Origin of the sequence: Labrenzia sp. CP4 (assembly GCF_001579905.1) — a bacterium.
Classification (GTDB): Bacteria; Pseudomonadota; Alphaproteobacteria; order Rhizobiales; family Stappiaceae; genus Roseibium; species Roseibium algicola.
This window is the reverse complement of record NZ_CP011927.1, coordinates 3,114,196-3,171,866: the sequence shown is the minus strand read 5'-3', so window position 1 is coordinate 3,171,866 and position 57,671 is coordinate 3,114,196. Positions and strand designations below refer to the sequence as shown.

Annotated in this window: 50 protein-coding genes and 1 tRNA gene (2 of these 51 only partly in view); 25 read left to right on the top strand and 26 right to left on the bottom strand. The window is 57.1% G+C overall.

Features of this window, described 5'->3' with window-relative positions; all coding sequences use genetic code 11:
* The 3 genes from ACP90_RS14755 to ACP90_RS14745 form a co-directional block, all read right to left on the bottom strand.
* Positions 1-1,010: the 5' portion of a hypothetical protein gene (locus tag ACP90_RS14755; RefSeq protein ID WP_208993325.1), read on the bottom strand. It extends 73 nt beyond the left edge of the window; only the first 1,010 of its 1,083 coding nucleotides appear in the window; its start codon is at positions 1,008-1,010; the stop codon falls past the left edge of the window.
* A gap of 112 nt (positions 1,011-1,122) precedes the next feature.
* Positions 1,123-2,754 (bottom strand): class I adenylate-forming enzyme family protein, encoded by a 1,632-nt coding sequence (locus ACP90_RS14750; RefSeq protein ID WP_062488764.1) that lies wholly within the window; start codon positions 2,752-2,754, stop codon positions 1,123-1,125.
* Positions 2,755-2,778: 24 nt separating this feature from the next.
* Entirely contained in the window at positions 2,779-4,650 is a 1,872-nt protein-coding gene (locus tag ACP90_RS14745; RefSeq protein ID WP_062488763.1) for an extracellular solute-binding protein, read from the bottom strand.
* 265 nt (positions 4,651-4,915) lie between these two features.
* Here ACP90_RS14745 and ACP90_RS14740 point away from each other — a divergent pair, with 265 nt between their 5' ends.
* The gene (locus ACP90_RS14740; RefSeq protein WP_022998645.1) at positions 4,916-5,527 is read left to right on the top strand and encodes an invasion associated locus B family protein; all 612 of its coding nucleotides are present in this window, start codon (positions 4,916-4,918) and stop codon (positions 5,525-5,527) included.
* A gap of 102 nt (positions 5,528-5,629) precedes the next feature.
* On the opposite strand, the gene hspQ is transcribed toward ACP90_RS14740, so the two are convergent.
* The 3 genes from hspQ to ACP90_RS14725 form a co-directional block, all read right to left on the bottom strand.
* The gene (gene hspQ, locus ACP90_RS14735; protein WP_022998644.1) at positions 5,630-5,953 is read right to left on the bottom strand and encodes a heat shock protein HspQ; all 324 of its coding nucleotides are present in this window, start codon (positions 5,951-5,953) and stop codon (positions 5,630-5,632) included.
* Between the two features lie 102 nt (positions 5,954-6,055).
* Positions 6,056-7,096 (bottom strand): CoA ester lyase, encoded by a 1,041-nt coding sequence (locus tag ACP90_RS14730; protein ID WP_062488762.1) that lies wholly within the window; start codon positions 7,094-7,096, stop codon positions 6,056-6,058.
* A gap of 82 nt (positions 7,097-7,178) precedes the next feature.
* Positions 7,179-8,144: a lysophospholipid acyltransferase family protein gene (locus tag ACP90_RS14725; RefSeq protein WP_062488761.1), complete on the bottom strand. Its 966-nt coding sequence runs from the start codon at positions 8,142-8,144 to the stop codon at positions 7,179-7,181.
* Positions 8,145-8,369: 225 nt separating this feature from the next.
* Between ACP90_RS14725 and ACP90_RS14720 the strand changes: the two genes are divergently transcribed.
* Together ACP90_RS14720 and ACP90_RS14715 are read left to right on the top strand one after the other, a co-directional pair.
* Positions 8,370-9,326, top strand: a complete 957-nt coding sequence (locus tag ACP90_RS14720) for an AEC family transporter (RefSeq protein WP_062488760.1) — start codon at positions 8,370-8,372, stop codon at positions 9,324-9,326.
* A 42-nt stretch (positions 9,327-9,368) separates the two neighbouring features.
* Complete coding sequence (locus ACP90_RS14715; RefSeq protein WP_062488759.1) at positions 9,369-9,791, top strand: DUF1801 domain-containing protein; 423 nt, start codon at positions 9,369-9,371, stop codon at positions 9,789-9,791.
* Between the two features lie 20 nt (positions 9,792-9,811).
* On the opposite strand, the gene ACP90_RS14710 is transcribed toward ACP90_RS14715, so the two are convergent.
* Positions 9,812-11,014, bottom strand: a complete 1,203-nt coding sequence (locus tag ACP90_RS14710; RefSeq protein WP_062488758.1) for a UbiH/UbiF family hydroxylase — start codon at positions 11,012-11,014, stop codon at positions 9,812-9,814.
* 178 nt (positions 11,015-11,192) lie between these two features.
* On the opposite strand from ACP90_RS14710, the gene ACP90_RS14705 reads away from it, so the two are divergent.
* The 12 genes from ACP90_RS14705 (at position 11,193) to ACP90_RS14650 (ending at position 26,308) form a co-directional block, all read left to right on the top strand.
* Complete coding sequence (locus ACP90_RS14705; protein ID WP_062488757.1) at positions 11,193-12,128, top strand: DUF2182 domain-containing protein; 936 nt, start codon at positions 11,193-11,195, stop codon at positions 12,126-12,128.
* 180 nt (positions 12,129-12,308) lie between these two features.
* The gene (locus ACP90_RS14700; protein ID WP_062488756.1) at positions 12,309-13,025 is read left to right on the top strand and encodes a CDP-alcohol phosphatidyltransferase family protein; all 717 of its coding nucleotides are present in this window, start codon (positions 12,309-12,311) and stop codon (positions 13,023-13,025) included.
* A 229-nt stretch (positions 13,026-13,254) separates the two neighbouring features.
* Positions 13,255-14,232, top strand: coding sequence for a quinone oxidoreductase (locus ACP90_RS14695; protein ID WP_062491650.1), 978 nt, complete (start codon positions 13,255-13,257; stop codon positions 14,230-14,232).
* Between the two features lie 13 nt (positions 14,233-14,245).
* On the top strand, positions 14,246-15,196 hold the full coding sequence (locus tag ACP90_RS14690) for a LysR family transcriptional regulator (protein ID WP_062488755.1): 951 nt from the start codon (positions 14,246-14,248) through the stop codon (positions 15,194-15,196).
* Between the two features lie 336 nt (positions 15,197-15,532).
* The gene (gene xdhA / locus ACP90_RS14685; protein ID WP_062488754.1) at positions 15,533-17,017 is read left to right on the top strand and encodes a xanthine dehydrogenase small subunit; all 1,485 of its coding nucleotides are present in this window, start codon (positions 15,533-15,535) and stop codon (positions 17,015-17,017) included.
* A complete protein-coding gene (xdhB, locus tag ACP90_RS14680) occupies positions 17,001-19,337 on the top strand; it encodes a xanthine dehydrogenase molybdopterin binding subunit (protein ID WP_062488753.1) in 2,337 nt (778 codons plus the stop codon). The genes xdhA and xdhB overlap by 17 nt, the downstream gene beginning before the upstream one ends.
* Positions 19,337-20,350 (top strand): xanthine dehydrogenase accessory protein XdhC, encoded by a 1,014-nt coding sequence (gene xdhC, locus ACP90_RS14675; RefSeq protein ID WP_062488752.1) that lies wholly within the window; start codon positions 19,337-19,339, stop codon positions 20,348-20,350. Before xdhB ends, xdhC begins: the two co-directional genes overlap by 1 nt.
* Before the next feature lie 42 nt (positions 20,351-20,392).
* Positions 20,393-21,958: an ABC transporter ATP-binding protein gene (locus ACP90_RS14670; protein WP_062491649.1), complete on the top strand. Its 1,566-nt coding sequence runs from the start codon at positions 20,393-20,395 to the stop codon at positions 21,956-21,958.
* Entirely contained in the window at positions 21,958-23,046 is a 1,089-nt protein-coding gene (locus tag ACP90_RS14665; protein ID WP_062488751.1) for an ABC transporter permease, read from the top strand. Before ACP90_RS14670 ends, ACP90_RS14665 begins: the two co-directional genes overlap by 1 nt.
* The gene (locus ACP90_RS14660) at positions 23,039-23,953 is read left to right on the top strand and encodes an ABC transporter permease (RefSeq protein ID WP_022998630.1); all 915 of its coding nucleotides are present in this window, start codon (positions 23,039-23,041) and stop codon (positions 23,951-23,953) included. The genes ACP90_RS14665 and ACP90_RS14660 overlap by 8 nt, the downstream gene beginning before the upstream one ends.
* Before the next feature lie 98 nt (positions 23,954-24,051).
* Complete coding sequence (locus ACP90_RS14655; RefSeq protein ID WP_062488750.1) at positions 24,052-25,116, top strand: BMP family ABC transporter substrate-binding protein; 1,065 nt, start codon at positions 24,052-24,054, stop codon at positions 25,114-25,116.
* Between the two features lie 343 nt (positions 25,117-25,459).
* Complete coding sequence (locus ACP90_RS14650; protein WP_286145682.1) at positions 25,460-26,308, top strand: patatin-like phospholipase family protein; 849 nt, start codon at positions 25,460-25,462, stop codon at positions 26,306-26,308.
* Positions 26,309-26,330: 22 nt separating this feature from the next.
* On the opposite strand, the gene ACP90_RS14645 is transcribed toward ACP90_RS14650, so the two are convergent.
* Positions 26,331-27,980 carry an alpha/beta-hydrolase family protein gene (locus tag ACP90_RS14645; protein WP_062488748.1) on the bottom strand — a complete coding sequence of 550 codons (1,650 nt, stop codon included), beginning with the start codon at positions 27,978-27,980 and terminating at the stop codon, positions 26,331-26,333.
* Positions 27,981-28,450: 470 nt separating this feature from the next.
* On the opposite strand from ACP90_RS14645, the gene ACP90_RS14640 reads away from it, so the two are divergent.
* Positions 28,451-30,409 carry a GGDEF domain-containing phosphodiesterase gene (locus ACP90_RS14640; protein ID WP_082809744.1) on the top strand — a complete coding sequence of 653 codons (1,959 nt, stop codon included), beginning with the start codon at positions 28,451-28,453 and terminating at the stop codon, positions 30,407-30,409.
* 43 nt (positions 30,410-30,452) lie between these two features.
* Here the strand turns inward: ACP90_RS14640 and ACP90_RS14635 are convergent, their stop codons facing one another.
* The 16 genes from ACP90_RS14635 to ACP90_RS14560 all read right to left on the bottom strand — a co-directional run bounded on the left by ACP90_RS14635 (position 30,453) and on the right by ACP90_RS14560 (position 45,413).
* A complete protein-coding gene (locus ACP90_RS14635) occupies positions 30,453-30,686 on the bottom strand; it encodes a hypothetical protein (protein WP_062488746.1) in 234 nt (77 codons plus the stop codon).
* On the bottom strand, positions 30,683-31,201 hold the full coding sequence (locus ACP90_RS14630) for a hypothetical protein (protein ID WP_082809743.1): 519 nt from the start codon (positions 31,199-31,201) through the stop codon (positions 30,683-30,685). Before ACP90_RS14630 ends, ACP90_RS14635 begins: the two co-directional genes overlap by 4 nt.
* Before the next feature lie 4 nt (positions 31,202-31,205).
* The gene (locus tag ACP90_RS14625; protein WP_062488745.1) at positions 31,206-32,444 is read right to left on the bottom strand and encodes an agmatinase family protein; all 1,239 of its coding nucleotides are present in this window, start codon (positions 32,442-32,444) and stop codon (positions 31,206-31,208) included.
* A 10-nt stretch (positions 32,445-32,454) separates the two neighbouring features.
* Positions 32,455-33,297, bottom strand: a complete 843-nt coding sequence (locus tag ACP90_RS14620; RefSeq protein WP_062488744.1) for an ATP-binding cassette domain-containing protein — start codon at positions 33,295-33,297, stop codon at positions 32,455-32,457.
* Positions 33,294-34,115, bottom strand: coding sequence for an ABC transporter permease subunit (locus tag ACP90_RS14615; protein WP_062488743.1), 822 nt, complete (start codon positions 34,113-34,115; stop codon positions 33,294-33,296). Before ACP90_RS14615 ends, ACP90_RS14620 begins: the two co-directional genes overlap by 4 nt.
* Before the next feature lie 73 nt (positions 34,116-34,188).
* Positions 34,189-35,259: a putative urea ABC transporter substrate-binding protein gene (locus ACP90_RS14610; RefSeq protein ID WP_062488742.1), complete on the bottom strand. Its 1,071-nt coding sequence runs from the start codon at positions 35,257-35,259 to the stop codon at positions 34,189-34,191.
* A 429-nt stretch (positions 35,260-35,688) separates the two neighbouring features.
* Positions 35,689-35,874: a hypothetical protein gene (locus tag ACP90_RS14605; RefSeq protein ID WP_062488741.1), complete on the bottom strand. Its 186-nt coding sequence runs from the start codon at positions 35,872-35,874 to the stop codon at positions 35,689-35,691.
* 60 nt (positions 35,875-35,934) lie between these two features.
* Positions 35,935-36,540: a carbon monoxide dehydrogenase subunit G gene (locus ACP90_RS14600; RefSeq protein WP_208993324.1), complete on the bottom strand. Its 606-nt coding sequence runs from the start codon at positions 36,538-36,540 to the stop codon at positions 35,935-35,937.
* Between the two features lie 21 nt (positions 36,541-36,561).
* Positions 36,562-37,365 (bottom strand): XdhC/CoxI family protein, encoded by an 804-nt coding sequence (locus tag ACP90_RS14595; protein ID WP_062491644.1) that lies wholly within the window; start codon positions 37,363-37,365, stop codon positions 36,562-36,564.
* An 87-nt stretch (positions 37,366-37,452) separates the two neighbouring features.
* On the bottom strand, positions 37,453-38,652 hold the full coding sequence (locus tag ACP90_RS14590) for a VWA domain-containing protein (RefSeq protein WP_062488739.1): 1,200 nt from the start codon (positions 38,650-38,652) through the stop codon (positions 37,453-37,455).
* Positions 38,653-38,655: 3 nt separating this feature from the next.
* Positions 38,656-39,537 carry a MoxR family ATPase gene (locus ACP90_RS14585; RefSeq protein WP_062488738.1) on the bottom strand — a complete coding sequence of 294 codons (882 nt, stop codon included), beginning with the start codon at positions 39,535-39,537 and terminating at the stop codon, positions 38,656-38,658.
* Between the two features lie 130 nt (positions 39,538-39,667).
* Positions 39,668-42,088 carry an aerobic carbon-monoxide dehydrogenase large subunit gene (locus tag ACP90_RS14580; RefSeq protein WP_062488737.1) on the bottom strand — a complete coding sequence of 807 codons (2,421 nt, stop codon included), beginning with the start codon at positions 42,086-42,088 and terminating at the stop codon, positions 39,668-39,670.
* Entirely contained in the window at positions 42,085-42,585 is a 501-nt protein-coding gene (locus ACP90_RS14575) for a (2Fe-2S)-binding protein (protein ID WP_062491642.1), read from the bottom strand. Before ACP90_RS14575 ends, ACP90_RS14580 begins: the two co-directional genes overlap by 4 nt.
* Before the next feature lie 31 nt (positions 42,586-42,616).
* Positions 42,617-43,483 (bottom strand): xanthine dehydrogenase family protein subunit M, encoded by an 867-nt coding sequence (locus ACP90_RS14570; RefSeq protein ID WP_062488736.1) that lies wholly within the window; start codon positions 43,481-43,483, stop codon positions 42,617-42,619.
* A 422-nt stretch (positions 43,484-43,905) separates the two neighbouring features.
* Positions 43,906-45,168, bottom strand: a complete 1,263-nt coding sequence (locus ACP90_RS14565) for an MHYT domain-containing protein (protein WP_062488735.1) — start codon at positions 45,166-45,168, stop codon at positions 43,906-43,908.
* Positions 45,169-45,323: 155 nt separating this feature from the next.
* A tRNA-Ser gene (locus tag ACP90_RS14560) sits at positions 45,324-45,413 on the bottom strand.
* Positions 45,414-46,272: 859 nt separating this feature from the next.
* On the opposite strand from ACP90_RS14560, the gene ACP90_RS14555 reads away from it, so the two are divergent.
* From ACP90_RS14555 to ACP90_RS14525, 7 genes are all read left to right on the top strand, one after another.
* A complete protein-coding gene (locus tag ACP90_RS14555) occupies positions 46,273-47,319 on the top strand; it encodes a septal ring lytic transglycosylase RlpA family protein (protein ID WP_062488734.1) in 1,047 nt (348 codons plus the stop codon).
* 200 nt (positions 47,320-47,519) lie between these two features.
* Entirely contained in the window at positions 47,520-48,599 is a 1,080-nt protein-coding gene (locus ACP90_RS14550) for a D-alanyl-D-alanine carboxypeptidase family protein (protein ID WP_208984167.1), read from the top strand.
* A gap of 74 nt (positions 48,600-48,673) precedes the next feature.
* On the top strand, positions 48,674-49,360 hold the full coding sequence (tmk, locus tag ACP90_RS14545; protein ID WP_062488732.1) for a dTMP kinase: 687 nt from the start codon (positions 48,674-48,676) through the stop codon (positions 49,358-49,360).
* A complete protein-coding gene (locus tag ACP90_RS14540) occupies positions 49,360-50,421 on the top strand; it encodes a DNA polymerase III subunit delta' (protein ID WP_062488731.1) in 1,062 nt (353 codons plus the stop codon). Before tmk ends, ACP90_RS14540 begins: the two co-directional genes overlap by 1 nt.
* A gap of 144 nt (positions 50,422-50,565) precedes the next feature.
* Positions 50,566-51,372: a TatD family hydrolase gene (locus ACP90_RS14535; RefSeq protein WP_062488730.1), complete on the top strand. Its 807-nt coding sequence runs from the start codon at positions 50,566-50,568 to the stop codon at positions 51,370-51,372.
* On the top strand, positions 51,369-52,211 hold the full coding sequence (locus ACP90_RS14530; protein WP_062488729.1) for an MBL fold metallo-hydrolase: 843 nt from the start codon (positions 51,369-51,371) through the stop codon (positions 52,209-52,211). The genes ACP90_RS14535 and ACP90_RS14530 overlap by 4 nt, the downstream gene beginning before the upstream one ends.
* Positions 52,201-52,722, top strand: coding sequence for a regulatory protein RecX (locus tag ACP90_RS14525; protein ID WP_062488728.1), 522 nt, complete (start codon positions 52,201-52,203; stop codon positions 52,720-52,722). Before ACP90_RS14530 ends, ACP90_RS14525 begins: the two co-directional genes overlap by 11 nt.
* A gap of 244 nt (positions 52,723-52,966) precedes the next feature.
* Here the strand turns inward: ACP90_RS14525 and ACP90_RS14520 are convergent, their stop codons facing one another.
* A complete protein-coding gene (locus tag ACP90_RS14520) occupies positions 52,967-53,833 on the bottom strand; it encodes an aminoglycoside phosphotransferase family protein (RefSeq protein ID WP_062491640.1) in 867 nt (288 codons plus the stop codon).
* Between the two features lie 326 nt (positions 53,834-54,159).
* On the opposite strand from ACP90_RS14520, the gene ACP90_RS14515 reads away from it, so the two are divergent.
* Positions 54,160-54,654 carry a GNAT family N-acetyltransferase gene (locus ACP90_RS14515; protein WP_062488727.1) on the top strand — a complete coding sequence of 165 codons (495 nt, stop codon included), beginning with the start codon at positions 54,160-54,162 and terminating at the stop codon, positions 54,652-54,654.
* A 235-nt stretch (positions 54,655-54,889) separates the two neighbouring features.
* Positions 54,890-55,966, top strand: a complete 1,077-nt coding sequence (locus ACP90_RS14510; RefSeq protein WP_062491638.1) for a D-alanine--D-alanine ligase family protein — start codon at positions 54,890-54,892, stop codon at positions 55,964-55,966.
* Positions 55,967-55,976: 10 nt separating this feature from the next.
* Here ACP90_RS14510 and ACP90_RS14505 read toward each other — a convergent pair whose 3' ends face one another.
* Positions 55,977-57,671, bottom strand: the 3' portion of a protein-coding gene (locus ACP90_RS14505) for a PAS domain S-box protein (RefSeq protein ID WP_088665233.1). The gene runs 276 nt beyond the window's last position; 1,695 of the gene's 1,971 nt are visible here — the last part of the coding sequence; the start codon falls outside the window, past its right edge; its stop codon occupies positions 55,977-55,979.

Genomic DNA, 57,671 nt, shown 5'->3' with positions numbered 1-57,671 from the left:
ACGGCAACCGGCCCGAAGTCCTTCACCAGGCAGACAAGATCCTCGTCCCGGCTCGTGGCGTCCGCGATGGATAGCAAGGTCGTGTTGATGTCTTCAAGTTCTTCAGCTGAAGTGACGGCAATGCCGAAATTTTCAGGCTGAAGCCTCATTTCCCAAAGATCGAGACCGCGCGCCGCAAGGCCATTGCTGCAGGCTTCGAGATAGTTCGTATATTCATCCACACCAAGTCCGCCCTGATGGATCTGCTGGCGCAACCACATGTGGCTTTCCGCAAGCACCCGGTCTGCAAGACGGCGCCTCTTGCCAAAGCGGGTGGCGGAGTTTAGTCGGCGGGCGAGGGTTTCCTTGCGGTTTTCTCCGACCAGCACGTCCGAGGCCCCGTTTCGGAACAGTTGAACGAGATCTTCCTCCCGCTCACAGACGGCCAGAACCGGCAACCCTGCGAAACGGGCATCCCTGCGGATCTGCTGCATATAGTCGACGGCATCTTCAAAGGGCGCATCAATGACCACGGCGTCAAATGCACGCTTGGACATGAACTCGACGGCCATGCTGCCGTCGAATGCACCGACAACCTCGACCTTTTCTTCACTGGCGTCCTGCCATTCCAGAAACCGACCACTCAGGCCAACGACAAGCAGGCTGCTGGTTCCTGAATGATGCGGAGCGCTCCCGAAACCCGGAATCCTGCCAAAAATACGTCTGCGAAGTTGGGCTTCCTCTGACCGAAGCAATGCGCGCTGATGAATACATATCAACATCAGCAGGACTTCATCGGGAACGACCTTGTCGATGATTGCAGTCGGTTGCAGACCGGGGGGCAGAATATCGTCGCTGCCGGTGAGGATGTAGAAAGGGACTTCACTTGCCAGGAGTCTGATTTGCGGAAGCAGCCAGGAAAAGAATTCGTCTCTCCGGTCGTCTTCCAGGATGCTGATATCAACCACGATCGCTGCGGGCAGCGCCATGGGCAGCTTGCTGCGACGGTCGAACATGCTGATAAGCGACACGTCTAAATCTTCTGGCGCATCACCATTGCTGCTCCGCCTTGGCCGACGTCCCGCATACCAATACGGGCCGCGCCAGGAAAGCGAGGTTTCAACATCCATTCCTTATCCCCACCTACGCCACGGCAGCAGGCAATCGCTGTGTCCGCATGGTCAGCCTTTCCCGGCTGATGGTTCCATCCTCGTTCCGCGGCAGAGACTGTAAAATCAACACACGATGGGGGATCTTGGCAAGGTCTACGCCTTCGGCATCCAGATACGCGAAAAAGGCACCCGCATCTGGAACGTTCCCGGCCTCGGGTACAAGCGCTGCGTACATCCTGGCTCCGAGGAGAGGATCTTCCACTATGAAGGCAGCAGCTTCCTTGACGCCCGGGTACCCTGCGTAGACAACATCCACCGTTTCAAGGTTGCCGGTGCCAAGGGCATAGTGGCCCGGGATACCGAAACCTGCGATGCCGCCATCCGTCAGTTCAACCTTGATGTTGGTATTCAGAAAACCGGTTCCTTCCCAGCGGACACGCCGCTGGTCACCATTGATTGTTCGCCATCCGACATCGGGAACCATTGGTCCCTTGACCAGAAGCGTTGGAGCTTGCGTATCCACCTCGTCGGTGACCGCAATCTCAAGAAGGGCTGGCCCGCTTTCACACCCGATCGGCCCGCTATGCTTTCCCAGCGCGGTGGCCTTCATCTTCGCCGAGGGACCTCGCGCCTTGGCAACGAGTGCGAATTCGTCAGCGATGTGAAGATCGATCAGACGGCGCCGCGCAACGAAAGTCGTCGGATGCGGGGCCGCGATATTCCAGGCTGCAAGTAGCGTCGTCTTGGTGTTTTCAAGTTTACGGTCGAGAGTCTGTGCCAATGGCCCGGGTGTCATGACGATATCCGCCTGAACCTCGTTGGCATGAGCGGCAAGATTGGCAAGTGAAGTCGGGTGGTGCAGATGCAACGTGCCGCCGGTCAGCAACCAGGGAACCAGTCCTCCGCCCAGACCGGTCAAGCCACTGAGCGAATAGGGGAGGACCATCACGCTGGCATCGCGCACATGAGCTTCCTGCACGATCATATGTGCGACCGATACCCAATGGTTATGGCAGCGGGTAACCGGAACGTTTTCCTCTCCGCTTCGGCTCCAGCAGATGGTCGCTGTGTGGTCAGCCGGATCAGGGCGCTCACTCGGAGTGAACTTCAGATCGTCACCCATTTCGGCAAGCATCGGCCCCAATTCGATCAAACCATCGGGAACGTCCTTGCCAAGGCCGAAAACAAACCGCAACGAGAACAGGTCTGCAGCAACATCGCGTGCGGCAACACCAACCTCGCGTGTCTCTACCCGGTCGGCCGCGACAAATCCCTTGGCGCCTATGGAGTTCAAGGCTTCCAGAACGTTCTTCTGCCGCCAGTGCAATGGCAAGGGAGAAATGATCAAATCTGCTCGCAGCGCTGCCAGGATCGCGATTACGGTATCGACCGTGTTGGGAGCCTGGACACCGACGACATGATCGGATGACAGCCCGACGGTCGTGTAGAAAGCGGCAAGACGATCAATTTCCCGATCGGCTTCGGCATAACTCAACGCTCGGGGAGCACCACCTGTCCAGGCAGCCCTGTCAGGAGCATCAACCAGCGCAAGCCGGTCGGGGTGTTCTGCGGCTGTCTTGCGGAACATTTCATCAAGCGGCACATCGGACCAGGCTCCGCTTTCATGATACTCCGTGGACAGGCTTTCAGGCGTGGCTTTCATTTTGTTTTTCGTCCATTGGTCCGATTATTGCGCCGTGGCCGACCACCAGGTGTCGTACTCGTGGCCGTAAAGCGACTCGTTTTGCGGCGGAACGATCTGCTTCCAGTGCGCCACCCAATCGTCCGCGACATGATAAAGCGGGACTGCGTAGGCTCCCGAAATCAGAACGCGGTCGAATGCACGAACTGCGGCCACGAAGTCATCGCGGCTTCTTGCTCCGACAATCTCGTCGATTATCGCATCGATCGCCGGTTCATGTGCGCCCACAAAGTTGAAGGATCCTTCCGTTTCCGCTGCTTTTGATGACCAGCGTCCATATTGCTCGGCGCCGGGAGACAGCGAGGAGAACCAGGTGTTGAACACCATATCAAACTCGCGTTTCGTCCTGCGGTCTTCGAACTGCGACGGATCTACACTGCGTACGCTTGCGGATACGCCGAGCAACTCAAGAGTACGGATATAGGCAAGAGCCAGCTTTTCTTCGTCCTCATTCTTGGCAAGAATTTCAAACGAAAGCTGATTGCCGTTCTCGGAGTGCAGGAGTTTTCCGTCCTTGAGCCTGTAACCGGCCTTGCCGAAGGCTTCCAGCGCCGCCCGCAGCACTTTTCTGTCACGTCCTGATCCGTCTGCTTCCGCCGGACGCCAGGTGCCGTCCATCACTTCGGGATCGACGGCGTCAGGGAAGGGTGCCAGCAATTCCTTTTCCCGGTCGCTTGCCGGACGGCCGATCGATGAAAGCTCGGAATTGTCCCAGTACCCTGCCGTGCGCGTGTAAAGTCCGTAATAGAGATTGCGGTTCACCCATTCAAAATCGAACAGCATGCGCAAGGCCTTGCGCACGGCCGGGTCGGAGAACTGGTCTTTGCGGGTGTTGAAAGCGATGCCCTGCATGGCGGCGGGAATCCCGAGCGGAATTGCCCGCTTGAGAACATCGCCATTTTTCACTGCCGGAAAATCTAGCCCCGTTGCCCAACGGGCAGGATCCCGGAACTGCAACGCCTGGACCAGGCCCTTCTTGAAGGATTCCTGCAAGGTCGTCTCGTCGCGGAAATATTCCACCCGGATCTCGTCGAAGTTGTCGAAACCGGCTTTGACAGGCAGATCCTTGGCCCAATAGTCCGGGTTCTTCTCATAAACGACGAGCCTGCCTGGCTCGATCGTCTTGAAGGTGTACGGCCCTGTGCCGATGGGCGGGTTCAACGACGATTTGTCGAAATTCTCCGCATCAGTGGCTGCCTTGGAATAAATTGGAGCCAACGCGATCAACAGCGGCAGTTCGCGGTTGTCACCGTTTTCGAATACCAGCTTCAGCCGGTTGGGTGCGGTCACCTGCTTTTCGGTGATAGCCGCATACCAGTTTCGATAGGGCGGGCGCCCCTTGTCGCCGATCACTTCCAGAGAAAAGATGACGTCATCGACTGTGACTGGTGTCCCGTCGGAAAACCTTGCATCCGGATTTAGCTCGAACTCGATCCACTCCCGGCTGTCCGGCATGCGCACACGTTGAGCCAGTAGACCGTAAAGGGAAAAAGGTTCCGCGTAGGAGCGGACCATCAGACTTTCCAGAATGTTGTTGCCGAATTCGCGTTCGCGCATTCCACGTGCCGAGGTCCAGCCACCCTGAACAATGAAGGAATTCAGGCTGTCGAAGGTTCCCTGTACACCAAGTGTGATTGTGCCGCCCTTGGGCGCATCTGGGTTGGCATAGGGAAATGGTTCGTCAGGTCCAAGTGCAGGTGTCCCGTGCATGGCGATGGCATACGTCCAGGGCACGTTTTCATCGTCCGCGCTGGCGGGCAGGCTGATTGCCAAGGCAAGCAGGCATGCAGACGAGGTTGCCAAACCGATCGCCTTGCCGGCATGAAAAAGAAGACCGGAAACTATCGAACTACGCATCACCACCGCCGGAGATTCTGTTGATTCTCAGCGATTACAGTAGCACAGGGTTCCCACGGACGCGCCCGGGACAAGCAACAAACCGCAAGATATTCAGGTTTCAATTCGCTGACAGGGGTGCGTTGCAAATCGGCCACCCTCTCGCCCAAATTAAGTGTCTTACCATGGTTTCACGGTTTGAATGTCGTTACGGGCCTTGCGGTTGGTTCCGGAATGGCTCAGAACAACGCGAAAGTTTCGTACACGCACGATTGAGGACGTATCGATGACGAGTGTTTTGAAAAGAGGATTGTTCGGATGTGCAGTAGGTGCGTTCGTAGCCCTATCTTCTTTTGCAGGTGCACCCGCAATCGCCCAGGAAGAAAAAAGCCCATGGACGAAAGCGTGTAACACCAATCCGAACACGCAGAAGGAAATCTGCTTTATTTCGATTGAATTGCGCACAAATACCGGGCAATTCCTGAGTAACATTGCTATTCAGGAAACTGAGGGCGAAGCCCGCAAGAAACTGCTGGTCGCTGTACCGACCGGCGTTCTGATCCAGCCGGGTGTGCGTATCCAGATCGATGATGGCAAGCCCGTACAGGGCAAGTACAGCATCTGCGCACCCAATGCCTGCTACGCAGAACTGGCGATTGATGACTCGTTCATCAACACCATGAAGCAGGGCGGTGAGGTGATTGTGGCTCCGTATAACCAGCAAGCCAAGGAAATCGTCTTCAAGATGACCCTGATCGGCTTCACCAAGGTTTACGACGGCGAGCCGATGAACATTGCCGAGCTGCAAAAGCGTCAGGAAGAACTGCAGAGCGAATTGCAGAAGCGCGCTGACGAAGCGCGTCAGAAGCTGATCGACGCTCAGAAGCAAAGCCAGTAACAGGCTGCTTTGCCAGAAATGAAGAAGGCCGGAACTGTGAAAGTTCCGGCCTTTTTTTTGTATTTGAAGATCAAGACTGAAAATCGCCGGGAATTGGGACGATTAGTGGATCTCTACGCTGCGCGGCAGATATGAGCCGTCCGTCTGTTCCTCGAAAATCTCTTCAACCTGCGGATGGCGCACCGGTTCACCGGTCATATCCGCTTCCAGGTTCTGTTCGCTGACATAGGCCACATATTCGGTCTCCTCGTTCTCGGCGAGGAGATGATAGAACGGCTGGTCGCGCAAAGGACGCACGTCCTCCGGGATGGCGTTCCACCATTCTTCCGTATTGCTGAAGGTCGGATCGACATCGAAAATAACGCCACGGAAGGGGTAGATCCGGTGCCGGACGACCTGGCCAATTCTGAATTTTGCCGTTCGCATGGTTACTCGTCCGCATACTGCATGCACTGCCGGGATACCGTGTCGGCAGCCGGCGTGCAAGCATTGTAACATTAAACCTTAGACGACGAGCCTTGCGAAAGTCTAAAGGCTATAGACCTCCGCGAGTTCCGCGTCCTTGGATGCAACCAGTTTTGCAAGATCGACGATCACCTTTGCCTGCTTCCAGGTGGCGTCATCCTGCATTTTGCCGTCGATCATCACGGCACCGGTTCCATCCGGCATCGCTTCAAGGATCTTGCGGGCAAAGGCGACTTCGCCCGGATCCGGAGAGAAAACCTTCTTCGCGATATGGATTTGCGTCGGATGCAGGGACCACGCGCCAAGGCAGCCCATCAGGAATGCATTGCGGAACTGGCTTTCGCAGGCCGCCGCGTCGGAAAAATCACCAAAGGGGCCGTAGAAGGGCTTCAGGCCGTAAGACAGGCAGGCATCGACCATCTTTCCGACCGTGTAATGCCAGAGATCCTGCTGATATGCGGTTCTGCCGCCTGTGCCATCAGCATCTGAAAGAACCGCATAGTCGGGATGGCCGCCGCCCACACGTGTTGTTTTCATTCCACGGGAAGCCGCAAGGTCTGCCGGTCCCAGGCTCATGCCGTGCATCCGCGGACTGGCCGCTGCAATCTCTTCGACGTTCTTGACGCCTTCGGCCGTTTCCAGAATGGCGTGGATCATGATCGGCTTGGAAAGACCAGCCCTGGCTTCAAGCTGCGCAAGCAGTTGGTCGAGATAATGAATGTCCCAGGCGCCTTCCACCTTGGGAAGCATCACCACGTCGAGTTTTTCTCCGACCGCAGGAACGATTTCAAGAAGGTCATCAAGAAACCAGGGACTGTTGAGGCAATTTACCCTGGTCCACAGGCCAGTGGTTCCGAAGTCATTTTCCTGCGCCATCTGAATGAAGCCCCTGCGGGCATCGGTCTTGGCATCGGCGGGGATTGCATCTTCAAGGTTGCCGAGGACGACATCGACGTTCTTGATGAGATCCGGCACCTTGGACCGCATCTTTTCAATATGCGGAGGGACGAAATGGATCAAGCGCTCCAGCGAGACGGGAAGCTCGCGATACGGGTCCGGCGCGCCGATTGCGAGCGGCTTGTAGAATGCGCTTGGGGTTTTCATGAAACAGCTGTCCTCCACCAGTTTGAGGAATAGCTATAACGTCAATGCTGCGCTGCAACCATACCCCGAAAGGAGAACAGGCTTAATCGTCTTCCGGGCGAGCCGCTGCTGCACGCCGGGCCTGCTTCTGGGCAGACGTTTTACCTGGAGGTGCCCACTTCTTGTGGATCCACATCCATTGTTCGGGGTGTTCGCGGATCCAACTTTCGAAAATTGCGTGGATCCTTGCTGTTGCGACCTCGATATCCGCCTGCCTGTCATCCGTTACAGGCACTTCGACGGCCTGGGCCACAATCCGGAAATGCACACCTTTCTTGCGTACGACCCGGCCGAGAACAATTGGCACGTTGCAGGACCGGGCGAGCGAAGCCGGGACTGGCGTGGCGTATGCCATCTGGTCGAAAAAGGGCACTTGCACACCGCGCGTTTCCCTGAGATCTCCCATCATCGCGACGATACCGCCGCTTTTCAGGGTCGCCAGGATCTTGCGAGCTGTCTGGTGGCTTTTCGACAAAAGACCGCCTTTGTATAGGTCTTTCCTCAGCGCCTGCAGGGCCTTGTCGGCCTCCGGATTGCGCAGAGCCTGATAGACGCCCGTTATCTCGATACCGCGCCGGACGGCGGGCTGAACACACAATTCCCAGTTTGCACTGTGAAATGAAACGAACAAACAGGCACGCTCGCCGTTCAGAACCTGTCCGGTGATTTCATCCGCAACTGCTTCAAACCGGTAGTCCTGTTTCAGAAGTCGGTCGATGTGGAATGTTTCGGCTGCCACGCGGCCGAGGTTCTCCCACATCCCACGCACAATCAGTTCTCGTTCCGCGCGCCGCATGCCCGGAAAGGCCTTCTTCAAGTGGCGCAGAGCACGCTTGTGTCTGGGATTGAACGGTGCCAGCCGACGCCAGAAGGCGCCCATGACATAGGAGGCAACGTCTACGGGGATCAGGCGGAACAGCCAGATGGCCAACGTCAGCGCAAAGCCTTCCACCCGGTTTTGCACAGCTGTGAGCTTCGGGTGTTTACGATGCTTTTTTTTGCGGGACATTACGACCGAATGCTTTCATGTTGTCCGCCCGTCCTGAAAAGAGGGCACTTCCGACCTTGTCCGACTGATTGGGGCCTTGCGATGCGCCCTCAGACCTGATTGGAATGCGGATCACCGAGGTGACCTCCAAGTCACGCGTCCATATCCAAGCCAGGCGCAAGATGCAAGCGCCTTCAAACCCAACCAACCGCGATACAACGCGTCGTCTTCATCTTTGGTATTTGAATGCAGAACGTCATTTCACTGGCTCTTCCGTTTTTCGGACTGATCCTTCTCGGCTTCGGTGCCGGCAAGATCAAGAACCTGCCCGAGGCAGGCCTGAGCTGGATGAACTTCTTCGTGATCTACCTGGCCCTTCCGGCGCTCTTCTTCCGTCTGTTGTCTGAGACACCGATCGAAGAACTCGCAAATGCGTCCTACATTACCGCCACGACCTTCACGACCTACATCGTGTTCGCGATCTCCTTCTGCATAGGTGTGGTCGCAACACGCGGCAACATCGGCGAATCCACGATCCTGGGCATTGCCGGCGCCTATTCCAACATCGGTTACATGGGGCCGGGGTTGACGCTGGCTGTTCTGGGTGAGCAGGCAACCGTACCGACCGCGCTCATTCTGGCCTTTGACAATGCACTGATGTTCATTCTGGCGCCGCTGATGATGGCATTGGCCGGTACCGAAGAAGAATCGATCCTTGGGACCTTGAAGAAGATTGTGGTCAGGATCTTCACCCATCCGTTCATCCTGGCTACGATTGCCGGCGTCTTCGCCGCCGCGCTGGAGATCAAGCCACCTCAAGCGATAGATACGCTTCTGCGCTATCTCAGCAACGCGGCAGCACCTTGCGCCCTCTTTGCCATGGGCGTAAGCATTGCGCTTCGTCCGATCGGTCGGATACCGCTGGAACTGCCGCTGGTGCTGGGTGTGAAGTTGCTGTTGCACCCGATCCTGATTTTTCTGCTCCTGACATGGCTTGGCGGCTTCGATCCCAACTGGATCGCGACCGCGGTTCTGATGTCCTGCCTGCCGCCGGCGACAAACGTCTTTGTTATAGCGCAGCAATATGGGACGTATGTTCAGCGGGCGTCGAGCTTCGTCCTGATAGGAACGGCCTTGTCGATCGTCACCGTTACCGGTTTCATCTGGGCATTGACGAGCGGTTTCCTTCCAACCGGTGGCTAGAAGATCAAACCAGACATCCCGGTATCAACAAGAGGGCTTGTGGTGAAAGACAATCCGGAAGTCCTTGCGATATTCGAAAGTTACCCGCCGGATATCCGCGAAAGACTGCTGACCATCAGGTCACTGATCACCGAGACGGCAACGCAGCGCGACGATATCGGAGAACTGGAAGAAACCTTGAAATGGGGTCAGGCCAGCTATCTGACGAAGCGCCCGAATACCGGAACGACAATCCGGATAGACCGGGACAATTCCGGGGCAGGGGACGTTGCTCTCTATGTCAATTGTCAATCTTCACTGGTGTCTGACTGGCGCACAATGTTCCCGGAACTCGTCTTTGGCGGCGATAGAAGCGTTCACTTCAGTCAAGGTCGGCCGTTGCCAGAAGATGCACTCCGCCAGATGATCGCCATGGCTCTGACGTATCACAGCGCCAAGCGATCAGCAGCACGGTCACGTGTTTGAAAGCAGCACCAAAAAGCTGTCTATCGATGCAATTGAAACGCGGTTCCCGGTGCAATGCCTTCCCGCATGAGCAGGCGCCGCAACGGACCAATCTTGCCGGCCAGATACATGCCCGCGCTTCGCGCAGCCTGGACCGGCAGAAAGCCTGTCAGCAGTGATCTGTTCAGCATGTCCACCGCGTTTGTCCGTGTCCGGATATCGCTGAACCGTTTCTTCTCATAAGCACTCAAAACGGTCTTGCCACCAAAGTCGGCGTGCGCGCGCACCGCCGATGCCACGACGGAGATGAGGTCCCGGATATCACGCAACGACAGGTTCAGACCCTGCGCGCCAATGGGCGGAAAGACATGCGCGGTCTCGCCCACAAGCGCCAGACGCGGCCGAACCAGGGAAGTGGCAGTCAGTCCTGAAAGCGGAAAACTTTGTGGTTTCGTAGACAGTTTGAAACGACCCAGTATCGAATGTGCCCGCCGTTCGAGTTCCGCTTCCAGGTCCTCCTCCGTCATCGCCAACAGATCTGCAGCACCGTCTGCAGTTTCCACGCAAACAAGTGACGACTGTCTGCCGGGGAGAGGTACCAATGTGAACGGACCAGTCGCAGTATGGAATTCGGTCGAGACCTGCTGGTGTGGAAGCCGGTGCTCAAGGTTCAGAACAACAGCCACCTGCGGATACGACCAGCTTTTAACTTCAATCCCTGCCGCTTCACGCAGTGTTGACCGGCGGCCATCTGCGGCTACGGCCAATTTGGCAAAAATCGTGCGACCCTCGCGGGTGACGAGAGTAGCGTGTTCGTCTCCGAACTCGGCATTCTCAACGGTGTCCGAAATCTCTTCCAGTCCGGATTGCGCAGCACAAAATTTTTCAAGTACCGCGTTAAGTTCACTGTTCAAGATATTGAAACCAAACTCTTCGAGGCCAAGTTCAGAACTGTCGAAGACCACTTCAGGTGCACGAAAAAGCCGCCCCGTGCTGTCGATCATGCGCATCTTCTTCAAGGATGCGGCGTTGCCTTCTATGTCCGACCAGACGCCAATATCGCGCAACAGATCGATGGAACGCTGCCACAGCGCGGTTGTCCGGCCATCCTTTATTTCCATTGAGGGGGCAATCAGGACGCAGGACAGTCCCTGCTGGGCCAGAGCAAGAGCAGCAATTCGCCCGGATGGCCCTCCGCCGACGATTGCAATGTCAAACTGTTCCGGCGCGTGGCTGCTGGACATGGTAAAATTCCATCTGATTTGATCTTGAGATCTAAATTGCTGTTTGCGGGCTCAAAATCAACGGGACGAATACACGCAGGGCATTCAAGGTCGACCATGAGTAAGATCAAATGCCTGCTTCGACTAATCCGCTAAGACGTCTCAAGCCCCCGGACCAACACGCCACCTTAAGGCCGAAATGACGAGTTTGACCCGCACACCTTCCAATCAGGCCGGTTCCACCAAGCCGGAACAAAACATGCGTGGCTGGCCGCTAGTGCTTGTGCTGGTCTCGATACTAGCCGCCGCCGGCTGGGCATATCTGATTGCAATGGTTGCCGACATGGTACCGGTCATGGATATGAGCGAAGCCGGACCCGGCATGGTGATTCTCAACAGTTTCAACCAGTTCGCAGGTTTGCCTGCGGAAGCGCGGGCCGCACTTGCGGTTCTTTGCCTGCCGTCCAGCGCAACATTCGGAATGCCAGGTGCGGACATGACGACGGTTGATCTTGTGAAGATCTTCCTGATGTGGGCAATGATGGCCCTTGCCATGATGTTGCCTACGGCCGTGCCGATGCTTCGGACCTATTACACCGAAATTTCGGCGCAGTTCAGCGGTACGGCAACGCCGGTACTTCTCGTTATCACCGCAATGTTCGGCTATCTGGCGGTCTGGCTTGGCTATGCGGTTGCAGCAACCGCGGCGCAATGGGCTTTGTCCCGGGCAGGCGCCATGACGGATATGATGGCACCTGCAAGCATGGCTCTGACGACATCGGTCCTCTTTGCCGCGGGTTTGTATCAGTTCACTCCCTCCAAGAAAGCCTGTCTCCGGCGCTGCTGGTATCCGCGCTGGGTGTTTGCCGGTAACGATGCGGGGCCGGGAGCGATGTCGGGCTTGCGGGAAGGACTGGTGCAGGGCTGGGTGTGCCTTGGCTGCTGCTGGGCGGTAATGACTGTCATGTTCGCGGTCGGCCTGATGAACATCGTCTGGATCGCGTTGCTCGGCGCGTTGATGGCCATTGAAAAAACGTTCCCGAGCCGCATTCTGCCGCCTGCCATCGGGGCTGTTCTGCTGGTCTGTGCAGGTATCCTCGTTTCCCTCATCCTTTTGGGAAATGCGGCAACCTAAATTCACTGCTATTGGTGCGGGGACTGTTTTTTAGGTTCACACTGTCATACGATTGCAATAAAGGACCGTATCAGCGTCAGTGTGTGATCCATGGGCCAGCGGGTCAATCGTGAACCGCACACATCTCAGAACGCAAATGCACCAGTTTACTGCGTTCAGATCATAAAGTGAGGGAACCCCGTGGCGGATATTACACCAGGTAAAGAGAGGACTGAGCCCGCTCTGTTCCTGATCCATATCCTGACGGCTTCCGGTGCTCCGATCGCTCTTATTGCCCTCTTGGCAGGTGCGCGTGAAAACTGGGCGGAGATGTTCGCCTGGCTTGGACTGGCATTTTTCATCGATGGCATCGATGGCCCGCTGGCGCGCCGTTACAAGATTGCAGAGCGTCTGCCTCGCTGGTCCGGTGCCTCGCTGGATTTCGTGATCGACTACGCCACTTACGTGTTTCTTCCCGCTTTCGCGCTTTCCTGGAGCTTGATGCTGACAAGCCCTTGGAACTGGATTTGTGGCGGGCTCGTGGTCTTTACCGGCGCTCTTTATTTTGCCGACAACGGCATGAAGACACCCGACGGCTCCTTCAAGGGTTTTCCTGCTGGATGGAACATGGTCGTTTTCGGCCTCATGGTTCTGTCGCCATCTCAAAGCTTCACGATCATGTTCGTGCTCTTGTGCTGCGCATTGACGTTCGCACCGGTCCGCTTTGTCCATCCTGTCCGCGTGCGTCGCTGGCGCATGATTACCTTGCCGGTGACACTGCTCTGGATGGGATTGGCCGCCTACGCAATTCTGGATGGTATGGTTTTGAACGGCCCGCTCGCTTGGGCATTCACGGCAGCCAGCTTCTATCTGCTGCTGGTCTCTGCTGTTCAGCAATTGCTCGACAGGGTCGACTGACCTTTCCCTGCATTCAAAATCCAGTTTCGGCACTGGCGCGAAACAAGGCGCCGGTGTTGTGCCGCGCTTTCTTTTGAAGCGCTGACCGGAAGGAAACATCACGAACGCTTGATGCCATTTATGCTTCTGAATGACCTTTTCCGATGGCATTGAAATCATTTATGGTCTTGCCAACTTCAATTGCCGCAAGACCAAATCGGTCTCGGCCCATCACCCCGGGGATAAAGTCATGGTTCAAGCAATCTGCGTACACGAAACCGGTGGACCGGATGTCATGCGCTGGGAACATATCGAAGTCGGTGAGCCCGGCCCAGGTGAGGCGCGCATCCGCCATACGGCAGTCGGCCTCAATTTCATTGATACCTATTTCCGCTCTGGTCTCTATCCAGCCCCTGCCGGCGTGCCGTTCAGCCCCGGCAACGAGGGGGCAGGGGTCGTGCAGACGGTCGGTGAGGGCGTGACACATCTCAACCCCGGCGACCGTGTTGCCTATGTTGGCCCGCTCGGTGCCTACGCGCAGGAAAGAATCGTGCCCGCTGACCGTCTTGTCGTCCTGCCAGACGGGATTGATGACAAGACTGCTGCCGGCATGATGCTGAAGGGCATGACGGCACAGTATCTTCTGCGCCAGACCTATTCCGTTGGCCCGGACACGACACTGCTGTTTCACGCTGCTGCCGGAGGCGTCGGCCTGATTGCCGGTCAATGGGCGGCACATCTCGGCGCCACTGTCATCGGCACGGCCGGTTCGGAAGCAAAAGTCGAACTTGCAAAGGCACATGGCTACCAGCACGTGATCAACTACCGGACTGAAAACTTTGTCGACAGGGTAAAGGATATAACCGGCGGCAAGGGCTGCGACGTTGTTTATGACAGCGTCGGCAAGGACACCTATCCCGGATCGCTCGACTGCCTGAAACCGAGAGGTCTTTGGGTCACTTTCGGTCAGTCCTCCGGGCCGATTGCCGACTTCAACCTGGCGCTCCTTGCCCAGAAAGGCTCTCTGTTCGCAACCCGGCCGACGCTGTTCAGCTACATCGCAAGCCGCGAAGCGCTGGAAGCGACCGCGGGCGAATTGTTTGATGTCGTCCAGAAAGGCATCGTCAAGATCGGCGTCAACCAGGAATACAGGCTTGCCGATGCCGTCCAGGCGCATCAGGACCTTGAAGGGCGCAAGACTACCGGCACCACGGTCCTGATCCCCTAAGAGCAGGAATTTCATGCGGTCCGGACGAGCACAGGATCTTTCTCGAAATCTTTACAGCCCGGCGATGCGCTATTTTCTGGCCGTCGCCGAGGCCGGCTCGATCCGCGCCGCGTCCCGGGAGCTCAACGTGGCATCATCAGCCATAAACCGGCAGGTTCTCTGGCTGGAAGAGGCGCTAGGACTGCAGTTGTTTGACCGTGTCGGCCGGCGCCTGCGTCTGTCGCAAGCCGGAGAGTTGCTGCTGGCACATATCCGGCGCACCTATTCCGATTTCGAAGGTACGGTTGCCGAACTCGACGCCTTGAAGGGACTGCGACGCGGTACGGTTTCGATTGCAAGCGTCGAAAGCGTTGCCGAAAAGCTCCTCCCGGCGGTCATCAGCACGTTTCGCAAGAGCTATCCCGGCATTCACGTGAATGTCTCGATTTCCTCATCCAGAGAAGCCGCCCGAAAGGTGGAGGCGGCTGAAGCGGATGTCGGCTTCACTTTCGACCCGCCGGAGACCTCGGCGCTCACAACCGCCTTTCACCATGATCTCGTGATCGGAGCACTCATGCGTCCGGATCATCCGTTGGCCGGAGCGAAAACACTTGGACTGCAAGACTGCCTGAAATATCCGGTGGCGCTGCCCGCAGAAGGACTGTCACTGCGCACCCGCCTGGACATCGTTCGAAGCCGGATACCCGGCGCTTCGCGCACATATGTGGAAGCCAATTCGCTCAGGCTGATGCGAGCCCTCGCCAGGGAGGAACAGGTAATTGGCTTTCAGACGATGATCGGTTGCGAAGACGACCTTGCCAACGGTTTCCTGATCTTCAAACCTTTGTCCGATACGCCGCTTCAGGCCGACCGACTCTGTGTGGTAACGTCGTCTCTGCGTGCTCTTGCGCTTGCGCCGGGCATGTTTTTCGACCATGCCGTGTTCGCTTTGAGGGACCAACTTACAGCTCTTGATGCCAAATAGGCAACATTGCGGTCTCAAATGAGCGCTTTGGTTCCATGTTTTTTTAAGGCACATTTTTTGTGACAGTTTTGCGGCAATGCGCCGTGCGAGGGAGAAAACTGATGGGGCGTTTGCCTACGCACGATCTGAATACAGCCCTGGTAGGGCCCGAAAGCGGCCTGCTGAGCAGGCTGTGGAGCATGGGTAGGGCACCTGGTCAGTATGCTTCGCACCGGGTACTCCATGACCACCATTTTGCGGCTCGTGATGCAATGCTCCCAATGCATGCGGAGTGTTCAAACTGTTACGCATCAGATGTCTCCGGTCCGGTTTTGGCTAACATGGGGAAGCAGGCCCATGCGTGACACGATCCGTTTCCTCAAGGGTGGTGAAATCGTTGAACTTGCGAATGTCGGTCCAACGGAAACCGTTCTCGATTACTTGCGCCTCCGCCGCCGCGAAACCGGAACGAAGGAAGGCTGCGGCGAGGGTGACTGCGGGGCCTGCACCGTCGCCCTTGGCCGATTGATCGACGGCAAGTTGGTCTATCAACCCGTGAACAGCTGCATCCAGTTGCTCGGCATGATTGATGGCGCTGAACTGGTGACTGTCGAAGACCTCTCCGACGATACGAGGCTCCACCCGGTTCAGGCCGCGATGGTCGAGATGCATGGCTCACAATGCGGGTTCTGTACACCCGGCTTCATCATGACGCTTTTCACGCTTTATCATGACGCAGGGGCGGAAAAATCACGCAAGACCGTAACCGAATGGCTGGCTGGAAACCTTTGTCGGTGCACCGGCTATAGGCCGATTATCGACGCGGCGTTGGACTCTTGTTTTGATGCAGCAGACGATGCTTTTTCCTGGCGTGCTCATGAAACGCGGGAACAGTTGCGACAATTGTCCGACAGCAGCGATGTCTACATCGGAAATAGCGACTGCTTCTTTTCCTCGCCGGCAACGCTTGACGGTTTGGCAGCTCTTTACGGCCAGCACCCCAATGCGACCCTCGTTGCCGGGGCGACAGATGTCGGTCTGTGGATCACGAAGCATCTGCGCGACTTGCCCAAGATGATTTGGCTTGGCCGAATAGAGGGCCTCGACCGTGTGGAAGACAGTCCGTCCGGAGTGCTGATCGGCGCAACGGCTACTTATGCCGCGACCGAAGAAGCCATGACCGGCATTTCATCAAACCTGGGTGAACTCTGGCGCCGGATCGGCTCGAAGCAGGTTCGCGCCTCGGGAACAGTCGGTGGCAACATCGCCAATGGCTCGCCGATCGGCGACACGCCCCCTGCATTGATCGCTCTGGGAACAACTCTGGAACTGCATTCCGCAGAAGGCTCAAGGGCGTTGCCGCTGGAGGAGTTTTTCATCGACTATGGCAAGCAGGATCGCAGACCGGGAGAGTTCGTCACCGGTCTCTTCGTGCCCCGGCTTTCTGCAAATCAGGCTTTCCGTTGCTACAAGATCACCAAGCGCTTCGATCAGGACATCTCATCCGTCATGGGAGCATTCCGCCTGACTGTGGATGGAGAAGGCATGGTTACGGATGCCCGGATCGCCTTTGGCGGCATGGCAGGAACACCGAAACGGGCAACCGGTGCGGAAGCTGCCTTGAAAGGAGCTTCGCTGGACGATCCGTCCACCTGGGGCGCTGCCATGCAGGCATTGCTGTCCGATTACACGCCACTGACAGATATGCGCGCAAGTGCCGAGTACCGAATGGAAACGGCGCGGGCGTTGCTCGCAAAGACCCTTATGGAGGTCAGCGGCACCGCACCGGAAGAACTCCGTGTGCTTGCCAAGCGGGAGGCAGGCCATGACCGCGCAGCTTGACCCCAATGACCTGACAACACCCCTGAAACATGTCCGCAAGGCGTTGCCGCATGACAGCGCGGCTAAACACGTTTCCGGTACGGCGACCTATATCGACGACATGGTCGAACCCGTTGGCACGCTTCACGTGGTGCCCGGCTGGTCCAGGCAGGCTGTCAGGGGCAGGATCCTGGCAATGGATCTTGAAGAGGTCCAGGCTTCACCTGGTGTGGTTGCCGTCCTGACCGCGAAGGATGTCCCAGGAAAGAATGACTGTTCATCCGCCTTTGGCGATGATCCCGTTTTCGCCGAGGATGAAATCCTGTTTTACGGGCAGGTCGCCTTCGCCGTCGTCGGCGAAACAAGAGACCTGGCGCGCAAAGCGGCGTTGAAGGCAAAGATCGATATTGCACCGATCACCCCCATCCTGACGGCTGAAGACGCTGTCGACGCCGACACCACAGTGCTTCCTGATTATCAGTTCCGGCGTGGTTCGCCTGAAACCGGCATGAACGCAGCCGAGGAAATCCTCACTGGCAGCATGAAAATCGGCGGACAGGAGCATTTTTACCTGGAAGGCCAGGTCGCAATGGCCCAGCCACAGGAAGACGGCGGCATGCTGGTGTATTCCTCGACCCAGCACCCGACCGAAATTCAGCACACGGTTGCCAAGGTGCTTGGAGTGCCCGATGCCGCTGTCACGGCTGAGGTTCGCCGCATGGGAGGTGGTTTCGGCGGCAAGGAATCGCAGGCGAACCAATGGGCTGCCCTGGCGTCCGTCGCAGCCAGTCACACGGGCCGAACCTGCAAGATCCGCCTCGACCGCGACGACGACATGATCATGACCGGCAAGCGACACGACTTTAAGGTCAACTGGCAGGTCGGCCACGATAGCGAAGGTCGCATCCGTGCTGTCGACATGGAATTCCTGGCCCGTTGCGGCTACTCGGTCGACCTGTCTCTTGGCGTGAACGACCGGACTCTTTTTCATGCCGATTCGAGCTACTTCTACCCGGATGCACTCATCCGCTCCCGGCGCTTGCGCACGGACACCTGCTCCAACACCGCATTCCGCGGGTTCGGTGGACCGCAAGGCATGCTCGCTGCCGAACGTATGATCGATGCGATCGCGATCAGTCTCGACAAGGACCCGCTCGAAATTCGCAAGCTGAATTTCTATGACGGAGAACGGAACCTGACGCCTTTCGGCATGCCGGTGGAAGAGTTTCAGGTCATGCATGACCTGATCGCCCAATTGGAAGAGAGTTCAGACTATTGGGCACGACGTGATGATGTGCGCTTCTTCAACGAAAACAACGCTGTTCTGAAAAAGGGACTGGCCCTGACACCGGTTAAGTTCGGCATTTCCTTCACGCTGAAACATCTCAACCAGGCCGGTGCGCTCGTTCATCTTTATACCGACGGTTCGATTCACCTGAACCATGGTGGCACCGAGATGGGCCAGGGGCTGTATCAGAAAGTTGCGCAGGTTGTTGCGGAGGAATTCGGTGTCAGCCTGAACAAGGTACGCATCACCGCCACCAACACCTCAAAGGTTCCCAACACGGGCCCAACGGCTGCATCTTCCGGGACAGACCTCAACGCCATGGCCGCCAAGCTGGCGGCGAAGGAAATCAAGAACCGACTGATAACCTTCCTGTGCGAACTGCATCAATGCGGACCGGAAGCAATCTTCTTCGGCGATAACAAGGTGGTTGTCGGTGACCAGAGCTTTGCCCTTTCGGAAGTCGCCAAGCTGGCGCACATGGCACGTATTCAGCTTTCACACGCAGGTTATTACGCAACGCCAGGGATAACGTGGGAGAGAGAAAGCGCTACCGGGCGCCCCTTCTATTACTTTGCCTTTGGCGGCGCATGCGCCGAGGTGACAATCGATACGATGACCGGCGAGATGACCGTCGACCGGGTGGATATTCTTCACGATGTCGGCCATTCGCTGAACCCTGCGATTGACCTGGGGCAGATCGAAGGTGGCTTTGTTCAGGGGATGGGGTGGCTTACCACCGAAGAACTGGTCTGGGACGAAAAGGGGCGCCTTCGTACCCACGCTCCCTCGACCTACAAGATCCCGACAGCATCCGACATTCCAGAGGAATTCAACGTCCGTCTCTATGAAGGCAGCGGCAACCCTCAGGCAACCGTTTACCGGTCCAAGGCCGTTGGCGAACCGCCTGTCATGTTGGCCAATGCAGTGTTTTGCGCGATCAATGATGCCGTCGCGAGCCTTAGCCCGGGAGTTGTTCCCAATCTGGACGCACCGGCAACACCTGAGGCAATCATGAAAGCCGTCCAGGATATGCGCCGGAGGAAGATCTCCTGATGAAGGTCTGGGGGCACATTGCCGACTGTTTGAAGCGAAACGGCGCTTGTGCACTTGTAACCGTTGCTCGTGCCGACGGCTCGACACCACGCGAAGACGGTGCTCGTATGGTGGTAACGGCTGGTGGTGGATTTTATGGCACGATTGGTGGCGGCACGCTTGAGTTCGAAGCCATCCGCCGTGCACACAAAGCTATCCTGGATGGCGTGGCCAGCTTCGAGCTCCACAATGTCTCGCTTGGCCCGGACCTCGGTCAGTGCTGCGGTGGGCGTACGCAAATCGCCATCGAGGTGCTGACAACGTCATCGCTTGAAATGGCTCAGACACTCTCGCTTCGGGAAAACGACGGAACGCAGTTTTCCACCGAGGCCAGTATTGTGAACGGTGTGGTGCAGACACGCGATCTGCTGCCGGACGTTTCAACGAACCGCTTCTTCCTTCAACTTGACCAAAAAACGGGCAAGCAACTGCTGATCGAGCAATTTGGCAGCAAGCGGCGCGAACTTTATCTGTTTGGTGCAGGGCATGTAGGAAAAGCTGTTGTCCTTGCGCTCGCACCTCTGCCTTTCAGCGTGACATGGATCGACAGCAGGGCGGACCAGTTTCCGGCTGCAGTTCCGGGAAATGTCCGGAAAGTTTCAAACCCTGATCTAGCTGTCTGCCTTGAACAAGCCCCTGATGGCGCCTTTGTCCTGGCGATGACCCACTCGCACGCCCTGGATGAAGACATCATGGCACGTGCCTTGCTTCAACAACGCTTTGCCTATTGCGGTGTGATCGGCTCCAAAACCAAGCGGGCGCGCTTCCTGAAACGACTGAAGGCCCGGGGGCTGAATGACACTTTGACGGCAAACATGGTCTGTCCCGTCGGGGTGACTTCAGTCAAATCAAAACAACCCGCTGCAATCGCTGCAGGAATAGCTGTCGATCTGCTGGTTCGGGACGAAGCTGGAAATCATCAACAGGCCGCTGCAGCCGGGGGGCTTGCACAAAAACTAACACTTGGTCAATAAGGCGGCATTCGCTTGGGGGACGGCGTGGCAGAAACAGAAACGATGACAGGGGACGGCGGCACGGCGCGGCAGAGCAGATCCGGAAAGGATACTTTGCTCGATGCCCGGGGCCTGACCAAACGATTTGGCGACATTCTGGCGAACGACAGGGTCGATCTCGTCATAAACAAGGGTGAAATACATGCACTCCTTGGCGAAAATGGCGCAGGCAAATCGACCCTCGTAAAAATGTTCTACGGTTCACTGGAGCCGGATGGCGGTGAAATTCTCTGGCAGGGCCAACGGGTCGACATCGGCAACCCGGCAGCTGCTCGCGAACTCGGCATCGGGATGGTGTTCCAGCATTTTTCGCTGTTCGAAGCCTTGACGGTTGCTGAAAATATCGCGTTGGCATTGCCAAATCCGGGGCGAATGTCTGAACTCGCCAATCGGATCCAATCCGTGTCGCGCGATTATGGCTTGCCCCTGAATCCGGACGACATTGTCGCGGACTTGCCGGTCGGCATCCGCCAGCGTATCGAGATTGTGCGATGCCTGCTTCAGGAACCGCAGCTGATCATCATGGACGAACCGACATCGGTGCTTACGCCCCAGGAAGCGGATCTTCTCTTCCTGACGCTGGAGCGCCTGGCCAAGGAAGGCTGTGCCGTTCTGTACATCAGCCATCGGCTGGAAGAGGTCAAACGCATTTGTCACCACGCGACGATCCTCCGGCATGGCCAGGTGGTGCGCGAATGTGACCCGACCAAGGAAACACCGGCATCTCTGGCCAGCATGATGGTGGGAGCCGACGTTGCCTCCGTAAGCGCCAGCTCTCAAAAGCCGCAGATCGGCGAAACCCGGCTTGCCCTGAAGAACCTGTCCGCAAAAGCCGCAACGCCATTTGCAACAGCGCTGAACAAGGTCTCGCTGGATCTCAGAGCCGGTGAAGTGGTTGCGATCGCCGGCGTTGCAGGCAACGGCCAGGGTGAGCTCTTCGACGCGATCTCCGGTGAAATGCCAGTGGCAGCCGACATGGTCGTTCTGGACGGCAAGCCCTGCGGCAACAGGAACATTACTTGGCGACGCAGGCAGAACGCGGCTTTCGTGCCAGAAGAACGTCTCGGCCACGGCGCCGTACCGGGCATGAAACTATCGCAGAACATCGTTCTGACGCGCCACAGAACCGGCGACAAGCTGGTCAGTGGTTTCTTCGTCTCCAATGCCAATGCAGGCAAGATGGAACAGCGCATCAAGAAGTCCTTCGACGTGCGCATGTCCCATGACGATCCGGAAGCTCGTTCGCTTTCAGGGGGCAATCTTCAGAAATTTGTAGTCGGCCGCGAGCTGGACCGCAAACCTGGTGTGCTGATCGTGAACCAGCCAACGTGGGGTGTCGATGCCGGTGCCGCCGCTCTTATCCGGCAGGCACTCATCGACCTTGCCCGCTCCGGATCGGCGGTGCTGGTGATCAGCCAGGACCTGGATGAAATATTCGAAATCGCCGACCGGATTGCGGTTATTTCCAGAGGCTATCTGTCTGCGGCCGAGCCGACTTCAGACATGAACCGCGAGCGGGTCGGCCTGCTCATGGCAGGCGGCGCGGAAGCGCAAGGGGAGGTTGCCTGATGCGCGTCGAACTCGTGAAAAGAAAAGAGCACAGCCGAAAGATGGCACTGCTGTCGCCGTTGATCGCTGTTGGTCTGACCGCAATCGCAGCCGGACTCATTTTCTCAATATCCGGACATAACCCATTGTTTGGATTGTATAAGTTCTTCATAGAACCTCTGACACAAGAATGGTCTCTCAACGCGACAATCGCCAAGGCAACACCGCTCATCCTGATCGCCTGCGGCTTGTCGGTTTGCTATCTGTCGAACAACTGGAACATCGGTGCTGAAGGCCAGTTCGTCGTCGGCGCGCTGTTCGGCTCTGCTCTGCCCATTCTGATGCCGGACTTCGAAAGTGCTGCCACGCTTCCCTTGATGATGGCTTTCGGCGCTATCGGTGGGGCACTCTGGGCCCTGATCCCGGCACTATTGAAAACCAGGTTCAATACCAACGAAATCCTGACCAGCCTCATGCTGGTCTATGTCGCCAGTCTCCTGCTGGACTACCTGGTTCGCGGACCGTGGCGGGATCCCGGCGGTTACAACTTCCCGGAATCGGCGCTCTTCTCCGACGCCGCCACCTTGTCCACCGTCCCCGGCACGTCACTCAGCTATGCGGCCCCGATCACGTTGATCGTCGCAGTCGTGCTTGCGGTGGTCCTCGGCAAGACCATAAAGGGTTTCGAGATCAGGGTGATGGGCGAAAGTCCTCGCGCAGGCAGCTTTGCCGGTTTTTCTGCAAAGAAACTGACGCTGTTTTCCTTCGCAATTGCCGGTTGTCTTGCAGGCCTTGCCGGCACGATGGAAGTGTCCGGCGCACTCAACCAGCTCCTCCCGACCATCTCTCCCGGCTATGGATTTACAGCCATCATCGTCGCCTTTCTGGGAAGGCTGAATCCCTTCGGTATCATCGTCGCGGGTTTCGTGTTGGCATTGTCCTATATCGGCGGCGAAGCGGTGCAATCGGCGATGGGTGTCTCCAACAAGATTGCCAGTGTCATTCAGGGCCTTCTGCTGTTCTTCGTGCTCGCCTGCGACACACTCATCCTCTATCGCATCAGATTTGTCAGCCGGCGTGGTTCGGCAGGGGAGGTCTCCCATGTTTGAAGCCGTTCTCCTGACTGTTATCACCGCGGCAACACCGCTGTTGATTGCTGCGATCGGCGAACTCGTCGTTGAACGCTCCGGTGTTTTGAACCTTGGTGTCGAAGGCATGATGATCATGGGGGCCGTGGTCGGATTCGCCGTCGCCAATCAGACCGGATCCGGGACGCTCGGCGTCTTTGCGGCAATTGCCGCCGGCATGGCCATGTCGGCACTTTTTGGCTTCCTGGTGCTCGTCCTGGTAACCAATCAGGTGGCAACCGGTCTTGCCCTGACCATTCTCGGCGTCGGCTTCTCCGGCCTGATCGGGGAGGCCTTCATCGGCATTCCGGGTCTTAAACTGCCGGATCTCTACATTCCTGTACTGTCCGACATTCCGTTTTTCGGGCCTGTCTTCTTCCAGCAGGACGCGCTCGTTTATGTGAGTTTCGCATTGGTCATCGCAGTTGCCTATTTCCTGTTCCGGACCCGGCTTGGCCTCGTGCTTCGGTCTGTTGGTGACAACCACGTGTCGGCTCACGCTCTTGGTTATTCCGTTATTCGCATCAGGTTCGCAGCGGTTCTTTTTGGCGGCGCCTGTGCAGGTCTTGCGGGTGCCTACATGTCGCTTGCCTATACGCCTCAGTGGGTTGAAAACATGACTGCAGGCCGAGGCTGGATTGCGTTGGCATTGGTCGTGTTCTCGTCCTGGCTGCCGCTTCGCGTGGTTGTTGGCGCCTATCTGTTTGGTGCAGTCAGCGTCCTGAACCTCCACGCCCAGGCAGTTGAGCTGGACATTCCGTCCCAACTGCTGTCCAGCTTGCCGTACCTTGCGACTATTTTGGTGCTTGTGCTCATTTCGGCAAACCGCAGACTGACGCTCGTCAACACGCCAGCCTGTCTCGGCAAGCCATTCGTTCCAGACCGGTAAGCCTCCCAGCCACCGGTCGGCCCGGCCCCGGTGCGATCGGGGGCTTGGCCTTAGACAAGATCGCAACAGAGAGATCGAAACAGAGGGGAAAGAACCAGATGAAATCTCTTTTGAAAGCAACCGTTGCCGCCGTTGCCTTCGCAGCTGCCGGCTCTGCCGCAAACGCTGCAGACGTCAAAGCCTGCTTTATCTACGTTGGACCAGTTGGTGACTTCGGTTGGTCCTATCAGCACGACCAGGGCCGTCTTGATGCGGAAAAGCATTTCGGCGACAAGCTGGAAACCGCATATCTTGAAAGTGTGCCGGAAGGTCCGGATGCAGAGCGCGCGATCGAGCGTTTCGCCCGTGAAGGCTGCAATGTCATCTTCACCACGTCCTTCGGCTACATGAACCCGACGATCAAGGTCGCCAAGAAGTTTCCGGATGTGAAGTTCGAACACGCGACCGGCTACAAGACTGCCGACAACGTCGCGACCTATAACTCCAAGTTCCACCAGGGCCGTTACATTATCGGTCAGATTGCCGCCAAACAGTCCGAATCCGGCGTCGCAGGTTACATCGCCTCGTTCCCGATCCCGGAAGTGGTGTCCGGCATCAATGCATTTCTGCTCGGTGCTCAGTCCGTCAACCCGGATTTCAAGCTGAAGGTCGTCTGGGTCAATTCCTGGTTCGATCCGGGCAAGGAAGCCGACGCTGCAAAGGCGCTGATCGATCAGGGTTCCGATGTCATTACGCAGCACACCGATTCCACCGCACCGCTTCAGGTCGCACAGGAACGTGGCGCGCATGGCTTCGGTCAGGCATCCGACATGATCCAGTTCGCACCGGAAGCCCAGTACACGGCAATCATCGACGATTGGGGTCCGTACTACATCGAGCGCATCCAGGAAGTCATGGATGGCACCTGGGAGCCCAAGAGCACCTGGGCAGGCCTTGCCGAAGGTCACGTCGTGATGGCGCCTTACACCAATCTCCCGGATGATGTCGTTGCAATGGCCAAGGAAACCGAAGCCAAGATCGCCGGCGGTTGGGAGCCGTTCACTGGCCCGATCACCAAGCAGGACGGCTCGGTTGCCGCTGAAGATGGCGTCGCTCTCGACGATGGAGCCATTCTCGGCATGAACTGGTACGTGCAGGGTATCGACGACAAACTGCCGCAATAATCGCGGTTATCACCTATCCAGGACGGCCCGGAGTCAACGGTTCCGGGCCGTTTTCAATTCCGGTGGCCGATTGTCTGATTGTTGTGCGTAAAGCACCTGCTTCCGATCGCGATCGTTCTGATTGAAGACTTGCGCAGAAATCGCCGCAACGTTGAATCGCAACATCGACACCTCTACAAACGAAACTATAATTTCGTTTCCATCCAGGATGGATCGCCGCAATCCACACGATACGGACCTTTGACGAATGATCCGCAGACGAGAACTGATGCTCGCCGCGGCCGCTGCTGGATCTGGCAGCATGGCTCGCTTGGCCTCTGCCAGCAGCGCCCCAGAGGCAGAAATGACGAAAGACAGCCGCAGCTCTGCCCAGGGGTTCCGTCTGGCTCTTGGTGGCGGAGCCGCAAAAGCATTCGCTCACATTCCCATTCTGGAAGCGATGGATGACCTTGGTGTCAAACCCGTCGAAATTGCCGGGACATCAATGGGGTCGATCCTGGGTGCTTTTTACGCCAGCGGTATGAGCGGTCGAGAGATCCGGCAGTTTGCAGTTGATCTCTTCACCCAGAAAACGCAATTGCTTCAAAAGCTGTTTCTGAAGGATGGCCGAACCTGGTCGTCGCTCTTCAATGTTGTCCGTCCGGCGATTATCGATCCCATCGTTCTTTTCGAAACGGTGTTTCCTGAAGACCTGGCCGAGCAGTTCTCGGATTTGAAACTGCCAATGAAGATCGTTGCGACGGATTTTTACACCCAGTCGCAGGTGGTTCTGGAGGAGGGGCCCCTGCTGCCTGCAATTGCAGCCTCGTCCGCTCTCCCCATGCTTTTGACGCCTGTCAGGATAGACGGCCAGGTTTTGATAGACGGGGGCTTCGTCAACCCGACACCATTCGATGTCTTTCAGGACGATGGCATTCCGACAGTCGCCGTCGATGTCACTGGCAGCAATTTCGAAGAGCGAAAAAGCGGGCTTCCAACCGGCCTGGAAACCTGGATCGGCTCGTTCTCAATCACCCTTCACTCGTTGGTCGCCGCCAAATTGGCCTGCAATCAACCTGATTTGTTGATTGAACCGCCAGTCGGCCGTTTCAAGACCATGGAATTCTTCAAGGTCGCGGACATCGTGAAAGCAGCAGAACCAGCCGGAGAAACCTTCAAGCGTGGCCTGGCCAGCCTCCTGGAAAATCGATAGTCGAACCAATTGGTTCCGGGCGTTAGATCGCAGGATCACGGTGCTCGAATATCTTTTTCAGCGCCTCCGCTCTTTCTGGTGACCAGCCGTCCGGATCGACAACTGCAGCCCATCCGTCGATGTAATCAGGCGCAATGTAGTAGTGCCCGTATCTGGGAACATCCAGCGCAAACATGGAATCCAGCGCAATCTGAAGCATTGTCACCACGGGAAACCAGGACAGTTTTTCTGAAACATCCGGCGCACGCGGTGAGGCCATCCAGCCTGGCGGCCTGAAGCCCGTATCGAACGTGAAGTTCACGATAGGGTCGCTGCCATAATTCAGAAACACCGCACGAATTGGGCCCCAGGGTGCGTAGTTTCCCTCCAGTCCGCCATATTGATCCATCACCCGGACAAGCGAGCCGTTTCCATAGTTCGGACGCCATGCCGGACTGTCAGCCTTGCGCCGGTCCCGGACCTCCGACCAATAGCGCGAGAAGAAAGGAGACCCAGCCCAGAAAGCGCCCTGGATCGGGTCACCCAGCATGTCGAACAGGGGAAGTGTCGCCTGGGAGTTGAAGGCCCCCTGGCTGAGCCCGTGAACATAAAGCTCCGGCCGACTGTCTTTGGGCAGCTGCGTCCAGTGCGCATAGACCGCGTTGAAAAGAGCTCGAGCCTGATCTACCCCGTAGTCTGGATGGGCAAGCAGCGCCAGAAAACTGGTCAGATAGGAATATTGGACAGCCACCGTCGCCACATCACCGCCAAGCATGAAATCGATTGTGTCGTGAGCTCCCGGGTCCATCCAACCGGTGCCGGGTGGTACCACGACCACAAGTACCGATCGGTCGAAACCCCCGACACGGATCAGTTCCTGCAAAGCAAGTTGGGCGCGTTCTTCTGCGGTGTCACCAGACCTTCGTCCAACATAGACCCTGATAGGATCAACAGCATTATCCGGCCAGAATTCGGAAATCTCTGCTGCAGTCGGAGCGGTCGCGACATAGTGACGGCCCCAACGCCCCATCTCCTCCCATTTGACCAGCGACCGGGTACTGCCGGTTTTTTCCGGATCTGCAGGTTTTTCGATATCAGGCTCAAGCAGAAGGTCTGCAGCCAGAAAAGACGTATCGGCCATACGAAACGCATTGCGTACAAGGGCTCCATCGACAAGTGCCCACAGGAACCAGCCAACAAGAACGATGGACAGGACCACGCCAACGCGCCTTGGAAGCATCTTGTCCAGAACAACAGCGACGGCTCTACGCAAGGCACCTGCAACCCGGAAAACCAGCCACAAGCAAAGTGCGATCAACACGCCAACAGTGACGATGAAGAACGGCGCTGCGCTCTCGAGCGGCGGCAAACCAACAGCTTCACGGGTCGCGTTCTGCCAACTGGCAGCTTTCGACAGACTGTAGACCATGATCGCAAGACTGATACCGCAAGCGGCAAGGAGCCAGAGTGTCCACAAACGTCCCTTGGGCTCCGGCAACTCCAGATAACGCCAGACACTCCTTGCCAGAAGGGTCACCTCATAGCCAAACGTCGCTGCCACGGCGGCGAGGGTCGCTTGTACAATTGGTTCCCTCGGCATCATCGACGGCGTCAGTGCGGCACCGAAGAAACTGGCCGCTACTATGAGCCCGGTTGGCGTAAGCCCATCTCGGAGTGTCCTTAAGATCGGCATTTGCACCCGCTCCCAACACGATTTCATGATCCAGCTGCAGGATTTCGTGTTGGAATGAGCGCGTCAAGACAACCTTGGGTAAACAATGGCAACATGACAGCAATCTTGTGCCCATCCCCGTTATCCACCGCAAAACCAAGCATAATTTACGTTGCGTCTTTTGGCATTTAGACGGTCTTAACCGTTGTCGGGTCTAAATTCCTACATCGTGGATTGAAGGGCAGAAAGATCTTTCCGCGATCGGGGTCTACAACCGTTTTTTACTCGCAAGTTTCGTGAAAGTTTGCGGCGCTAACAATCGGGCGTAATCCACCGCTGGTCCAGCGCAGCAGGTAGATGGCCTGCCGCTGATACCGGAAATGGCAAGCCGGGGGGCACCGGTTCGTCTGTGACAGAGACATTGGGCCGGAGAGGACTATCGATAAGCTCCAATTGGGGCGGTGTAATCTGTCATCAGGGCGGTTGAGCCAATGATTTTTGATAAACTGTTGCGAATAGGATTTCCGGCGCTTTGCGCCTCCCTTACGCTTTTGCTCGGTGTAAACGCCTACTCGCTCTATAGCGCGCAAGCCGACTACCTTCACAAGGATCAGTTGGAACGTTCGGTCCTCAACGACACGCTGCGCTTTAACACTACGGCCCTGGAAAAACTGATTGCACGGTACAGTGCCTTGAAAAGCCCGGAAGATGCTGCAGAGGCCGGAAAAACCTACGAAGCACTGCTAAACGCCTTCGAAACGTGGCCCAGCGACGCCTATAGCGAAATTGTGGGGCCGTCGGACTACATCCAGGACAAACTGGTTCACATCGTTCGTACGAGCAACCGGGTGAAACCGTTCCTGGATACGCTCGATGACCAGACCTCCGTGAGCAATGCACTGATCATCCTGCAGGGGATAGGAAGTTCCCTTCAACAAATCAATCAGATGGTGACCCAGGAAGCTGCCAAGCAAATGTCGGCGGCGAGAAAGAGCTTTCATTTCCACCAGATTGTACAAGACGCGCTCGTTGTTGTTTTCCTTCTGGTCAGCCTTGGATGGATCTGGTTCTCCAACAAACGCAGCCAGGTGCTGCAAGGACAGGCAGAGGCAACTCGCGAGCAAACCAGGCTTCTGGAGCACCGGCTGGACCACGACAGTGTTACAGGCCTGGTAAATTCCCGTGTCTTTGCAGAGATCGTGCGTTCTACTCACGATACACTTGCTCCTGATCAGACCTTGAGCATTCTCAACATCGATCTGGAGTCCAGACTGCCGGCCATCAACAAGTTCAGTCTTGTAACGGAGGAAGCTATCCTGGCATCGACTGCGGACCTGTTGCGTCACGCGGTAGATCGGATGGAAGGTGTAAATTGCCTTGCCCGCTCAGGTGGCAAGGGATTTCTCCTCATGACTGTAAGTGATGAAGAGGTTGGGCTGACTGCTTCTGTCGTCGCAAACCGGATCCACGACATCTTCCTGCGCCCGGTCCCAACGGCACTCGGATCCTTCCTGATTTCACCAGCTATCGGCTATGCGGATTCAACTACCGTCGAGCGAGATGCCACCGACATCATTCGCAATGCGGATCTCGCGGTTGGTAATGCCGTCAGCTACAGCCGCCGCCGCGTCGTGACCTACCAACCGGCCATGCGCGCGGAAATGGAACGGCGTACAATCGTCGAAAACGCACTTGCCCGCGCCATAGAGGCGAACGAATGCCTTCCGCACTTCCAGCCACAGTTCAATCTCATGACCGGGCGGATTTTCGGCGTGGAAGCTTTGGCACGCTGGTACCATTCCGAACTGGGCTGGATTTCACCCTCGGAATTCATCCCGATCGCTGAACGCAATGGCGACATTGTCTCGCTTGGCTGGAAGATTCTGGAGACATCGTGTTCGGAAGTACAATTGTTGCCATCGGACCTGAGCCTGTCGGTCAACCTTTCTGTAGCGCAAATTCTGAGCGACGACGTCGTTGCAATGCTCGACGAATGCCTCGGTCGGACCGGTCTGCCAGCCTCCAGGCTGAAACTGGAAGTGACCGAAACAACCCTGATGAGCGATCTGCGCCGCATTCAGACGACACTCGTTGAGTTGCGATCACTGGGTATCGACATTTCACTGGATGACTTTGGCGTCGGTTATTCCGCCCTGTCTTACCTGACGGACTTTGATTGGGACGAAATCAAGATCGACAGGTCGTTTGCCACCAAGGCGGTCAAGGACAAGAAAATTCGCGATATTCTCAAGATGGTCCTTGGTATTGCCGAAACCATGGGCTCTCAGGTCTTGATCGAAGGCATCGAAACAGTCGAGCAACGAGATGTACTGGTTGATATCGGCTGCACCATCGGCCAAGGCTACCTGTTCGGCGGTCCGATGGCGATCGACGACATAACGACCCTGTTCTTCTCGGATCATTCCAAAAGCACTTTGGCGGGGCTCTGACACCTCGGTAGGTATCAAGGCCCCGCTTTAACGAGAGAGACCCTCAGGACCTGCGTTCTACAGGCTGTTTCCTCGTGGTCTTTTTCGATTTCCGGACCAGGGAAACGGCCAGAACCAACCCGCTGACAGCCACGACAAGCAGTAGCTGATGAAATGGCGAGCCAAGCAGATGCTCACCTGCGCCTTGCCAACCGGTCAGATGATCGTGCGCACCAGGGTGTGCAAATGCAGGGGTGGATGCCAAGGCAAGAATTGACGTCATCAAAAGCTGTTTCATTCTGAGATATCTCCATGGGCCAGACGAGTGGTGAGGATGTCGATGAGGTCAATGTCTGACCGTTGCGACAGGGATACAAAGGTGAAGGTCATGGTTTCCCGGGCTTGGACCATTGAACCTGGAAAACTCATGTAGACGAGTTCTCGGGAAGCAAAGGCCGGCGAGGCTGTACCGACCTGCCAATTGCTGACGATCTTTGCGTCGACAAGGTGCTGTATGAGACCATCGGCACCGGGGCGGTGAAACGGGACGCCGGCAAGACGCAGGTAACTGGTCTTGTCGTCGGCAGCCCGAAAGCCGTCGATGAAGCTCACCGCAAGTGCCTGCAGTTCTTCGGCCCGGTCCGCATGCGAAGCCCCATGAACATGAGAATGCAGATGGTCCGGGCCCACGTGATTATGTCCCGCGAGACCTCCGTGATCGTGGTCATGTGTGTGGTGGTGGTGGTGGTGGTGATGACCATGTTCATGATCGTGGTGAACATGGTGATCGTGGCCGTGATGATGTCGCGCCATCGCCTTACTCCACGTCCGGACCGGCCGGAATGGACACCGGCTTGTCGATGATGGATTTATGCGAACCCATTTTTCCATGGGAAACCAGGGTCCCGAGAACATCTACAATCACCCGAGTTGCCAGAAGGGCTGTGATGTCGGAGCAATCGTAAGGTGGTGAAACTTCTACGACCTCCAGACCGCAGATGCCTTCCTTCGCGACCAGCGACACCAGCTCAAGTGCCTCTCTCGGCAGAAAGCCACCTGGCTCCGGCCAGCCGGTACCGGGCACGAAGCCGCAGTCGACACTATCGATATCGAACGAGATATAGACTGCATCTGCGTCCTTCCATGCCAGTTCCAGCGCCCGTGCGGCCGTTTCCGCTAATCCCAGTTCCTCAACATCGCGCATGGTGAAGATGTTGGTGTTCCGCTCCCGGGCAACTTCCACCCCTTCTCGCGGCACCTGCCACCCTCCGATACCGATCTGAACCAGATTGACGGCCGGCACGTTGACGAGATCTGTCGCGTGGAACCAGGGCGTCGTATGCATCCGCTCATCCAGATCCTTTTCCTGAATGTCGATATGCCGATCGAAATGCACGATACCAATGCGCTTGGACGTGCACTGGGCAATCCCGCGTACGCAAGGAAAGCCGATTGAATGATCGCCGCCGATCATGATCGGCAAGGCTCCGGACGATGCGACGTGCGAGACCGCCCGCGTAATCTGGTCGAACGTCTTTTCGATATTGGCAGGAATGGTGAAGATGTCACCGACATCGCAAAGCGTCATCTGTTCCCGAAGATCGACACCCATCTCGTAGTTGTAGGGCGTGTAGAGCGCGGATATCTTCCGAACTCCTTGCGGCCCGAACCGTGTGCCAGGTCTGTAAGTGGTCCCCCCATCGAAAGGGATGCCGATGACGGCGGCATCATAAGCCCCGACCTTTGTCACATCCTCGATGTAGGGCGCCTTCAGGAAGGTGTTGATCCCCGCGTAGTGGGGCAGTTCTCCACGGGCAAAGGTCGGGATCGATTTGTCGGTGAGACTAGCCGATCCTGTCAGTCCCATTCGCAGTGCCCAGGCTTTTTCCTTTTCCCACGCGGCAGAGGGCAGGGCACCTTCCTTTTCAGCGGCCTTCCAACCTCGCAATTGCAGTTTGTCGAAGTCAGGATGATGCTGTCTTCGGTTGGGGTCTCGGGTGAATTGACCTGCGGCAAGATGGTGCGTCCTGGGGCCTGAGGCTCGATTGAAACTCATGGGATGGTCCTCATTCCTGATTGTTTGGGGTATGGATGCTTTGGAAAGACGGAGTGGGCTTGTTTGTCTGTGGAGCGCCAATTGCAACTGCGATGGCCTCTGGAGACCGCAAGGAGGCTCCCGTTGGCGATTTGAGTGGCAGATCGTAGGTGATGGTCGCGCCGTAGGCCTGTGGCGCCTGCGGGTCGTGGCGGATCTTGTCGAACACCAGCAGACGCGTGCCGAGCTTGAAGGCCTCGTGAATATCGTGCGTCACCATGAACACCGTCATGGACAACTCTTTCCAGAGCCCCAGAAGCAATTCATGCATGTCGACGCGGATACCCGGGTCTAGTGCGCCGAAAGGCTCGTCGAGCAGCAGGATGCTTGGCTTCTTGATCAAGGCCTGGGCAATCGCGAGACGTTGCTGCATGCCACCGGACAGCTGCGCCGGATATTTGTTTGCCGCCGGTCGCAGCCCGATCCTGTCAAGCAGGTCGTCGGACGACTCAAAAGCCGCCTTGCGGGAAGTGCCAAAAAGCCGCCCGGTCCAGCGCGACGTTTCAAACTCTTGCGCAAGGATGAGGTTTTCAGCCACGGTCAGATGCGAAAACACCGAGTATTTCTGGAAGACGATCCCGCGATCGGGTGTCGGCTCAAGAGGCAAGCGAGTGCCATCCAGGAGGATCTGTCCACGGCTTGGATGTTCCTGGGAAAGCAGCATCCGCAGAAAAGTCGATTTTCCGCAGCCGGATGCTCCAACGATCGTGCAAAAAGACCCGGTCTGGACTTCCAGGTTGACCCGTTCGAGAACAGGCACGCCGTCGTATAATTTTGCCAGGTTCTGGACCGAGAGTTTGGACGCAGTATTCATAGCGCGTCACCTCCCAGATGGTGCCAGCGAAAAGCGCGGCGGGACAACAGCAGCAAGGCTCTGTCGAGCAGGAACGCCAGCAGCGTTATCCAGACGACGTAAGGCAGGATCACATCCATCGCGAGATAGCGACGCACCAGGAAAATCCGGTATCCAAGCCCCGAAGTGGACGCGATGGCCTCGGCTGAAATCAGAAAGATCCAGGCTGGCACGAGAGAGAGCCGCAGGCTGGTGATCAGGTGCGGAAGCACCTGTGGCAACACGAGCCGCGTAACCATTTGCCAGACGCTGGCCCCAAGTGTTTCCGCCTTGATGATCATCTCTCGGGGAATGTCCAGAACCGCCTGGGCCGTGGAACGGATCATCACTGGTGCCGTTCCGATCACGATCAGGGCGACTTTTGCGAGTTCGCCAAGACCGAAGGTGATGAACAGGATCGGCAGGATGGTGATCGGTGGGATCAGCGAGAATGTCGCGAGATAAGGCGCCAGTCCACTGCGGATATGGGGAATGAAGCCGATTGCAATGCCAAGGGAGATCGCCAGAAGGGTCGACACTGCCATCCCCGTCCCGAGACGCCAGAGACTGTCGAAAGTATCCAACCAGAGCAGAAGGTCTCCCGACCTCCGGTCCGGCACTGCCGCCATGCGCCAGAAGGCCTCTCCCATGCTGGTGATGGAGGGGAGGAGTTTGTCCGCCGGATTGTCGAGCCGCCGATAATGGCTGGCGATCGCGTAGGCGACCAATGTCAGCACGAAAGGCAGGAGCCCAAGCGCCAGGGCGGTGACCCGGGAAGGTTTCCGGTTGATGATACGCATGAAACGGTCCGATCGGTCTCAGGCTGCGGTTCCGGCACCAGGGCACCGGAACCGCTGGGTCAGCAAAGGAAGCCTAGAGCGTGCCTTCTGCGGCCATTGCCATGAAACTCGGGTCGAATTTCAGTTTCACGTTTCCGGTATCGCCATAGATCGATCCATCCGGGAAAGAGACGCCGACGAATTCAGGGCTGGGTGCCCCTTCACCCAGAATGCCCTTGTCGAAAAGGAACTCGGCAACGAATTTCATCGTCTCGGGAAGTTCAGCGGACTTGGTGAACGCGACCGCTTCTGCGGGCGTGTAGAACATCTTGGTCGTCGCGAGCTGCGCATCGTAGCCGGCAAGGTCCGTGCCGGAGGCTTCGGCCATGGCGGTGCGTGCCGCGATGCCTTCGTCACTGTCTGACGACATGATCCCCATCAGTTCGTACCAGGCGCCTACAAGAGCCTTGCCGAAGGCGGGATTGTCCGCAAGCGTCTCGGTATTGACCATCATGATATCGATGATTTCGCCTGGAATGCCGGAACTGTCGAACACCTTGGTGGCATTTGCTTCCGCTTCGATTTCAGAAAGGAGCGGGTTCCAGGTGACCACCGCCGTGACATCCGGTGTCTGATAGGCAGCGATCATGTCTGCATCGGATGTGTTGACGACCGTCAGATCCTGTTCACTGAGACCAACCGTGTCGAGTGCCCGTGCGAGCAGGTAGTGGGAGACGGAAAGCTCCACCAGGTTGACGCTTTGTCCCTTGATATCGGCAAGTTCGGACTTGTCCTTCAGGATGATGCCGTCGTTGCCGTTGGAGTAGTCACCGACGATAAGCGCAGTCGTGTCGACACCGCCACCTGCCGGGATCGAAAGGGCATCCATATTGGTCATGGAGCAGCCGTCATATTCTCCTGCGGTGTATTGATTGATGGACTCCACGTAGTCGTTGATCTGAACGATCTCGACGGAGATGTCGTATTTGTCGGCCCATTTCTTCATGAGGCCACTGTCCTGCAGATAACCCCAGGGCATCCAGCCGACATAGATGGACCAGCAGACCTTGAAATCCGTCTTTTCCTTGGCCTTGGCCGAAGTGAGGGAAAGAGGCAGCGTCAGCGCTGCGGCGAGGAGGGAAGCTTTGGCAATCGATTTCAACATCTGTGCGCGTCTCCTGTCTTGGGCCCGGTCATCAGAACCGGACTTACGTCATGAGGTTTTTGCGCACGGCCGGGAGCAGGTTCGCGCGCGCGAAACCTCGTGCAGTTGTCTCCCGGGTTTTTGTCCCGCCGTGTCACCGGTCTATGTCGGCATATGCCTCTCAACCGGCTTGCACCTCTCGGTCCTGCGTCGTCTTGCGACCGGATCCCTAGGCGCGCTGCACATCATAACCAAAGCAAGGGGAATGCCAGAAAGGCGAAGGTGGAAAATTCGTACATTGTTTCAATAATTTAAGAAATAGAATCTGGATTGAGTTGGTCGAAACCAATCAACAGCAATTGGTATTCTGAGCACAATATGAGCAGCATGGTGAAGAATGCACCATGCTCAGACCTTAAGCAGGCTGTGCTGATCTATCGTAAAACAGTCTCAGCCGGTGAAAGAGCAAATCTGAACCAACGGCAGGAAATGCTGTTCGGTGATGCCCAGACAACAGGCGTGCGCCACCAGCAAAAACCCGGTCAAGGCCGAACCGGTGACGAGCGCCAGAACCAGCGATGGATCACGCATCATTTCGCGAATGCCACCCATGGTTTGAACTTCGGTATGTGCCATAACAATTCCTCCGGTTTGAACATCTGCAAGAGCCAGGCAAGCGGCTCTTGCAGTCGGGATTTATTCCGAAGGTTCGTCGATCTTACCCTCGTCACCAGCCACGTCCTGCTTTTTCCTGCCGCCGAAAAGTCCTTTGATCCATCCCTTCTTCTCGTCGCTATCTGAAGGCGAAGCGTCTGCTGTCGCGGTATCGGCTTCCACCTCGTTCGTCGCAGCCGGTGTTCCCGGGGCGACCTGTTCGCCGAAGGCGGTAAAAAACTCACCGGCAAGCCGTTTGGCGGTTGAATCGATCAGTCTGGCACCAAGCTGCGCCAGCTTGCCGCCAACCTTCGCATCAACCTCGTAGTGAAGGATTGTCGTGTCAGGACCGTCTTCTTCCAGATGAACCTTGGCGGCACCTCTGGCAAACCCGGCTACCCCGCTGGAGCCTTCGCCTTCAATGGTGTAACCGTTCGGCGGATCGAGATCGTTGAGCGTCACCTTGCCGCCGAAAGTTGCTTTTACCGGGCCCACCTTGAGACGTACCTTCGCCTCCAGTTCAGTATCGGAATGCTTGATCAGGTCTTCACATCCCGGAATAGAGGCCTTCAGGACTTCCGGATCATTCAATGCCTCCCAAACCTTATGCTTTGGAGCTTCGATCCGCTGGCTGTCGTTCATTTGCATGTGATTGCTTCCCTGGTGGGGTCAAATGTGATGGATGTTGGTCTGGCGGTGTCCGCTGCGGCGGATCATCAAGAGTTCCGCCAGGATAGAGAGTGCAATTTCTTCCGGTGCAATGGCTCCCAGATCGAGGCCTGCGGGCCCCTTGATCCGGTCGAGGGTCTGATCTGCTACGCCTTCCTCACGCAATTTAGCCTTGAGGGCTGCAATCTTCCGGCGACTCCCGACAAACCCGATGTGGCGCGCATCCGTCAGAAGTGCTGCCTTCAGGGCCGCCAGATCGCCACGTCCCTGGGTCGAAACAATGGAGTAGATCTGCCCGTTGCTGCGAATGGGACTGTCAAACCCTTCTGCTCTTTTGCCCGCACCTGAAAAGACGGGCAGGTCTTCTGCAGGTGCGCAGAAGGTCAGGTCAAACCCGATGGACGGCGCCTGGCTCGCAAGGGCCACGGCAACCGGACTGGCGCCGTAGATGACAAGCATGGGCCGCGGCAGAACCGGTTCTATGAAGATATCCATGGTCCCCTGGCTCGGGCACATGTTCCTGGCAAATTGAATGCCTTCGCGCTCTTCACCGGCTTCCACGCCGATCTCGGTCAGCAGGTCCGCCGGTTGAAGGGAGATCAATCGTGTCTGTCCATCTTCAAAAGCGGACTTTGCCGCCTTGATGACTGCCGATCTTGCGCAGCCACCGCCGATCCAGCCGCCGACAATGTCTCCATTCCTGTCGATCACGGCCTTGGCGCCTGCCTTGGCTGCGGTCACCGATATGGTGCGTACAACGGTTGCCAGAACGAAGGGTTCGTTGTCACCCTGCAAACGGTTCATCAGGCGCGGCAGGTCCTGCACGACCTCTGGCGCGGCCTCTTTGCCGGACACGGGAACAGAATGCTTCATCTCGACATCTCCCATCGTTCAAAGTCTCGCAAGATAAGGCTCTAGGCCTTCAAGGCTGGAGAGGTTATGGGCTGGCGCGAAGAAATCGACATGGGGCAGGGCGGCGGCCATGCCTCCGGCTGTCGGTTCATATCCCTGCCAGCCAAGCAGCGGGTTGAGCCAGACAATGCGCCTGCAGCGCCGCCGTAACCTTGCCATCTCATCGCCAAGTGCTTCCGGCGTGCCTGTGTCGTAGCCATCCGACAGGATCAAGACGCAGGTGCGCGAGTGGACGACCCGGGCGGCGTGCCATCTGTTGAAGTCGGCCAGCGCCGCGCCGATCTTCGTGCCGCCACCGATCCCTTGCGCCATCAGCCCCATGCGATCGAGCGCACGGCCGGCGTCCCGCTCCGAAAGGGCTGAGGAGACATGCACAAGACGGGTATGAAAAAGAAACGCTTCTGCTTCGTGGAAGCTATCAAGCAAACCGTGCACGAACCGAGTGAAGACACCCGTGTAGTTGTTCATCGACCCGGACGCATCGAGCAGGATCACCAATCGCAACTGTTTCTCACGTGGGCCTTTACGCACAAGATCTATGGGGATCCCGCCATGTGCAATGGAACGCCGGATGGTTCTGCGAAGATCCAGCTTTCGGCCCTTTCGCTTCTGACGATCCCTGCGGGTCAGTCTTATGCGCATTGCCCGTGCGAGCCGTTCGGCAAGCTCATGTGCCTGTTTAACCGCCTCCGGATCGCTGAGATGTCGAAAATCCACTTTGCAGAGGGTTTCGGCAATGCTCGCACCTTCCCGGCGTCCGGAGGGAGCGTCGTCGGTCGCATCATCCTCTTCGCCGGGAAGGCGTTCGACATCGCCTGCAATTGTCTCCTGACGGTTACCACTTGCGTCTATCAACTCGCGAATGGTCTTCATGCCCTTGCGCGTACTCGTCCCGGCAACCTTCACGCCAGATTTGACACCCTTGTTGATCCAATAGGCATCGAAGATGTCGTCGAAACGCTGCCAGTCGGACAAGCGTCCGCAAAAAAGACTGCGAAAGGCCGCCTTCAAGCTTCCGGGGCGCTGAATCATCCGCGAACACAGCAACCGGCTAGCATCACGGGTCTCGGCCAACCCGACCTTGAAGCCGCTGTCACGCAGTGAGCGGACAAACCCTGCCAGCCGCAGCCTCAGGATCGGCCCGATGTCTGCACTGGTTTCAAGGAAAAGGCCGGACATTGCTCAAGCCACCTTTCCAAGCAACCTGTCGGTAACTTCGCGGCTGACACGGGCATTGTCCTCCCGGGTTTTCAGGACACAAGACAGCGTCTCAAAGACAAGCTCCCGGCTCTCCTGCAGGTTTTTGGCCCCAAGGCCGAGAAGAGCCGCCGCCCAATCTATCGTTTCGGCAACGCCTGGAACCTTCACGAGGTCTTCCTTGCGCAGTTTGTTCATGAGTTCGGCGATCTGTTGGGCGAGAGCAGCATCCAGATCCGGGACACGCGCCAGCAGAATTCGTGTTTCGCGGTCGGGCGAGGGGTAATCGACGAAATGATAAAGGCAACGCCGGCGCAATGCGTCCGACAGTTCGCGTGTACCATTTGAGGTCAGAACCACGCGTGGGATTGTAACTGCCTGAACCGTTCCGAGTTCCGGGATCGACACCTGGAAGTCAGACAGGATCTCAAGCAGGAATGCCTCGAATTCCTCATCTGCCCGGTCGATTTCGTCGATCAACAGAACCGGTGGCACGTCTTTTCGAATGGCCGCAAGAAGGGGGCGTTCCAGAAGATATTTCTCGGAGAAAATCGCTTCCTCTACAGTTTCCGCACTGTCGCCAGACCCTTCCCGCGCCTTGATGGCCAGAAGCTGGCGCTGATAGTTCCACTCGTAGATGGCATCAGAACGGTCGAGGCCCTCATAGCACTGCAGGCGGATGAGATCGGTGTTCTCAAGACGCGCCAGAGCCTTCGCCACTTCCGTCTTGCCGACGCCGGCTTCACCTTCCAGAAGCAGCGGCCGCCCGAGCATTCCGGTCAGGAGAAGTGCCGTCGCAAGACCTTCGTCCGCGATATAACCGGCATCCGCGAGCTGAAGCGCTATCTGATCCTTGGTCTGGGTCATGCTGGTCCGTTCGGTGAGAAGGTCGCATCCATCGTCTTTCAGGTGCTGATCCAGAATCAGTCACGAGAGGACGATCGGAACGTCACCGCAGGCTTTGCCCCGGAGGAGCCAGCCTGCGGTAAGAAGTGCTTTATGCGTGCGCACCCAGGTCCTTGGCCGCCTGCCAGATACGCCAGGCGTCATGCGGCATCTGGATATGGGTCGACCCGAGGAACTTGAAGGCATCGTTTACCGCATTGGAGAAGGCCGGCACACCACCGACATTCGGGCTTTCGCCCACACCCTTTGCCCCGATCGGATGATGCGGGCTGGGGGTGACGGTGAAATCCGTTTCCCAGTGAGGTGTCTCGACAGCTGTCGGCAGGAAGAAGTCCATGAAGGACGCCCCCAGCACGTTGCCCATCTCGTCGTAGCGGATCTCCTGACCCATAGCGATGGCAAAGGCCTCGGTCAAACCGCCGTGGACCTGTCCCTCGATGATCATCGGGTTGATCCGGGTGCCGCAGTCGTCCAGCGCATAGAACCGCCGTGTCCTGGCAACGCCGGTGTCGACATCGATATCCATTACACAGAGATAGGCGCCGAACGGATAGGTCATGTTGGGCGGGTCGTAATAGCTGACCGCTTCTAGACCCGGTTCCATGCCCGGTGGCGGAGCGTGATAGGCAGCCCAGGCAATCTCCTTCATGGACTTACGTGCCTGCGGATTACCTTTCACCTGGAAGCCGTCCACGTCCCATTCCAGATCGTATTCGGAAACTTCCAGCATGTGCGCCGCAATCATCTGCGCCTTATTGCGGATCTTGCGAGACGCAAGCGCAATCGCGGCACCGGCGACAGGTGTGGAGCGTGAACCATAGGTCCCCAGACCGTAGGGCGCGGTATCCGTGTTGCCTTCCTCCACCATGATATCGGCGGCCGGAATACCGATTTCCGTGGCGATGATCTGCGCCCAGGTGGTTTCATGCCCCTGGCCTTGCGATTTGGTGCCCATGCGCGAAATCACCGAGCCGGTCGGGTGCACGCGGATTTCGGCACTGTCGAACATCGCAACACCGAGGATATCGCAATTCTTGGACGGTCCAGCACCGACGATCTCGGTAAAGAACGACACGCCTATGCCCATGATCTCGCGGGTTTCGCCGCGCTTGAAGGCTTCCTGCTTGGCCTTTTGTTCGGCGCGCAGCTCGCGATAGCCGATCGTGTCCATCGCCTTCTGCATGGCGGTGTGATAGTCGCCACTGTCATATTCCCAGCCGAGGGCCGAGTGATAGGGGAACTGCTCCGGCTTGACGAAGTTCTTCATCCGCAAGTCCGCCGGATCCATGTCGAGCTTCTGGGCCAGGATATCCATCGCACGCTCGATGCAATAGGCCGCCTCCGTCACGCGGAACGAACAGCGGTAGGCGACGCCACCCGGTGCCTTGTTGGTATAGACCCCGTCGACAGCCAGATGCGCTGCCGGGAAGTCGTAGGACCCGGTCACGATGTTGAAGAAACCAGCCGGCCATTTCGACGGATCGGCACAGGCATCAAAGCCGCCATGGTCAGCCAGAACATGCACTTTGAGACCAGTGACGGTACCGTCGTTCTTCGCAGCGATTTCCGCGGTCATGTGATAGTCGCGAGCAAAGGACGTTGTCGAAAGGTTCTCCATCCGATCCTCGACCCACTTCACCGGGACTCCGGTGACGATGGAGGCGACAATGGCACAGATGTAACCGGGGTAAGCCCCGACCTTGTTGCCGAAACCGCCGCCGATATCAGGCGCGATCACATGGATCTTCTGCTCCGGAATAGTCGAGAGCAGAGAGGCCACCGTTCGGATGACATGGGGTGCCTGGAACGTTCCCCAGACCGTCAACTCGCCCTTGATCTTGTCCATCGATGCAACGCACTGACAGGTTTCGAGCGGTGAGGGGTGCGTCCGGTGATAGGAGATCAGCTCCTTGATGGTAACATCGGCTTCGGCAAAGGCTCGGTCGGTTTCCTCCTGGTCGCCAACTTCCCAGGTGAAGATGTGGTTGTGGTGTTTGCGCGGCCCGTGCGCGCCTTCCATCTTGCCGTCGAGATCAGGCCGCAGAACCGGAGCGTCCGGATCCATCGACTTGAAAGGATCCGTCAGGACGGGAAGCTCTTCATATTCGACTTCCACCAGCTGAATGGCATCGTCGGCGATATAGCGGTTCTCGGCCACCACGAAGGCGACTTCCTGGTTCTGGTACAGCACCTTGCCATCGGCCAGCACCATCTGCACGTCACCGGCGAGTGTCGGCATCCATGCAAGATTGACGCCTTTCAGGTCTTCCGCTGTCAGGACGGCGATCACCCCAGGCAGTTTTAACGCTTCGGAAGCGTCGATCTTCGTGACCTTGGCGTGGGCATAGGGAGAACGGACGAAATCGCCGAACACCATCCCGGGCAGTTTCACATCATCGACATACTGGCCCTTGCCTTGCGTGAAGCGAATATCTTCCACACGCTTGCGTTTGCAGCCCATGCCTTCCAGGGCGGCTTCGCGCTGTTCCCGTGTCGGGGTCATGTCGTTCATTCTGCAGCCTCCTGAAATTCAGTGCCATTCAGCTTCGCAGCGGCGTACTGGATCGCCTTGACGATGTTCTGATAACCGGTGCAGCGGCAAAGATTGCCCGAAATGCCCATGCGGATTTCTTCTTCCGTGGGGTTCGGGTTTTCCTTCAGCAGCGTGTGTGCACGCAGGATCATTCCCGGGGTGCAGAAGCCGCACTGCAGCCCGTGCATCTGCCGGAAGCCTTCCTGAAGCGCGGACAAGGTACCATCCGCATTGGCCATGCCTTCGATGGTGGTCAGTTCCGCGCCGTCTGCTTGAACGGCAAACATGGTGCAGGACTTCACGGACATGCCGTTCAGCTCAACCGTGCAGGCACCGCAATGAGAGGTCTCGCAACCGATATGCGGCCCGGTGAGGTTGAGGTCCTCTCGCAGGAAATGGATCAGAAGCGTGCGCGGTTCAACAAAACGCTGCACCTTCTTGCCGTTGATGGTCATGGAGACCGGGATCTGTTCAATATCGCTCATAGTCGTTTCCCTCGATCCTGGTTCAGCTGGATGCGCGCGATGCAGCTTTTGCAAGCGCCCGCTGCAACATCACGCCTGCCATCTTGGTGCGATATTCTGCAGGTCCACGTCCGTCCGAAGCGGGCTTGGTGATCGCCTCAGCCGCCGCGACCGCGCGGGCAACGGTTGCCGTATCGAGTGTCGAACCAGCCAGAATTTCTCCGGCTTCCTTCGCAAAAAGCGGTGTATCCGCGACATTGGTGAGGGCAATCGAACAGAAGGACACTCTGCCACCTTCCAACGTCAGGACCACGGCAGCTGCGGCTGTCGCATAGTCGCCAACCTTGCGCTTCAGCTTTTCATAGGCATAGCCATGCCCTGCAGGCGGGACGGGTATACGAACGGCTGTCAGAATTTCTTCAGGCGCAAGGGCCGTGAAATAGGCCGCCTCATAGAAGTCGCGTGCAGGCACTTCACGTTCGCCGTCCGGCCCGGTCAGAACATAGGTCGCATTCAGGCACTGCATTAGCGCCGGCATATCGTTGCCCGGATCGCCATTGGCGACATTTCCGCCAAGGGTGCCGACATATCTTATCTGCGGATCGGCAATGAGAAGCGACGTTTCGCGAATGATCGGCAGTTTTGACGCCAAGAGATCCGAGGCGATCAGCTCATGCTGCGTGGTCATGGCGCGAATGGTGATCGTGCCGCCGTCGTCGGAAATGCCTTTGAGATCGGCAATCCCACCAAGGTCGACCAGATGTTCCGGCGCTGCCATGCGCAACTTCATCATGGGGATCAGGCTATGGCCTCCGGACAGTGGCCGCGCTTCGTCGCCATGGCTGACCAGGATCGCGACAGCTTCCGCCACGGACGTTGGCCGGTGATAGGTGAATGCACCAGGTATCACGTCTTTCTCCTCCCTCTGCCGGCCACCTCAGGGCCGGATGCCGGTCTTCCCGAAAAGCGATTGGTTTCGCCTTTCACCGGCAACGTCGTGTCCGGACGCTGGAAACGGCCGAATTGTTCACGTTTGAGAAGGGTGCGGAACAGTGCGGCGCACACTCAAGAACGCTTGCACAAACAGCCTGTCTGGCTACACGGATGACGTGCTGTCCTGCACGAACTGCGACAGCTCTTCTGACGCATTTCACGGCTTAAATTCAGATGATTTCGAAAAAACAAGGTAATTACAATAGCTTACAATAGGGGTCCAGGCCACAAATACCACCACCATGAAGAGTGTCCGCTTGATGCCCATTTGCACGAACGGCGTATTTTGCGGTCTTGCATGCACTGCAACACCGAAAGTGAACCTAACCGATGATCTGGTTATTGGGCGGCAGCGGGCTGTTCATGACCCGCGTGGCTTTGATGTCTGTTTTGCCCAAGCGCCTTCAATCGCGCTTTCACCCGCCCCCAACGAGACCGGCTGACAGGAACACTCTGCCCCGCCTGGCCGGCAAGGATAAGAACTCCACCGTCACCGGAGCGCTTGTAGCTGACAACGCGGCTGAGATTGACGATGTGACTTCGGTGGACACGGTTGAAAGTGCGCGGATCAAGCTGCTGTTCCGCTTCACTGATGGAAAGAGGGCAGAAGAATTCTCTGCTGCCGTCATACAGACGTGTGTAATGGGCGTCCGCGTGAATGGCATATATATCCAGCACGCCGATCTTGGTCTTCTGGCCATCCCGCTCGATCGGCAGCATTCCCTTGCCAAGTGGCTGACCAGGCCGGACCGCTTGAGCCGCCGCCTGCAATCCGGATGCGGATTTGACGCTGACAGCCATAACGGCTTGCGCTGACTGGCCCTGCTTGTCTTCACTTGCCGCACGCAGCTCTTCCTCTGGCATCTGGTTCCTGACCATGCCGCGATCAGTCTGGTCTTCCTGGGCTGGAACGAGGGCCAGCAGGAACAGGCCCGACACCAGAAATGCTACGCAGGAAACGAGAATAGCCAGCATTCCGGGGCTCAGGGCTGGTGCAAGAGTACCTGAAACCGGTTGCAGCGTTTCATAGGTCAATCCTGCCATGGCCGTGTAATGCATGGCTGAAATCGCAAGCGCCAGAACCGCTGCCGAAATGACAAGAGGAGGGCGGCGGCCGAGGCCAAAAAGAAGCCACATGGCGAGACCGGCTGCGTTGAAGGCAATCAGGAAGCTGGCAAAAACGTAGGCCGGGTCATGCTCCATGCGCAAAGACCCATGCAGGGCATACATGCCGAGATAATGCATGGTGCAAATACCGCTTCCCATAACAAAAGCGGAAAGGCCGAGGCGAATCGGGGTCAGCCGCGCATTGCTCGCTGCGAAAACAGCAATGCCGACAACGAGTACACAGACGAGAAACGACAGCAGTGTCGGCAGAACGAGAAAATCGACGGCGACAGGCAGACGGGCTGCCAGCATTCCGACGAAATGCATGGACCAGATGGCAAGGGCGACGGTCAACGCTGCCCCTGCAAGCAACAGCCGACGTCTCGGGTCAATCGCGCTGCGAACCTGAACGGCAAGGTTCAAGCCCACGAAACTGCCCTGAAAGGCCATCACCAGGGACAGCGCAACAAGCCAGGGCTCGTGCATCACTGACATGCCGGCTATCTCCTCCCAGTAGCCGCCGCCGCAACAAGCGACGGTTCCTCCGGATCAGATGATAGGGGAAAGAGAAATCTGCATCAAATTACGCGTGATACCAATGCATACGTGCACGGGCCGCGGGATCAATTTGAAATGTCCTGAGAAAAAAATGGCGGTGAGGGTGGGATTCGAACCCACGGTACGCTCTCACGCACGGCGGTTTTCAAGACCGCTGCCTTAAACCACTCGGCCACCTCACCATGCCGGCGCCTTGGCGGCCCGGCTGTGCAAACCGTTTCCTTTTTCTCACTCGGAAAGTCAAGCCGGAATCACCAGCATGAAGTTCAGGCGGGCGAAATCGTGTGGATGTGCGGGGAAATCAAGCTCCTTTGGGATGTTCCCGCGCCGCTTGCACACAGGGGCAGGACGGGCAGTGCGGGCGCAGGAACATCGCCAAAGGGTAGGGGCCGCCGGTCCGGTGTCGTGGGCAGGGTTTTGAACCGGCGGCCGAAGCTGGAGGTGGGGTCCAGCATTGCTGTGACAGGGCGGTCATCAGCAATGAGTTCACCCTAGGCTGATTTGACAGGTCTGAATGTGATGTACGTCACAACTGATCCGAATGACGATTTCTTCTCACCTGTGTCCTGTGCGCAACAGCCGGCGGCAGGCAAATTGACGCAGTTTTTAGTCATATATTTCAGACTGTTACAACAAACAGCCTTTGAGAAATGAACCTCGGGTCGTCTGAATCCGGTGGAGAGTTGAATTTGGGCAACGTGGCGGCCTCGACGGGCAGTTTACTTTGAAGTAATAAAACTACGCTTTAACAAGGGCATATGCGGGATGTGCAGCGGGGGCTAGTGCGTCTTGCGGGGACTGATCTGATGATCGGAACAATGCCTTGAAAACCGGTGTGGACCGAACCACACGCCGGAATGATCGCGTGAGCTGCGGGGCCGCCAGCGCGTAAGTGAGTAGGACGGCAGTATGCAAGGGACAGGCGGGAAATCTTGCCGGGTGACAAACCAGGTGGCAGGAACGTCTTCAGGGGAACCAGCTGTGACGCTTGATGGTAAATCGCGTCCTGCACGGAAACTCAGCGCCCAGTTGCGCACGGGATTGATTGTGGCGGCAGCGGTTTCGGCCGTGGCAGCCTGCAGCACCGCGCCGCAGCAGCAGAAATCAAAATTCAGCCCGGAAAAATATGGTGTCAAAGGCAGCCCGAAAATGGTTGCTGAAGGCCAACCCGTGCCGAAGGGTGGCGGACGCTATATCGTCGGCAAGAAATACAAGATTGCCGGCAAGTGGTACTACCCAAAGGAAGATCCGGACTACAAGAAGACCGGTCTGGCTTCCTGGTATGGGCCGACTTTCCACGGTCGCAAGACAGCCAACGGCGAGGTTTTCGACCGTAACTCCCTCACTGCTGCGCACACGACGATGCCGCTGCCGTCCTATGCCCGCGTGACGAACGTGGAAAATGGCCGCTCGATGATCGTTCGCGTCAATGATCGTGGCCCGTTCCACGGCAACCGCGTCATCGACCTGTCTGAACGCGCAGCAACGATGCTTGGCACCAAAAGCGCCGGCATCGGCAAGGTAAAGGTCGAGTACGTCGGTCGTGCACCGTTGCACGGACAGGACGAAGGCTTCCTTATGGCCTCTTACCGTGGCCCAGGTGCGGTCGAACCTGGCGCGACAATGCCGGGCACAATGCTGGCACAGGCCGAACCGCAGCAGGTTGCGCCTCAGCAAATCACACCGCAGGTCACCTTCGGGGCTGTTCCGGCGCCAAGCGCACGTCCTTATCTGACCACCGCATCCACGACCACGGCTTTCCGGGCGAAGCAGACAACCTTGACGGTTGCCTTCGATCCGGCGCAGGCATTCGAAGCCGGCAAGCCGACAATCGAAGTTGCGTCCAACAACCGCTTCGAGCCGGTCGAATCGGCCTATTCCGCTCCGGGTCTTGCGCCCGCGGAAGGAACACTCGGCGTGCTGCGCGTCCCGGCGCCGGGAACGTCCGCAGGTCTCGTGTCAGGCAGTGCAATTTCCTCATTTGCTGCGAACCGCCGAATTTCCGACGCGCATTCGCTGCTTTCAAATGTGGCCGACACGGGCCTTTCGATGCGTGAGCTGGTGGTCAAACTGGAAAACGACGGCTAATCGGCCCGGAACCCGGAGTAGGTCCGGCTTCTTCCACACGCCGCGCCTGTATCTATAAATAGGGCAAGCGGTTCATGGCCTCCGCATATTCTGTATCCGGATTTTTGAGAGCGTCTCGTCGCCTTGTAGGGCGAGGGGCGTTCTCTGCTTTTTTTGTCGTCTCTGCGTTCGCTCTCCCAGGGAATGCAGCCGAAACCATCGTGACGAAAGCTCCGATGGCTTTCCTCTATGAGCCCGGCTCCGGCACAATCCTTTTTGCCAAGGAACCTGACCAGCCGTTCGCTCCTGGCGCTCTAGCCAAGGTCATGACAGCCGCAACGGTTTTCAAGGCAGTGAAAGAAGGCGATCTCTCGCTTGATCAGACTTGCAAGGTCAGCGAACACGCCTGGCGAACCGGCGGCGCTCCCTCGGGTCGTGGTGCCACAATGTTCGCCGCGATCAAATCCGATATCTCGGTTGAAGACTTGCTCAAGGGATTGCTGGTTCACAATGGCAACGATTCCGCGATCGTGCTTGCCGAATGCCTGGACGGGTCCGAAGAAGCGTTTGCTGTGCGCATGAACGAATTCGCGCAATCCATCGGCATGAAGAACAGCCGCTTCGGCAACCCGACTGGCTATCCGGAAGTCCCAAGCCAGACCACTGTCCGTGATCAGGCAAGGCTTGCGGAATACATTCTGGAGAGCCACGCGGATCTTTATCCGATGTTCGCTATCCCGGAATTCACCTGGAACAAGATTTTCCAGCGCAACAAGAACCCCTTGCTCGGTGAAATCCGCAACCTTGACGGCCTCGGCGGCGGCAATGATGCAGAATCAGGATATTCCGGCCTCGGTTCGGTGGACAGGAATGGACGCAGAGTTATTGCCGCGGTTGCGGGTCTTTCGTCGGACAAACACCGCCTTCAGACACTCAAGGAGGTCATCGAAGGCGCCTGGGAGTATTTTTCCGTTCAGACGTTGTTTTCAGCGGGCGATGTTGTTGCAGACGGCCGGGTGTTTGGCGGTGTGACCAGCAGTGTTCCGCTGGTGTCCGAGAAAAGCGTTGACGTGCTGCTGCCGCGAGGTGGCACACTCGATTACAGGATACGCGTTATCTACAACGGACCGCTCCCCGCGCCAGTCAACGCTGGAGAGCAAGTTGGCGAAATCCGGGTCATCGGCAAGGATGGGATCGTCTACCGCTCTCCATTGGTAACCGGTGGCGCTGTTGCGGAAGGCACCATGATCGGCAGGGCTCTGGACGGTCTGCAGGAGCTGCTGTTCGGCTGGATCGGGTAAACGGTGCACAAAGATTGCAATTGCTGCTAAAGCCGGTGACAAAGACCAACAAGAACTAGCGGAGCCGGGATAGGGTGCCAGGACATTTCATTACCTTTGAAGGTGGCGAGGGGGCCGGAAAATCGACCCAGATCGCCCGCCTGAAAACCTATCTTGAAGGTCTGGGGCTATCCGTTGTCGTAACCCGCGAACCAGGCGGCTCGCCAGGGGCTGAGAAGATCCGTGCAATGCTGTTGTCTGGCGGCGCAAAGGATCTCGGTCCTCGCGGCGAAGCAATGCTTTTTGCCGCGGCACGCGCGGACCATGTGGATACCACCATCAAACCGGCGCTGGAGCGAGGCGACTGGGTTCTCTGCGACCGCTACGCCGATTCGACCTGGGTTTATCAGGGCGAGGCGGGCGTCGATCGCGACTATCTGAAACTGCTGGAAACGGCCGCGGTTGCCGGCATCTATCCCGACCTGACGATCCTCATCGACGTTCCGGTAGAAGTCGGGCTTGGACGTGTGGCGGAACGTTCTCGCACGGATGACAGCGGCGGCCCGGACAGGTTCGAAGGTGAAGAGCTCAAGGTCCATCAGCGAAGACGTGAACTTTTCCTTGAACTCGCCAAAAGCGAATCCTACCGATTTGCCGTGATCGACGGTGCCAAGGAGCCTGCCGAGGTCGAAACAGCCATTCGCAATGCCGTGAAGGAAACCTTTGCCGGCGACCTGAATGAAGGCGGCGCATCGGGCGTCACTGCTGAAGGGGCGCACTGATGGCCCGTGCCAATGCACCGATCGGCATTCCTGAAGTTGATGCTCTTCCTGGCTATCCGTTGCCCCATGAGCGGGACATCCTGATCGGACACACCAAAACGGAACAGGCTCTTCTGGACGCCTACAGGTCCGAGCGGCTTCATCATGCCTGGATCCTGGGCGGCCCGAAAGGGATCGGAAAGGCGACGCTTGCCTTTCGTTTCGCTCGTTTCGTGATCGCAAATCCGGACAGGTTCGGACAGCAGGTTGCCGCCGCGCGCGACCTTGCAGTTGCGCCCGACCATCCAGTGTCCCGACAGCTGAAGGCAGGCGGGCATCCGAACATTCTGCATTTGCGTCGACCCTGGGACGAGAAATCCAAACGGTTCAAAGCCGACCTGCCGGTGGATGAGGTGCGCAGAACCGTTTCCTTCTTCGGTACCACAGCATCCGCCAAGGCCTGGCGGATCTGCATTGTCGATGCTGCGGACGACATGAACATCAGCTCCGCCAACGCGCTCCTGAAGATCCTTGAGGAACCACCGCAACGATGCCTGTTCCTGGTGCTGAGCCATGCACCAGGCCGCCTGCTGCCGACAATCCGGTCCAGATGCCGGCGCCTCGATCTGGATCCCTTAAGCGAGCAGGAGGTCGGTCAGGGCCTGCAGGACCTATCTGGCGGATCGGTTGCCTCGGCGGATGACCTTCGTGAACTCGCTCAAACAGCCGACGGCAGCTTGCGATCTGCCATCACTTTGCTTTCGGGAGATGGTCTTGCGATCGCCAAGGGCGTTCGTCAGCTCGCAGACCGGCCGCAACAACTCGATCTGGCCGCTGCGCATGCATTGGCGGACCTGGTGGCCGCACGCGGCCAATCCGACAATTGGGAAAGCTTCCAGCACATCGTTCAGATCTGGCTGCACGATCGTATGCGCCGAGATCTTGGCAAGGGTGTGCGTGACGCACACGGGATCGTCGAGATTTGGGAAAAAATGAACAGGGCGATCCGGGATGCGGACGCGCTCAATCTCGACAAGAAACAGGTCGTGCTGGATTTTTTCTTCGCTTTGCGCGCAGCCTGACCCGTCAAGGCCCGTCTGTCGGCAACACAGATTGGAAATCGTTACGAGCGAGAGTTCGTGACTTGGGCAAGCCCCGATTCTTTTGTTAAAAGGCGGCAGCAACACCTATATGCGCCATACCGATCAAACTCATTTGGATCTTCAATGCTTGTCGACAGCCACTGCCATCTCGATTTCCCGGATTTTGACGGTGAACGTGCCGAACTGATCGCGCGGGCCAAGGCGGCCGGCGTGGAACTGATGGTCAGCATCTGCACCCACATCCGCAAGTTCGACCAGGTTCTGGCAATCGCCGAGGAATATTCGGAAGTCTATTGTTCGGTTGGCACCCATCCGCACAACGCCGGCACGGAGCGCGGCATTCCAGCCGATGAAATCGTGCAATTGGCGAACCACCCCAAGGTGGTCGCCATCGGCGAGGCCGGTCTCGATTACTTCTATGACAAGGCTCCGCGCGATGCACAGGCGGAAGGCCTTCGCATCCACATAGAAGCCGCACGGCGCACCGGCTTGCCGCTGGTCATTCATTCACGCGACGCGGATGACGATATGGCAGCCATCTTGCGCGAAGAAATGGGGAAGGGGGCCTTCCCGGCCCTGCTGCATTGCTTTTCGTCCGGCCGAGACCTTGCACTGACCGGAATAGAGCTTGGCCTTTATGTGTCCTTTTCCGGAATTTTGACTTTCAAGCGCTCGGAAGAGATCCGTGACATTGCCCGTGAATTGCCGGCGGACCGATTATTGGTGGAAACCGACGCCCCATATTTGGCACCGCAGCCTAGGCGCGGCAAACGTAACGAACCAGCCTATACAGCGATGACCGCGGCGGTTCTGGCGGAAACCAGGGGCGTTTCGGAAGAAGAGATTGCGCGGCAGACCACAGAGAATTTCTTCAGGCTCTTCAGCAAGGTGCCTCGTCAGACCCTGCAGACAAAAGCGATTGCTTCATGACCTTGACGCTGACCATTCTAGGATGCGGCTCTTCGGGAGGCGTGCCGCGTGTCGGCAATGATTGGGGCGATTGCGATCCCGGTGAACCGAAGAACCGCCGCAGCCGCTGTGCGCTTCTTGTGGAAAAGCGTGTGGATAACGAGTGCACAACGGTGTTGATAGACAGCGGACCCGACATCAGGTCGCAATTGCTGGCTGCCAACGTCAAGCACCTGGACGCGGTTGTCTATACACATTCGCATGCCGATCATCTGCACGGTATCGACGATTTGCGGGCCTTTTGGGTGCAATCCGGCAAAAGAGTTCCCGTCTATATGGACGAAGCGACAAGCGCGAGGGCACTCACAGCGTTCAGCTACTGCTTTGAAACACCGGCAGGCTCCAACTATCCGCCAATTCTGGAACGCCGTGATCTTCGTCCGGACACACCAGTCACCATTGAGGGAAACGGCGGTCCGATCACCTTCGAACCTTTCGAGGTTGTCCACGGAGAGATCAATGCGCTTGGATTTCGCATTGGTGACACAGCCTACATCCCCGATGTCTCGGACATTCCGGATAACAGCCTCAACCAATTGAAACACCTTGATCTTCTGATCCTGGATTGCTTGCGCCGCAGACCACATCCAAGCCATTTCTGTCTGGCGGATGCGCTGTCCTGGACTTCCAGAATTGCTCCCAAACGCACCATTTTCACCAATCTTCACAATGACTTGGACTACAAAGCCCTGTCAGCGGAACTGCCTGAAACCATAGAACCTGCCTATGATGGTATGCTCCTGTCCGTTGAAGACACAGGCACAGGCAAAGAAAGCGCTCTAACCACCGATGGCTGGTAAGCCACGCTACAAACAACCGACGGAAGATCGGCTGACCAAGTCTGCGCTTCATTACCTGGAACGCTATGCGACATCGGCCGCCAATCTTCGCAACGTTCTTGAACGCAAGGTTTTGAAAGCCTGCATGAGCCTGGAACTCGAGCCCGCCGACTATGCCGACCTGATCGATGCAGTCGTTGAAAAATGCGTTCAGACAGGTCTCGTCAACGACAAGACCTACGCGGAAACCAAGACTGCCGGGCTGCGCCGCCGTGGTGGCTCCACGCGGAAAATCGAAGCTCAGTTGGCTGCCAAAGGCGTTGACAGAGAAACGATACACACGGTGCTGGCACAAGACGAACGCAGCGACGAGGAAGCCGCTCGGATCTTCGCAAGACGCAGACGGCTTGGTCCATACAGAACCACACGAACGCGAGATGACCGGCGCGACAAGGATCTGGCTGCAATGTGCCGGGCGGGCTTTTCCTTTGAAATCGCCCGCAAGGTGATCGACGCGGACGACAGCGATTGATCTATACGACAGCACGACTGAGGCGCGGAATGACGCTCAGCAACACAAACTGACTGGCAACGCCAAACGGATCCATCACTAAGGCATTGGCAAAGCAAGGCAATCACGCCTTGCTATAAATGTTCCATAATATTGATTATGCGAATTAGTGATGTGGATTGGGAGCCCTCCATCGTCCCAGCAACAAATGTCACCTATCGGGCTTTCTCACCACTGCTCCAGCTCTGGACCTTGGCTGTGTCGGCTAGTCGACGTCATTGCAGATAGCTTGCAGAGCTTTGGCTTGCGTTCCATCGGTGTCCGGGCTTGAAAGACCAGACATGCAAACGAGAGATTTCCAAAGCGCCCATGCTCTGGCCCGTTGCCAGGTCTGATCATCTACCTCGCACGCATCCCGGAAAATCTTCCGGCTTTCGGGATCGAAATACGTCCAGGCCATAACGATGTCACAAGCAGGATCACCGATACCACAGGTTCCGAAATCTATGAGAGCTTTGACGACGCTTTTGGTGACGATTATGTTTCCGACCGCTACATCTCCGTGGAACCAAACAGGTCTGGCCGTCCAGGCTGACGTCATGCCGCGCTGCCAGACCTCAAGGCACTGCATTGCGTCCACCTTGCTGCCGAGGATATCCAAACTCTTTTGAACTTCGTCGCCGTAAACGCTGGGATGACAACCCCGATAGAATGAGTGCTTCCCCGCAAGGAGCCCGCTATCTGTAACGATCGCTCTCAAATCACACAGGGTTTTGCCAAGCGAAACCGCGAACGTTTCCGGATTCACACCGTCAGCGCTTTCAAGTGTATCTCCCTCGACCCAACGCCTTATCGACCACGGTAGCGGAAATGTATCGCTTGGCAGGCCGACAGCGACGACACTCGGCACTTCAACGGACAGATGCTCACCCAAGACAGCCAGCGCATGCGCTTCTTTCTTCACTGCTTCGGCATAGGATTCATTTCGTGGCAGACGCACGGAAAGAGCATCACCGAGCCTGAAGGTGGCGTTGTCCCAGCCCTGTTGGGAAACCGGTTCAATTGGTAGATGGTCAAGATGTGGAAACTGCTGGCGTATGAGAAGCGCAACTGTGTTTCGGTCGATTTCCATATTGTCCACGGTTGCTTTTCCAATCAAATCTTACCATTAAATCTAATCAAATCAGCATCTTATGCCAGCCAAATGCCCCCGGAAAAGAAGTCGTTGCCAGGTGAACATGGCCTTTGCGGCGGTTCAAAACCTGCCTCAAACAATGCCTCTCATCTCCGGCAGATCACAGATCCGGATTGGACACCCCTTCCCGCACAAGTTCATAAGCTGCTGTTATTGCGAGGTTATTCCCCGAAAAACACTGCACTTCTTGCAGCTAGTCTGAACCGCACACAGTATCGACGCGCCTGACGCCGGTGCTTATGTCTGTATGATATTGTTCTGATATGTCAGCAAGCGAACGTTACACTTTTCGAGAAGTGACCCCGGCAGATCTACCTCTCTTGGCGGAATGGCAGTCGCGACCGCATGTCCGCAAGTGGTGGGACACGGCCGAGCCCTTTACTACGCAAAAACTCAAAGACACTCGGGTGAAGCGCTGGATTGTTGAGACAACCCAGCGCCCTTTCGCCTACTTGCAGGACTACAGCGTTCACGGCTGGGAAGATCACCATTTTTTCTCGCTACCCAAGGGATCTCGGGGCATTGATCAGTACATCGGCGAAGCAGACATGACAGGTAAAGGGCACGGCCCTGCGTTTATCGCGCAGCACCTGAAGGCACTGTTCAGGGCCGGCATTCCGGTCGTTGCGACCGATCCCCACCCGGAGAACACTCGTGCCATTTCAGCGTATGAGAAGGCAGGCTTTGAAGTGTTTGGTACCTCCCGGGTGACACAATGGGGCTTGATACTCCCCATGAAGGTCAGTTCATCAGGGTAAGGCCCTGTGCTGTTTTTCCGTGCAGCATGGTGTTTCTAGATGCCATCCCTGCCCCCTCTCCTTCGTCCTGGCGAAACGGTGCCATTTGCTAACAAAACTGTCTTATCGTGCGCCCAAACCGGGTCTCAGTGAATTGGACCCGAGTACGCCGCCAGCCAGACTTTGCGTAGCCACAATATCGCGCTATCGCTGATACAGCTTTTGATTTGCATATTCGATTCTATTGGAGACCTTTTTGGCACATCTTTCTCAAAAACTGAGTGTAGCCATCCTGTTTGGCGGGCGATCTGCGGAACACGAAGTCTCGGTCCTTTCCGCCACAAATGTCATGAACGCGCTCGATCCTTCCAAGTATGACGCGGTTCCGGTCTACGTCACCCGTGAAGGACAATGGCTGCTGAGCAATTTTGAGAATGGGCATCTGGCACGGCCGACAACTGGCATTGAAATCTGTCCTGTTCCAGGTGGCCGTGGCCGAGTGATTGCACTGGATGAAAACGGGTTGCCTCGTGACTTTGACAAGCTCGACGCGGTCTTTCCCGTGCTTCATGGCCTCCATGGCGAAGATGGTGCGGTGCAGGGACTAGCTGAAGTGGCCCGGGTTCCGCTCGTTGGATGCGGTATCGCAGGGTCTGCAAATGCACTCGATAAGGATCTTGCAAAACGGCTTCTCATCGAGGCCGGCCTCCCCACGGCCAAATCACTCACAATTCGGCCGGACGATGTGCCGGACTTCGAACGCCTGAAGCGCGAACTTGGTTTGCCCGTATTCATCAAACCTGCCCGCCAGGGTTCCTCGGTCGGTGTCAGCAAGGTTCAGACGGCAGACGACTTTGAGGCCGCCTTGAAAGAAGGGTTCAAGCACGACAACAAGCTTCTTGCCGAGGAGTTCGTTCTTGGCCGCGAAATCGAATTCGCGGTCCTGGAGGAAAGCGACGGCACGCTGTTCGTCTCCAGGCCGGGCGAAATCGTTCCTGCCGAAAGCCATGGCTTTTACACCTATGACGCAAAATATGTCGACGAAGACGGCGCGGCCTTGAAGGTGCCCGCAGATTTGCCGCACGAGGTCGAAGGCCGGATGCAGGATCTGGCGGCAAAAGCGTTCAGAGCCCTGGGATGCGACGGCATGGCTCGTGTCGATTTCTTTGTGACGCAGGAAATGAATTTCCTGCTGAACGAACTAAACACGATCCCCGGCTTTACGAATATCAGCATGTATTCCAAAGCGATGGCTGCAAGCGGCGTCAGCTATCCGGAGATCATCGATCGTCTGATCACCCACGGCATTACCCGGGCAGAACGGGATATCTGAAACTTGACCATCATGCGCTCAATGCAAGAGCATTCTTCACAAACTCCGTGCCGATGTAGTCTCCGTCCCGGCGCACAACGCGGCATGTTCTCTCAGACTTCCCATCGTTGAAATGGAGAGTGAACTGGTTCGGAACATTTCCGGCATTAGCCAAATGAATCCGTGCCCCATTTTCGGAAATATCCCTTACAGAACACTGCACGCACTCATTCTGACCAAACCTGATTTCGGCATGTTGATGCACGCGGGTTCGTTCGCTTTTCCGCCGGTTTTCCATGCCGACGACCCAATTGTCCAGATTGCTGCAGACGGACGCAACATTTTCGGATGCGAGCATCAACTTGCTGCTGATTTCGTCAGTCGCAGCGCATTGCTGTTCTGCTGCAGTTGATGTTCCCTGAACCAATTCCTGCACTTCGGTGATTGACGACTGGATGGCCTTCAGCGCTTCATCTACAGCTCCTGCAACGGTCTGCATCTCCTCGATCTCGGCGAAAATGCGCGTTGTTGCCTGAGATGTCTGGCTCGCGAGATCCTTGACCTCGTTCGCCACAACAGCAAAGCCTCGTCCCGCCTCGCCTGCGCGTGCGGCCTCTATCGTTGCGTTGAGAGACAAAAGGTTGATCTGATCAGCAACTTTCGAAATCAGCTGAACGACATCGTCCATGGAAGCCGCAGCGTTGCGGAGAGTTTCGGTGGATCTTCCGGCTGCTTCGGAGCGGGTTTGCATGTCATCAACCGCCCGCTGCGCCTCGTCCATTCCACGCGACACATCTTGTGCAGAGCCGGTAATTTCCCTGGCAGAAGCAACTGTCTGCTCAACAGTTCCAAGTGTCTCTTCGGCGGCCGCAATGGCTGTCTGTCGTGACTTCATGTTCTGCGTAACGTCGGTGGCAAACTTGGTAATCTTGATGAGCCTACCGGACGCGTCGAAGATCGGATTGTAGGTCGCCTGCAGCCAGATAGGAGCGCCACTCTTGCCGTAACGCTGATAGATGGCCGACGTATGTTTCCCGTCCCCCAGTTCCTTCCAGAATGAGGCATATTCCTTGCTCTGTGCGTAATCGGGTGACACAAACATGCGGTGGTGTTTACCGACCACCTCAGCGGCAGAATACCCGGTCGTACGCAGGAAGTTCTCGTTCGCGTCGAGAATGATCCCTTCCCTGGTGAAGGAAATCATCGCCTGGCTACGGCTGATTGCCGCAATCTGGCCTTCATATTCAGCGTTTCGAAGCTTTTCGGAGGTTACGTCGGTCGCGAATTTCACGACCTTGAACGGGTGACCAGCCGCATCGAGGATCGGGTTGTAGGAGGCCAGGATCCAGATATCCCTACCGTCCTTGTGCCGGCGTCTGAACTCGCCGCTCTGGTAAGCCCCTTCTCCAAGCTTGCGCCAGAAGGCCTTGTATTCTGGCTTGTTCCGATCTACCGGATCCAAAAACAGGCTGTGGTGCTTGCCCTTCACTTCCGAAAGTTCGTAACCGAGCGACTTCAGGAAATTCGAATTCGCATCGAGGATCGTGCCGTCCAGGTCAAATTGAATAACAGCTTGCGATCGGTTGATCGCGTCTATCTGCCCCTGGGCTTCAAGCGCCTTTCGTTTCTTCTCGGTAATATCGGTCGCGATCTTGACGATCTTCCGAACGGTCCCCGACCTGCTGATGACCGGATTGTAGGTTGCCTGGATCCAGACTTCCTGGCC

What these genes read in the sequence shown, in the direction of transcription:
- ACP90_RS14520 (WP_062491640.1), bottom strand. Translation starts at nt 53,833, where the DNA reads ATGGAAATCGACCGAAACACAGTTGCGCTTCTCATACGCCAGCAGTTT.
- ACP90_RS14585 (WP_062488738.1), bottom strand. Translation starts at nt 39,537, where the DNA reads ATGACCCAGACCAAGGATCAGATAGCGCTTCAGCTCGCGGATGCCGGT.
- ACP90_RS14720 (WP_062488760.1), top strand. Translation starts at nt 8,370, where the DNA reads ATGCAGAACGTCATTTCACTGGCTCTTCCGTTTTTCGGACTGATCCTT.
- ACP90_RS14745 (WP_062488763.1), bottom strand. Translation starts at nt 4,650, where the DNA reads ATGCGTAGTTCGATAGTTTCCGGTCTTCTTTTTCATGCCGGCAAGGCG.
- ACP90_RS14565 (WP_062488735.1), bottom strand. Translation starts at nt 45,168, where the DNA reads ATGTCAGTGATGCACGAGCCCTGGCTTGTTGCGCTGTCCCTGGTGATG.
- ACP90_RS14740 (WP_022998645.1), top strand. Translation starts at nt 4,916, where the DNA reads ATGACGAGTGTTTTGAAAAGAGGATTGTTCGGATGTGCAGTAGGTGCG.
- ACP90_RS14750 (WP_062488764.1), bottom strand. Translation starts at nt 2,754, where the DNA reads ATGAAAGCCACGCCTGAAAGCCTGTCCACGGAGTATCATGAAAGCGGA.
- ACP90_RS14660 (WP_022998630.1), top strand. Translation starts at nt 23,039, where the DNA reads ATGTTTGAAGCCGTTCTCCTGACTGTTATCACCGCGGCAACACCGCTG.
- ACP90_RS14610 (WP_062488742.1), bottom strand. Translation starts at nt 35,259, where the DNA reads ATGTTGAAATCGATTGCCAAAGCTTCCCTCCTCGCCGCAGCGCTGACG.
- ACP90_RS14655 (WP_062488750.1), top strand. Translation starts at nt 24,052, where the DNA reads ATGAAATCTCTTTTGAAAGCAACCGTTGCCGCCGTTGCCTTCGCAGCT.
- ACP90_RS14710 (WP_062488758.1), bottom strand. Translation starts at nt 11,014, where the DNA reads ATGTCCAGCAGCCACGCGCCGGAACAGTTTGACATTGCAATCGTCGGC.
- ACP90_RS14645 (WP_062488748.1), bottom strand. Translation starts at nt 27,980, where the DNA reads ATGCCGATCTTAAGGACACTCCGAGATGGGCTTACGCCAACCGGGCTC.
- ACP90_RS14615 (WP_062488743.1), bottom strand. Translation starts at nt 34,115, where the DNA reads ATGCGTATCATCAACCGGAAACCTTCCCGGGTCACCGCCCTGGCGCTT.
- ACP90_RS14695 (WP_062491650.1), top strand. Translation starts at nt 13,255, where the DNA reads ATGGTTCAAGCAATCTGCGTACACGAAACCGGTGGACCGGATGTCATG.
- xdhC (WP_062488752.1), top strand. Translation starts at nt 19,337, where the DNA reads ATGAAGGTCTGGGGGCACATTGCCGACTGTTTGAAGCGAAACGGCGCT.
- ACP90_RS14580 (WP_062488737.1), bottom strand. Translation starts at nt 42,088, where the DNA reads ATGAACGACATGACCCCGACACGGGAACAGCGCGAAGCCGCCCTGGAA.
- ACP90_RS14605 (WP_062488741.1), bottom strand. Translation starts at nt 35,874, where the DNA reads ATGGCACATACCGAAGTTCAAACCATGGGTGGCATTCGCGAAATGATG.
- ACP90_RS14650 (WP_286145682.1), top strand. Translation starts at nt 25,460, where the DNA reads ATGACGAAAGACAGCCGCAGCTCTGCCCAGGGGTTCCGTCTGGCTCTT.
- ACP90_RS14535 (WP_062488730.1), top strand. Translation starts at nt 50,566, where the DNA reads ATGCTTGTCGACAGCCACTGCCATCTCGATTTCCCGGATTTTGACGGT.
- ACP90_RS14600 (WP_208993324.1), bottom strand. Translation starts at nt 36,540, where the DNA reads ATGCAAATGAACGACAGCCAGCGGATCGAAGCTCCAAAGCATAAGGTT.
- ACP90_RS14595 (WP_062491644.1), bottom strand. Translation starts at nt 37,365, where the DNA reads ATGAACCGTTTGCAGGGTGACAACGAACCCTTCGTTCTGGCAACCGTT.
- ACP90_RS14730 (WP_062488762.1), bottom strand. Translation starts at nt 7,096, where the DNA reads ATGAAAACCCCAAGCGCATTCTACAAGCCGCTCGCAATCGGCGCGCCG.
- xdhB (WP_062488753.1), top strand. Translation starts at nt 17,001, where the DNA reads ATGACCGCGCAGCTTGACCCCAATGACCTGACAACACCCCTGAAACAT.
- hspQ (WP_022998644.1), bottom strand. Translation starts at nt 5,953, where the DNA reads ATGCGAACGGCAAAATTCAGAATTGGCCAGGTCGTCCGGCACCGGATC.
- ACP90_RS14540 (WP_062488731.1), top strand. Translation starts at nt 49,360, where the DNA reads ATGGCCCGTGCCAATGCACCGATCGGCATTCCTGAAGTTGATGCTCTT.
- ACP90_RS14530 (WP_062488729.1), top strand. Translation starts at nt 51,369, where the DNA reads ATGACCTTGACGCTGACCATTCTAGGATGCGGCTCTTCGGGAGGCGTG.
- ACP90_RS14635 (WP_062488746.1), bottom strand. Translation starts at nt 30,686, where the DNA reads ATGAAACAGCTTTTGATGACGTCAATTCTTGCCTTGGCATCCACCCCT.
- ACP90_RS14515 (WP_062488727.1), top strand. Translation starts at nt 54,160, where the DNA reads ATGTCAGCAAGCGAACGTTACACTTTTCGAGAAGTGACCCCGGCAGAT.
- ACP90_RS14590 (WP_062488739.1), bottom strand. Translation starts at nt 38,652, where the DNA reads ATGTCCGGCCTTTTCCTTGAAACCAGTGCAGACATCGGGCCGATCCTG.
- ACP90_RS14725 (WP_062488761.1), bottom strand. Translation starts at nt 8,144, where the DNA reads ATGTCCCGCAAAAAAAAGCATCGTAAACACCCGAAGCTCACAGCTGTG.
- ACP90_RS14640 (WP_082809744.1), top strand. Translation starts at nt 28,451, where the DNA reads ATGATTTTTGATAAACTGTTGCGAATAGGATTTCCGGCGCTTTGCGCC.
- ACP90_RS14630 (WP_082809743.1), bottom strand. Translation starts at nt 31,201, where the DNA reads ATGGCGCGACATCATCACGGCCACGATCACCATGTTCACCACGATCAT.
- ACP90_RS14665 (WP_062488751.1), top strand. Translation starts at nt 21,958, where the DNA reads ATGCGCGTCGAACTCGTGAAAAGAAAAGAGCACAGCCGAAAGATGGCA.
- ACP90_RS14620 (WP_062488744.1), bottom strand. Translation starts at nt 33,297, where the DNA reads ATGAATACTGCGTCCAAACTCTCGGTCCAGAACCTGGCAAAATTATAC.
- ACP90_RS14670 (WP_062491649.1), top strand. Translation starts at nt 20,393, where the DNA reads ATGACAGGGGACGGCGGCACGGCGCGGCAGAGCAGATCCGGAAAGGAT.
- xdhA (WP_062488754.1), top strand. Translation starts at nt 15,533, where the DNA reads ATGCGTGACACGATCCGTTTCCTCAAGGGTGGTGAAATCGTTGAACTT.
- ACP90_RS14690 (WP_062488755.1), top strand. Translation starts at nt 14,246, where the DNA reads ATGCGGTCCGGACGAGCACAGGATCTTTCTCGAAATCTTTACAGCCCG.
- ACP90_RS14625 (WP_062488745.1), bottom strand. Translation starts at nt 32,444, where the DNA reads ATGAGTTTCAATCGAGCCTCAGGCCCCAGGACGCACCATCTTGCCGCA.
- ACP90_RS14525 (WP_062488728.1), top strand. Translation starts at nt 52,201, where the DNA reads ATGGCTGGTAAGCCACGCTACAAACAACCGACGGAAGATCGGCTGACC.
- ACP90_RS14705 (WP_062488757.1), top strand. Translation starts at nt 11,193, where the DNA reads ATGACGAGTTTGACCCGCACACCTTCCAATCAGGCCGGTTCCACCAAG.